This is a genomic window from Chroococcus sp. FPU101, assembly GCF_017312365.1.
Taxonomy (GTDB): domain Bacteria; phylum Cyanobacteriota; class Cyanobacteriia; order Cyanobacteriales; family Microcystaceae; genus Chroococcus.
Map to the genome: position 1 here is coordinate 1 of NZ_BLJI01000029.1, position 57101 is coordinate 57101.

General features: G+C 38.3%; 62 protein-coding genes and 1 pseudogene (1 of these 63 running past the window's edge). 33 read left to right on the forward strand and 30 right to left on the reverse strand.

What is annotated here, in order from left to right; genetic code table 11:
* The first annotated feature begins 167 nt into the window (after positions 1-167).
* Positions 168-1364 (forward strand): tetratricopeptide repeat protein, encoded by a 1197-nt coding sequence (locus CFPU101_RS19145; RefSeq protein WP_206816933.1) that lies wholly within the window; start codon positions 168-170, stop codon positions 1362-1364.
* Between the two features lie 85 nt (positions 1365-1449).
* Positions 1450-1662: a hypothetical protein gene (locus CFPU101_RS19150; protein WP_206816934.1), complete on the forward strand. Its 213-nt coding sequence runs from the start codon at positions 1450-1452 to the stop codon at positions 1660-1662.
* Here the strand turns inward: CFPU101_RS19150 and CFPU101_RS19155 are convergent.
* Positions 1659-2264, reverse strand: a complete 606-nt coding sequence (locus CFPU101_RS19155; RefSeq protein ID WP_206816935.1) for a (2Fe-2S) ferredoxin domain-containing protein — start codon at positions 2262-2264, stop codon at positions 1659-1661. The genes CFPU101_RS19150 and CFPU101_RS19155 overlap by 4 nt on opposite strands.
* A gap of 21 nt (positions 2265-2285) precedes the next feature.
* Complete coding sequence (locus CFPU101_RS19160; RefSeq protein WP_206816936.1) at positions 2286-2549, reverse strand: Asr1405/Asl0597 family protein; 264 nt, start codon at positions 2547-2549, stop codon at positions 2286-2288.
* A gap of 156 nt (positions 2550-2705) precedes the next feature.
* Between CFPU101_RS19160 and CFPU101_RS19165 the strand changes: the two genes are divergently transcribed.
* The 5 genes from CFPU101_RS19165 to malQ all read left to right on the forward strand — a co-directional run bounded on the left by CFPU101_RS19165 (position 2706) and on the right by malQ (position 9514).
* Complete coding sequence (locus tag CFPU101_RS19165; RefSeq protein WP_206816937.1) at positions 2706-3026, forward strand: DUF6825 family protein; 321 nt, start codon at positions 2706-2708, stop codon at positions 3024-3026.
* Positions 3027-3158: 132 nt separating this feature from the next.
* On the forward strand, positions 3159-4847 hold the full coding sequence (locus CFPU101_RS19170; RefSeq protein ID WP_242578113.1) for an AarF/ABC1/UbiB kinase family protein: 1689 nt from the start codon (positions 3159-3161) through the stop codon (positions 4845-4847).
* A gap of 28 nt (positions 4848-4875) precedes the next feature.
* Positions 4876-5652: a PP2C family serine/threonine-protein phosphatase gene (locus CFPU101_RS19175; RefSeq protein WP_206816939.1), complete on the forward strand. Its 777-nt coding sequence runs from the start codon at positions 4876-4878 to the stop codon at positions 5650-5652.
* 91 nt (positions 5653-5743) lie between these two features.
* Positions 5744-7903, forward strand: a complete 2160-nt coding sequence (gene ppk1, locus CFPU101_RS19180) for a polyphosphate kinase 1 (protein WP_206816940.1) — start codon at positions 5744-5746, stop codon at positions 7901-7903.
* Positions 7904-8005: 102 nt separating this feature from the next.
* Positions 8006-9514 carry a 4-alpha-glucanotransferase gene (gene malQ / locus CFPU101_RS19185; RefSeq protein ID WP_206816941.1) on the forward strand — a complete coding sequence of 503 codons (1509 nt, stop codon included), beginning with the start codon at positions 8006-8008 and terminating at the stop codon, positions 9512-9514.
* Positions 9515-9567: 53 nt separating this feature from the next.
* On the opposite strand, the gene CFPU101_RS19190 is transcribed toward malQ, so the two are convergent.
* Both CFPU101_RS19190 and CFPU101_RS19195 read right to left on the reverse strand, forming a co-directional pair.
* Positions 9568-10077, reverse strand: a complete 510-nt coding sequence (locus tag CFPU101_RS19190) for a pentapeptide repeat-containing protein (RefSeq protein ID WP_206816942.1) — start codon at positions 10075-10077, stop codon at positions 9568-9570.
* A gap of 1 nt (position 10078) precedes the next feature.
* Positions 10079-11482 carry an LCP family protein gene (locus CFPU101_RS19195; protein WP_206816943.1) on the reverse strand — a complete coding sequence of 468 codons (1404 nt, stop codon included), beginning with the start codon at positions 11480-11482 and terminating at the stop codon, positions 10079-10081.
* Between the two features lie 282 nt (positions 11483-11764).
* Here CFPU101_RS19195 and CFPU101_RS19200 point away from each other — a divergent pair, with 282 nt between their 5' ends.
* Genes CFPU101_RS19200 through CFPU101_RS19210 form a run of 3 tightly spaced genes read left to right on the forward strand, consistent with a single transcriptional unit; the run spans position 11765 to position 13967 of the window.
* Positions 11765-12100, forward strand: coding sequence for a XisI protein (locus CFPU101_RS19200; protein ID WP_206816985.1), 336 nt, complete (start codon positions 11765-11767; stop codon positions 12098-12100).
* A gap of 10 nt (positions 12101-12110) precedes the next feature.
* The gene (locus CFPU101_RS19205) at positions 12111-13706 is read left to right on the forward strand and encodes a radical SAM protein (RefSeq protein WP_206816944.1); all 1596 of its coding nucleotides are present in this window, start codon (positions 12111-12113) and stop codon (positions 13704-13706) included.
* A gap of 39 nt (positions 13707-13745) precedes the next feature.
* Positions 13746-13967: a hypothetical protein gene (locus CFPU101_RS19210; RefSeq protein ID WP_206816945.1), complete on the forward strand. Its 222-nt coding sequence runs from the start codon at positions 13746-13748 to the stop codon at positions 13965-13967.
* Between the two features lie 17 nt (positions 13968-13984).
* Here the strand turns inward: CFPU101_RS19210 and CFPU101_RS19215 are convergent, their stop codons facing one another.
* From CFPU101_RS19215 to CFPU101_RS19240, 6 genes are all read right to left on the reverse strand, one after another.
* A complete protein-coding gene (locus CFPU101_RS19215; protein WP_206816946.1) occupies positions 13985-15835 on the reverse strand; it encodes a sulfite reductase flavoprotein subunit alpha in 1851 nt (616 codons plus the stop codon).
* A 66-nt stretch (positions 15836-15901) separates the two neighbouring features.
* Entirely contained in the window at positions 15902-18382 is a 2481-nt protein-coding gene (locus CFPU101_RS19220; RefSeq protein WP_206816947.1) for a nitric oxide synthase oxygenase, read from the reverse strand.
* Between the two features lie 136 nt (positions 18383-18518).
* On the reverse strand, positions 18519-18656 hold the full coding sequence (locus CFPU101_RS19225; protein ID WP_307730462.1) for a hypothetical protein: 138 nt from the start codon (positions 18654-18656) through the stop codon (positions 18519-18521).
* Positions 18657-18936: 280 nt separating this feature from the next.
* Positions 18937-19743, reverse strand: a complete 807-nt coding sequence (locus CFPU101_RS25690) for a PEP-CTERM sorting domain-containing protein (RefSeq protein ID WP_242578101.1) — start codon at positions 19741-19743, stop codon at positions 18937-18939.
* Between the two features lie 397 nt (positions 19744-20140).
* Entirely contained in the window at positions 20141-20557 is a 417-nt protein-coding gene (gene msrB / locus CFPU101_RS19235) for a peptide-methionine (R)-S-oxide reductase MsrB (protein WP_206816987.1), read from the reverse strand.
* Positions 20558-20645: 88 nt separating this feature from the next.
* Positions 20646-20939, reverse strand: coding sequence for a YggT family protein (locus CFPU101_RS19240; protein ID WP_206816948.1), 294 nt, complete (start codon positions 20937-20939; stop codon positions 20646-20648).
* A gap of 63 nt (positions 20940-21002) precedes the next feature.
* Here CFPU101_RS19240 and CFPU101_RS19245 point away from each other — a divergent pair, with 63 nt between their 5' ends.
* From CFPU101_RS19245 to CFPU101_RS19255, 3 genes are read left to right on the forward strand one after another with little or no spacing between them, the layout of a single operon-like run.
* Positions 21003-22043 (forward strand): metallophosphoesterase, encoded by a 1041-nt coding sequence (locus tag CFPU101_RS19245; RefSeq protein ID WP_206816949.1) that lies wholly within the window; start codon positions 21003-21005, stop codon positions 22041-22043.
* Between the two features lie 4 nt (positions 22044-22047).
* Positions 22048-22941: a ParA family protein gene (locus CFPU101_RS19250; protein ID WP_206816950.1), complete on the forward strand. Its 894-nt coding sequence runs from the start codon at positions 22048-22050 to the stop codon at positions 22939-22941.
* A 6-nt stretch (positions 22942-22947) separates the two neighbouring features.
* Complete coding sequence (locus CFPU101_RS19255) at positions 22948-23259, forward strand: TIGR03792 family protein (protein WP_206816951.1); 312 nt, start codon at positions 22948-22950, stop codon at positions 23257-23259.
* On the opposite strand, the gene CFPU101_RS19260 is transcribed toward CFPU101_RS19255, so the two are convergent.
* Positions 23256-24743 (reverse strand): hypothetical protein, encoded by a 1488-nt coding sequence (locus CFPU101_RS19260; protein ID WP_206816952.1) that lies wholly within the window; start codon positions 24741-24743, stop codon positions 23256-23258. The genes CFPU101_RS19255 and CFPU101_RS19260 overlap by 4 nt on opposite strands.
* Before the next feature lie 243 nt (positions 24744-24986).
* On the opposite strand from CFPU101_RS19260, the gene CFPU101_RS19265 reads away from it, so the two are divergent.
* The 3 genes from CFPU101_RS19265 to CFPU101_RS19275 all read left to right on the forward strand — a co-directional run bounded on the left by CFPU101_RS19265 (position 24987) and on the right by CFPU101_RS19275 (position 28015).
* Positions 24987-25538 carry a phycobiliprotein lyase gene (locus CFPU101_RS19265; protein WP_206816988.1) on the forward strand — a complete coding sequence of 184 codons (552 nt, stop codon included), beginning with the start codon at positions 24987-24989 and terminating at the stop codon, positions 25536-25538.
* 193 nt (positions 25539-25731) lie between these two features.
* Positions 25732-27648 carry a molecular chaperone DnaK gene (dnaK, locus tag CFPU101_RS19270; protein ID WP_206816953.1) on the forward strand — a complete coding sequence of 639 codons (1917 nt, stop codon included), beginning with the start codon at positions 25732-25734 and terminating at the stop codon, positions 27646-27648.
* A gap of 202 nt (positions 27649-27850) precedes the next feature.
* A complete protein-coding gene (locus CFPU101_RS19275; RefSeq protein ID WP_206816954.1) occupies positions 27851-28015 on the forward strand; it encodes a hypothetical protein in 165 nt (54 codons plus the stop codon).
* A 14-nt stretch (positions 28016-28029) separates the two neighbouring features.
* Here the strand turns inward: CFPU101_RS19275 and CFPU101_RS19280 are convergent, their stop codons facing one another.
* The gene (locus CFPU101_RS19280; RefSeq protein WP_242578103.1) at positions 28030-28263 is read right to left on the reverse strand and encodes a hypothetical protein; all 234 of its coding nucleotides are present in this window, start codon (positions 28261-28263) and stop codon (positions 28030-28032) included.
* Between the two features lie 82 nt (positions 28264-28345).
* On the opposite strand from CFPU101_RS19280, the gene fmt reads away from it, so the two are divergent.
* The gene (gene fmt, locus CFPU101_RS19285) at positions 28346-29326 is read left to right on the forward strand and encodes a methionyl-tRNA formyltransferase (RefSeq protein WP_206816955.1); all 981 of its coding nucleotides are present in this window, start codon (positions 28346-28348) and stop codon (positions 29324-29326) included.
* Here the strand turns inward: fmt and CFPU101_RS19290 are convergent.
* Positions 29319-29678 (reverse strand): DUF6464 family protein, encoded by a 360-nt coding sequence (locus tag CFPU101_RS19290; RefSeq protein WP_206816956.1) that lies wholly within the window; start codon positions 29676-29678, stop codon positions 29319-29321. The two genes, fmt and CFPU101_RS19290, sit on opposite strands and share 8 nt — an antisense overlap.
* A gap of 180 nt (positions 29679-29858) precedes the next feature.
* Positions 29859-30644 carry a PEP-CTERM sorting domain-containing protein gene (locus CFPU101_RS19295; protein WP_206816957.1) on the reverse strand — a complete coding sequence of 262 codons (786 nt, stop codon included), beginning with the start codon at positions 30642-30644 and terminating at the stop codon, positions 29859-29861.
* A gap of 255 nt (positions 30645-30899) precedes the next feature.
* Here CFPU101_RS19295 and CFPU101_RS19300 point away from each other — a divergent pair, with 255 nt between their 5' ends.
* The 3 genes from CFPU101_RS19300 to rpsR all read left to right on the forward strand — a co-directional run bounded on the left by CFPU101_RS19300 (position 30900) and on the right by rpsR (position 32047).
* Entirely contained in the window at positions 30900-31448 is a 549-nt protein-coding gene (locus tag CFPU101_RS19300; RefSeq protein WP_206816958.1) for an RDD family protein, read from the forward strand.
* 166 nt (positions 31449-31614) lie between these two features.
* The gene (gene rpmG / locus CFPU101_RS19305) at positions 31615-31809 is read left to right on the forward strand and encodes a 50S ribosomal protein L33 (protein ID WP_206816959.1); all 195 of its coding nucleotides are present in this window, start codon (positions 31615-31617) and stop codon (positions 31807-31809) included.
* A 22-nt stretch (positions 31810-31831) separates the two neighbouring features.
* Positions 31832-32047 carry a 30S ribosomal protein S18 gene (gene rpsR / locus CFPU101_RS19310; protein WP_106454840.1) on the forward strand — a complete coding sequence of 72 codons (216 nt, stop codon included), beginning with the start codon at positions 31832-31834 and terminating at the stop codon, positions 32045-32047.
* Between the two features lie 40 nt (positions 32048-32087).
* On the opposite strand, the pseudogene CFPU101_RS26345 reads toward rpsR, so the two are convergent.
* Positions 32088-32893 (reverse strand): annotated as a pseudogene (locus tag CFPU101_RS26345) (aminotransferase class IV).
* A 113-nt stretch (positions 32894-33006) separates the two neighbouring features.
* Here CFPU101_RS26345 and CFPU101_RS19320 point away from each other — a divergent pair.
* Both CFPU101_RS19320 and miaA read left to right on the forward strand, forming a co-directional pair.
* Positions 33007-34410, forward strand: a complete 1404-nt coding sequence (locus CFPU101_RS19320; protein WP_206816960.1) for a HAMP domain-containing sensor histidine kinase — start codon at positions 33007-33009, stop codon at positions 34408-34410.
* Positions 34411-34414: 4 nt separating this feature from the next.
* Positions 34415-35338, forward strand: coding sequence for a tRNA (adenosine(37)-N6)-dimethylallyltransferase MiaA (gene miaA / locus CFPU101_RS19325; protein ID WP_206816961.1), 924 nt, complete (start codon positions 34415-34417; stop codon positions 35336-35338).
* Here the strand turns inward: miaA and CFPU101_RS19330 are convergent.
* Positions 35319-36221: a hypothetical protein gene (locus tag CFPU101_RS19330; RefSeq protein WP_206816962.1), complete on the reverse strand. Its 903-nt coding sequence runs from the start codon at positions 36219-36221 to the stop codon at positions 35319-35321. The two genes, miaA and CFPU101_RS19330, sit on opposite strands and share 20 nt — an antisense overlap.
* A gap of 209 nt (positions 36222-36430) precedes the next feature.
* On the opposite strand from CFPU101_RS19330, the gene CFPU101_RS19335 reads away from it, so the two are divergent.
* The 3 genes from CFPU101_RS19335 to CFPU101_RS19345 are packed head-to-tail and all read left to right on the forward strand — an operon-like array spanning position 36431 to position 37550.
* Entirely contained in the window at positions 36431-36934 is a 504-nt protein-coding gene (locus CFPU101_RS19335) for a hypothetical protein (protein WP_206816963.1), read from the forward strand.
* 15 nt (positions 36935-36949) lie between these two features.
* Positions 36950-37258: a nucleotidyltransferase family protein gene (locus tag CFPU101_RS19340; protein ID WP_206816964.1), complete on the forward strand. Its 309-nt coding sequence runs from the start codon at positions 36950-36952 to the stop codon at positions 37256-37258.
* Positions 37245-37550 (forward strand): DUF86 domain-containing protein, encoded by a 306-nt coding sequence (locus CFPU101_RS19345; RefSeq protein WP_206816965.1) that lies wholly within the window; start codon positions 37245-37247, stop codon positions 37548-37550. The genes CFPU101_RS19340 and CFPU101_RS19345 overlap by 14 nt, the downstream gene beginning before the upstream one ends.
* Before the next feature lie 34 nt (positions 37551-37584).
* On the opposite strand, the gene rlmD is transcribed toward CFPU101_RS19345, so the two are convergent.
* The 5 genes from rlmD to CFPU101_RS19370 form a co-directional block, all read right to left on the reverse strand.
* The gene (gene rlmD / locus CFPU101_RS19350; RefSeq protein WP_206816966.1) at positions 37585-38940 is read right to left on the reverse strand and encodes a 23S rRNA (uracil(1939)-C(5))-methyltransferase RlmD; all 1356 of its coding nucleotides are present in this window, start codon (positions 38938-38940) and stop codon (positions 37585-37587) included.
* Positions 38941-39204: 264 nt separating this feature from the next.
* Positions 39205-39624, reverse strand: coding sequence for a type II toxin-antitoxin system VapC family toxin (locus CFPU101_RS19355; RefSeq protein WP_206816967.1), 420 nt, complete (start codon positions 39622-39624; stop codon positions 39205-39207).
* Positions 39625-40428 carry a hypothetical protein gene (locus CFPU101_RS25705; RefSeq protein ID WP_242578107.1) on the reverse strand — a complete coding sequence of 268 codons (804 nt, stop codon included), beginning with the start codon at positions 40426-40428 and terminating at the stop codon, positions 39625-39627.
* Positions 40429-41015: 587 nt separating this feature from the next.
* A complete protein-coding gene (locus CFPU101_RS25710; RefSeq protein ID WP_242578109.1) occupies positions 41016-41156 on the reverse strand; it encodes a DUF433 domain-containing protein in 141 nt (46 codons plus the stop codon).
* 1 nt (position 41157) lies between these two features.
* Entirely contained in the window at positions 41158-41748 is a 591-nt protein-coding gene (locus CFPU101_RS19370) for a PAP/fibrillin family protein (protein ID WP_206816968.1), read from the reverse strand.
* Between the two features lie 169 nt (positions 41749-41917).
* Here CFPU101_RS19370 and CFPU101_RS19375 point away from each other — a divergent pair, with 169 nt between their 5' ends.
* The 5 genes from CFPU101_RS19375 (at position 41918) to CFPU101_RS19395 (ending at position 45471) form a co-directional block, all read left to right on the forward strand.
* Positions 41918-42166 carry a DUF3134 domain-containing protein gene (locus tag CFPU101_RS19375; protein ID WP_206816969.1) on the forward strand — a complete coding sequence of 83 codons (249 nt, stop codon included), beginning with the start codon at positions 41918-41920 and terminating at the stop codon, positions 42164-42166.
* 113 nt (positions 42167-42279) lie between these two features.
* Complete coding sequence (gene mraY / locus CFPU101_RS19380; RefSeq protein WP_206816970.1) at positions 42280-43347, forward strand: phospho-N-acetylmuramoyl-pentapeptide-transferase; 1068 nt, start codon at positions 42280-42282, stop codon at positions 43345-43347.
* Positions 43348-44172 (forward strand): 16S rRNA (adenine(1518)-N(6)/adenine(1519)-N(6))-dimethyltransferase RsmA, encoded by an 825-nt coding sequence (rsmA, locus tag CFPU101_RS19385; RefSeq protein ID WP_206816971.1) that lies wholly within the window; start codon positions 43348-43350, stop codon positions 44170-44172. It begins immediately after the preceding gene.
* A complete protein-coding gene (gene ispE / locus CFPU101_RS19390) occupies positions 44162-45109 on the forward strand; it encodes a 4-(cytidine 5'-diphospho)-2-C-methyl-D-erythritol kinase (protein WP_206816972.1) in 948 nt (315 codons plus the stop codon). The genes rsmA and ispE overlap by 11 nt, the downstream gene beginning before the upstream one ends.
* Positions 45110-45120: 11 nt before the next feature.
* On the forward strand, positions 45121-45471 hold the full coding sequence (locus CFPU101_RS19395) for a DUF3082 domain-containing protein (RefSeq protein WP_206816973.1): 351 nt from the start codon (positions 45121-45123) through the stop codon (positions 45469-45471).
* Between the two features lie 100 nt (positions 45472-45571).
* Here the strand turns inward: CFPU101_RS19395 and rpoD are convergent, their stop codons facing one another.
* The 4 genes from rpoD to CFPU101_RS19415 form a co-directional block, all read right to left on the reverse strand.
* Positions 45572-46705, reverse strand: a complete 1134-nt coding sequence (gene rpoD / locus CFPU101_RS19400) for an RNA polymerase sigma factor RpoD (protein ID WP_206816974.1) — start codon at positions 46703-46705, stop codon at positions 45572-45574.
* A 770-nt stretch (positions 46706-47475) separates the two neighbouring features.
* Positions 47476-48294 carry an ATP synthase subunit I gene (locus CFPU101_RS19405; RefSeq protein WP_206816975.1) on the reverse strand — a complete coding sequence of 273 codons (819 nt, stop codon included), beginning with the start codon at positions 48292-48294 and terminating at the stop codon, positions 47476-47478.
* A 62-nt stretch (positions 48295-48356) separates the two neighbouring features.
* Positions 48357-48722 carry a Lin0512 family protein gene (locus tag CFPU101_RS19410; protein ID WP_206816976.1) on the reverse strand — a complete coding sequence of 122 codons (366 nt, stop codon included), beginning with the start codon at positions 48720-48722 and terminating at the stop codon, positions 48357-48359.
* Between the two features lie 10 nt (positions 48723-48732).
* Entirely contained in the window at positions 48733-49440 is a 708-nt protein-coding gene (locus tag CFPU101_RS19415) for a J domain-containing protein (protein ID WP_206816977.1), read from the reverse strand.
* Between the two features lie 380 nt (positions 49441-49820).
* Here CFPU101_RS19415 and CFPU101_RS19420 point away from each other — a divergent pair, with 380 nt between their 5' ends.
* A complete protein-coding gene (locus CFPU101_RS19420; RefSeq protein ID WP_206816978.1) occupies positions 49821-50597 on the forward strand; it encodes an RNA polymerase sigma factor SigF in 777 nt (258 codons plus the stop codon).
* Here CFPU101_RS19420 and CFPU101_RS19425 read toward each other — a convergent pair.
* From CFPU101_RS19425 to CFPU101_RS19445, 5 genes are all read right to left on the reverse strand, one after another.
* Entirely contained in the window at positions 50594-51823 is a 1230-nt protein-coding gene (locus CFPU101_RS19425) for an SUMF1/EgtB/PvdO family nonheme iron enzyme (protein WP_242578112.1), read from the reverse strand. The two genes, CFPU101_RS19420 and CFPU101_RS19425, sit on opposite strands and share 4 nt — an antisense overlap.
* Positions 51780-52586, reverse strand: a complete 807-nt coding sequence (egtC, locus tag CFPU101_RS19430; RefSeq protein WP_206816979.1) for an ergothioneine biosynthesis protein EgtC — start codon at positions 52584-52586, stop codon at positions 51780-51782. Before egtC ends, CFPU101_RS19425 begins: the two co-directional genes overlap by 44 nt.
* A gap of 310 nt (positions 52587-52896) precedes the next feature.
* Positions 52897-53220, reverse strand: coding sequence for a thioredoxin (gene trxA, locus CFPU101_RS19435; protein WP_206816980.1), 324 nt, complete (start codon positions 53218-53220; stop codon positions 52897-52899).
* Positions 53221-53470: 250 nt separating this feature from the next.
* On the reverse strand, positions 53471-53977 hold the full coding sequence (locus CFPU101_RS19440; RefSeq protein ID WP_206816981.1) for a phycobiliprotein lyase: 507 nt from the start codon (positions 53975-53977) through the stop codon (positions 53471-53473).
* Between the two features lie 48 nt (positions 53978-54025).
* The gene (locus CFPU101_RS19445) at positions 54026-54730 is read right to left on the reverse strand and encodes a HEAT repeat domain-containing protein (RefSeq protein WP_206816982.1); all 705 of its coding nucleotides are present in this window, start codon (positions 54728-54730) and stop codon (positions 54026-54028) included.
* 263 nt (positions 54731-54993) lie between these two features.
* On the opposite strand from CFPU101_RS19445, the gene CFPU101_RS19450 reads away from it, so the two are divergent.
* Together CFPU101_RS19450 and CFPU101_RS19455 are read left to right on the forward strand one after the other, a co-directional pair.
* Complete coding sequence (locus tag CFPU101_RS19450) at positions 54994-56814, forward strand: alpha/beta hydrolase (protein WP_206816983.1); 1821 nt, start codon at positions 54994-54996, stop codon at positions 56812-56814.
* 286 nt (positions 56815-57100) lie between these two features.
* A protein-coding gene (locus CFPU101_RS19455; RefSeq protein ID WP_206816984.1) for a hypothetical protein crosses the window boundary here: on the forward strand, position 57101 shows a 1-nt sliver of it. Its footprint extends 500 nt past the window's final position; just 1 of its 501 coding nucleotides falls inside the window; its start codon straddles the right edge of the window (only 1 of its three bases is visible, at position 57101); the stop codon falls past the right edge of the window.

Genomic DNA, 57101 nt, shown 5'->3' on the forward strand with positions numbered 1-57101 from the left:
TTTTCAATAATTGGTATAAGATCTTTCTTAATACTTCTTAACACAAAAATTTATACCATTTTGAGAAAACCGCCCCCTAACCCCCCCTCACAGGAGAGGGAACGAGCATCGGCTGATCAAAAAATCGTTTTATAATTAATTAAATTTGTTGAATTATTCTTAAATTTATGCCTAAACTTAGTCTTTGCATGATTGTCAAAAATGAAGAAGCTAACTTAGCAAAATGTTTAGAGAGTGTCAAAGATGTTGTCGATGAAATGATTGTCATGGATACAGGTTCAACGGATCGAACTGTAGATATTGCTCAAGAGTTTGGTGCAAAAGTTCCGTTTTTTACTTGGTGTGATAATTTTTCAACTGCTCGCAATGAAGCGTTAAAATTTGTTACTGGAGATTGGGTCTTAGTTTTAGATGCTGATGAAACACTTGAGCGGAAAATTGTTCCTCAAATTAAAGAGATTATGAATAATGAGGATGCTTTAGTGATTAATTTTATTCGTCATGAAATTGGGGCGGCTCAATCTCCCTATTCTCTGGTTTCTCGTCTTTTTCGTAGCCATCCTAAGCTTTATTTTACCCGTCCTTATCATTCTTTAATTGATGATAGCGCGACTCAATTGATGAAAGTAGAACCACACTGGAAAGTTATTGATCTACCTGCTATTGGTATGCTTCATTATGGCTATCAAGCTGAATTTATTAAATCTTTAAATAAATATGAACGAGCCAGAAAAGCAATGGAGGGTTTTTGGCAAAAACATCCTCATGATCCTTATGTTTGTAGTAAGTTAGGGGCATTATATTTACAAATAGGACAAACGGAAAAAGGTTTAAAATTACTCAAGCAAGGAATTAAAGCAAATACGGCTGATTTTAATGTAATTTATGAACTGCATTATAGTTTAGGAAATGCTTATACTAAACAGCAGAAAATCGAGCAAGCTGTTAAACATTATCAAAAAGCGATCGCACAACCGATTATCGATCCACTCAAGTTAGGAGCCTACAATAATTTAGGGGGATTATTACAAGCAATTGGTGATCTACAAAATGCCAAAAAAGCTTATGAAGTGACGATTAAAATTGATCCGAATTTTTCGACGGGTTATTACAATTTAGGAATGCTGCTAAAAGGGATGGGAAATTTACCCGAAGCGGTCAAACATTATCAAAAAGCAATTTCAATTAATCCAGAATATGCTGAAGCGTACCAGAATTTAGGGGTGGTTTTCTTTAAATTAGGTTATTTAGCGGAAAGTCAAGCCGCTTTTAAAGAAGCGATCACACTACATGAAGCGCAAAACCCCGAACAGGCCGAAAAATTACGCTCTGGACTCAACGAATTAGGAATGCTGCCAAACTAAAAGGTAACGTTTTAAGACAAAATTCTCCCTCTAACCCTTAGAACTTTGTAAAATTAGATACAGAACATATTAGGGTGATCTGTATATGTCTGTTATTTCTTTAAATGTACCAACCACACAACCTAACTGCGATACCAAGTTACAAGCATCCACATGGGTTAAATTACGTGAATTACCATCGCCTTATAGCTACGATGAGGCTTTACTTTTATGTCAAACTGAAGACTGTTCTTGGATCGCTTGGATTCCCGAATATGGCGAAATTAGGCTATCTCCTCAGCAATTAATGGGTTTTTAACGTGCTAACTGTTCATAGCCTACAGTTACGGAATTAGCCGTTGCTGTAAAATGCTTATCGAATAAAAAACCGATTTCTTGAGGTCTGACGTTACTATAACGTGCTTTATCGGGCATAATAATGACGTTAGGCCCATTTTTGCATTGTTTTAAACATCCTGTGAGTTTAACTTGCACTTGTTCGGTTAAACCTTGCTCATGAATCGTATTCTCAATCGCTTGACAAACTTCTTGTCCACCTCGTTTCCAACAAGTTGACTTTTGACAAATCATCACACAAGCTTTATTCGTTTTAGCGGGGGTGGTTTCAGTTTTTGTTACGGCTTCTGGTAAACGTTTTTGCGAGTCAAGAACGATAATACTACTAGCATTTAGCTTCAGTTTGCCCGATTTCCATTCACTTTGACCTGTGATTTCGAGATGAGTTCCAGGTGCGATCGCTGTATTTAAAGTTGTTCTAATTTCTTTTTCGGGTTTAATCCAATATTCCCAGTCTGAGATATTGACCCTAACATATTTAATCTTATAACCATCTTTAATGACAAAACCAATTAACTGAGCCTGTACTTGGAAATCTTGTACTTGTTCTCGAAATTTTGACATAATTGTTACCAAAATTAGATTTTATTGAATTTCTTTCGCAGTTGCTGCATACCAACAACGGTTCAGCCAACAGAGCAAGTCAGAGCGATCGCTACAGATCCGCCGCGACACACTCCACAGCAGTATGAGATCCGTCGGTGTTTGGAGATTTACCCGTAAAGGCTCATGACTTTGACAAGAACAAATGACCTTTAACTCTTGTAAACGTTGATAAACATCCCAACGTTCTGAGCCTTTGAGAGACAGGGCTTGACTAAATTGCCAATGTGGTTTATCGACGTTCATGGGTTAGCAAATGAAAAATTATTCTTTTTTTGAGTATAGCGAATAAGTGCTAATAATTCTCAATAATTTTTCAAGAGAAGTCAACTGATAACTGACATCAGTAGGGAGAAGCGAGATATAATTTGTTACGAAACCCAATATTAAAAAAGATTTACCATGAGCAACCCTGTGATTCAGGCTTTTTTCGTCGGACGAGCCTTAGCAGAAGTGTTAGGGGAAAAACTAGAAGACTCCTTGACTAATGCTTTGAGCGATCTAGGTAAATTTGATGCTGAACAAAGAGAAAACTTAAGAGTGTTGATCGAAGAAGTACAAGCAAGAGCCGAACGCCAAGCAGCGCAAGGAGCCTATACTGATGACGGTGTAAGAAGTAATAAAAGTTCTGTTGATTTACAAGAAACCATCGACGAACTAAGAGCCGAAATTGCGACCGTTCGTTCTGAGCTAAAAAAATATCGAGAACAGCAACCGCATTAAACCTTTGAGGGGATATGCAGACCAAATCTTAGCACTAGAATAGAAGTAGCCATTATTGTATTACGGAATATTAAAATAGTGTCTGCTCTGTCACAGAACAGCAATTTAACCTATTCATCCGATCTTAAGCGTGTGCCGCAACCAAAACCTAAGAAGACTTCCTATCGTTGGAACCGAGAAAACTACTCGACTAACCGCCGACGCTTTGATATATGGCGGTTCGTTGTTATCCTGCTTTTTCAATTTTGGCTAAATAGCAAAAATTGGAGTTATATCGGAGGCTACACCGCAGAAAAAGCAGCTACCCGTCGTAAAAAACAAGCCGTTTGGATCACCGAAAACTTGCTAGAACTGGGGCCAACCTTTATTAAAGTTGGACAGTTGTTCTCGACTCGTGCTGATTTATTTCCCAGTGAGTATGTCGAAGAACTAAGCAAACTACAAGATCAAGTTCCCGCTTTTCCCTACGAACAAGTAGCTAAAATTATTGCGGCTGACTTAGGTAAACCCATTCCTCAGCTTTTCCGCAGTTTTGACCCAATTCCCTTAGCTGCTGCTAGTTTAGGACAGGTTCACAAAGCGCAACTCAATTCAGGTGAAGAAGTCGTTGTTAAAATTCAACGTCCTGGACTCAAACAATTATTTACCATTGATTTAGCGATTCTCAAACGAATTACCCAATATTTCCAAAATCATCCAAAATGGGGCAAAGGTCGCGACTGGATCGGGATCTATGAAGAATGCTGTAAGATTTTGTGGAAAGAGGTCGATTATTTAAACGAAGGGCGAAATGCGGATACTTTTCGGCGTAATTTTCGCGGTGAAGATTGGGTGAAAGTACCTCGCGTTTATTGGCGTTATACCTCTCCTAGAGTGGTTACGCTAGAATATTTGCCTGGCATTAAAATTAGTCACTATGATGCCATAGAAGCCGCAGGACTTGATCGGAAATTACTCGCTCGTCTGGGTGCAAAAGCCTATTTACATCAACTGCTGAATGATGGCTTCTTTCATGCCGATCCCCATCCTGGGAATATTGCGGTTAGTGCCGATGGTGCGCTAATTTTCTATGATTTTGGCATGATGGGTCAATTGCAAAGTAATGTTAAAGAAAAATTGATGCAAACCTTATTTGGTATTGTTTCCAAAGATGGCGATCGCGTCGTCAATTCTTTAATTGCGCTTGGTGCGTTGGTTCCGACAGGCGATATGTCTCCCGTACGGCGCTCGGTACAATTCATGTTAGATAATTTCATGGATAAACCGTTTGAGGAGCAGTCAGTCGCCTCCATTAGTGAGGATCTCTATGATATTGCGTATGATCAGCCCTTTCGCTTTCCCGCAACCTTTACCTTTGTCATGCGAGCCTTTTCGACCTTAGAAGGGGTTGGCAAAGGTTTAGACCCTGAATTCAATTTTATGGAGGTGGCACAACCATTCGCCACACAGGTTATGAGTGATTTAACAACATCTAACGGTAATGGTTTATTTGATGAAATTAGTCGTCAAGCTGTACAAGTGAGTAGCACTGCTTTGAGTCTACCTCGACGCATTGATGATACCATTGATAAACTTGAGAGAGGGGATATTCGAGTCAGAGTTCGTTCTAGCGAGTCTGATCGAATTTTGCGTCGTTTAGGTACAATTCAAGTTAGCACTAACTATACTTTATTTATTAGTGCTTTGATTATTTCCGCGACACTCCTCTTTGTTAATGGTTATAGCACTCTAGCCTTAATATCGCTGCTTTTAGCAGGGATTCCGACATGGGCTTTATTTCGCCTATTCCGACGGCTAGATCGGCTCGATAAAATGCCATAATCCATCATTCATGTAAGCCACTTGACCGATGATCAGTCGTAATTGTGCTGGATACAGTGATCCCGGGGTCGTGCGTCCAGTTAATCAAGATAGCTATTATATTGACCCACAGGGGCGTTTTTACATCGTCGCTGATGGCATGGGAGGTCATGCAGGTGGTCAAGAAGCAAGCCAAATTACTACCCAAACCATACAAGCTTATCTCGAAGAATACTGGGATTCTGATGTACCTTCTGATGAACTGCTAGAAGACGCTTTGTATCAAGCAAATCGAGTTATTTTAGAGGATCAGTATCAACATCCAGAACGCTCGGACATGGGTACAACTGTTGTTGTTGTGCTGTTTCGACAAGATCAGTCATGGTATACCCACATTGGGGACTCTCGTTTGTATCGCCTCCGTAACAATAAACTTGAACAAGTCTCAGAAGATCATACGTGGGTCGCTCGTGCTTTGAAAATGGGCGATATTTCACTCGAACAAGCGAAAATACATCCTTGGCGACACGTTTTGTTTCAATGCTTGGGAAGACGCGATCTCCGTCAAGTTGAGATTTATCCCCTTGATGTTGAACCAGGTGATCGCCTAATGATGTGTAGTGATGGGTTAACCGAAGAAGTGGACGATGAAAAAATTGCGACCATTCTTGGGTTAGAAACGTCATCAGAACAAATCGTTATTAATTTAATCGAAGCCGCTAAAGCCGCAGGGGGATCGGATAATATTACGGTCGTATTGGTAGCCGAAGAATATCCCTCGATCGTGAGTCATGTTCAACCGCCCTTAAGATTAACAGATTCTTAGTTTTCTTAACCTAAAGATAAATTACATTTATAGCCGCTCAAGATACGATTAGGGTCTAAGTAGTTTTGATCTTATTTTTTAATACACAATTATGGTTAATTCGGTCACTGCTGACATCAATCTTAAAGAACCGCAATATTATTTTAATCGTGAGCTAAGTTGGTTAGAGTTTAACTATCGCGTTCTGGCTGAATCACTTGATCCACGCACACCGTTATTAGAACGCCTGAAATTTAGCGCGATTTTTTGTTCTAATTTAGACGAATTTTTTATGGTACGGGTCGCGGGTTTAAAACGTCAGGTGGCGGCTAATGTCACACAATTAACCCCTGATGGTCGCACGCCTGCCGAACAACTTAATGCCATTAGCGATCGTCTGCGTCCTTTGGTACAAGAACAGGCTCATCATTTTGAACATACCCTAAAAAATCTGTTAGACAGTGAAGGAATTCATTTACTTAACTACGTCGATCTCGATCAAGAACAGCGCAATCATTTCCATCAATACTTTGAGCAACAAATCTTTCCAGTACTAACACCTTTAGCCGTTGATCCAAGTCATCCTTTTCCCTATATCTCTAATCTAAGTTTAAACTTAGCCGTTGTCCTCAGAGATCCAGACACAGATCAAGAATGTTTTGCGCGGGTTAAAGTTCCCAAAATCTTACCACGTTTTTTAGCCCTACCCAAAGAACTCGGACAACAAGGAGAGAAGCCATCAATTTGGACGGGAGTACCGTTAGAACAGGTCATGGCACATAATTTAGAGGCTTTATTTCCAGGTATGATTATACAAGAGTGTCATCCGTTCCGAGTTACACGTAACGCGGATCTCCAAGTCGAAGAAGACGAAGCTGATGATCTCCTACAAGCCATTGAACAAGAAATCCGTAAGAGACGGATCGGTAAATCAGCCGTCCGCCTAGAAATCTATGCCTCTACACCCGTCCATATTAAAGAAAGATTGATGGATGATTTGGCTTTAGAAGAAATCGATGTCTATGAAATAGAAGGATTATTGGGACTAAAAGATCTATTTTATTTTATGTCGATTCCGCGTCCTGATCTTAAAGAAACGCCCTGGACAGCCGTTACACCGCCAGTTTTAGAAAACATTAAAGAATTGGTCGATGGCAACGGCGATAATATTGTCAATCAAGAGGGGGACGATATTTTTACCCTGATTCGTCATTCTGATATTTTAGTCCATCACCCCTATCAGTCCTTTACCGCTTCCGTTCAACAATTTATTACTCAAGCGGCCCATGATCCCCAAGTTTTAGCGATTAAGATGACCCTTTATCGGACATCGGGGGATTCTCCGATTCTTAATGCTTTAATTGCGGCGGCTGAAAATGGTAAACAAGTTGCGGTGTTAGTCGAACTAAAAGCCCGTTTTGATGAGGAAAATAATATTACTTGGGCGAAACACCTAGAACAATCTGGCGTTCACGTTGTTTACGGTTTAGTCGGCTTAAAAACTCATACTAAAGTGATTTTAGTGGTTCGCCAAGAAGGGAATCAAATCCGTCGCTATGTTCATATTGGGACTGGTAACTATAACCCAAAAACTGCAAAATTGTACACAGATTTAGGGTTATTTAGTTGTCGCCAAGAATTAGGGGAAGATTTGACGGATTTGTTTAATTTCCTCACAGGTTATTCTCGTCAGAAATCCTATCGTAAACTATTGATCGCTCCAGTAAATATGAGAGAGCGGATGATCGCGATGATTTTACGAGAAGCCGAACACTGTCGTAATGGGGGAAGTGGTCGCATTGTCGCTAAGATGAATGCTTTGGTCGATCCCCTGATTATTGAAGCTTTGTATCAAGCCTCAATTGCGGGTGTTCAAATTGATTTAATAATACGCGGTATTTGCTGCCTACGTCCTGGCATTCCAGACGTAAGTGCGAATATTCGTGTGATTAGCATTATTGGCCGTTTTCTAGAACATTCTCGAATTTTCTATTTTCATAATGGAGGAAATGAGGAAATTTACATCGGAAGTGCTGATTGGATGACTCGTAATCTCACCCGTCGGGTTGAGGCGATTACACCCGTTGAAGATCCAGCGATTATTAAAGAATTACAAGAAATTCTAGGGATTATGCTTTCAGATAATCGTCAAGCGTGGGATTTACAACCCGATGGTACATATATCCAACGTCTCAAGAGTGAAAATGGTCAAGAACAATCAACTCATGTCATCTTAATGGAAAAAGCGGCTAAATACAGCAGAATTGATTGAGAGATCATTTTCAGTTAAAAATCCCCTACCTTGGGCATACTCAACCCCTAACGAATTCGATTACCATTTAAAATTTAGAAATGACGTTGAGGTAATCCAGTTATGCCATTCCCCCGCACTAGCGGTATCTTACTCCATCCGACGAGTTTTCCCGGTCGTTACGGAATAGGAGATTTAGGAAAAGAAGCCTATGAGTTTGTTGATTTTTTAGTTCAAAGTAAACAGCGACTTTGGCAGATTTTACCGTTAGGGCCCACAGGATTCGGAAATTCTCCTTATATGAGTTTTTCTGCGATCGCAGGAAACCCTCTTTTAATTAGTCCAGATATTCTGTTTGAAAAAGGACTTCTAGAGGAAGAGGATTTACAAAATCTGCCCAATTTCCCCCTAGATATGGTGGATTTTGAAAAAGTCATGGCTTGGAAAATGCCACTTTTGCAAAAAGCCGCGCAAAAGTTCGCTCTTTCTATTCAGTCACTTCCCATTGCTGCCCGTCAATTTGAAGGATTTTGTCGAGGAAATGCGTCTTGGTTGGATAATTACGCCCTGTTTATGGCTTTATTGGACACGCAAGGGACAGGAAGTTGGACACAATGGTCGCAAGAGTTACGCCATCGTTATCCTGATGTCTTAAATCAAGCGCGTCATGATTTACAGCAAGAAATTTTCTTTTATCAGTTCTTGCAGTATGAATTTTTTGAACAATGGTTTGCTCTCAAACGTTATGCTAATGTCTCTGGAATACAAATTGTCGGTGATATTCCGATTTATGTCTCGCAAAATAGCGCGGATGTTTGGTCACATCCAGAGGTTTTTAAACTCGATCCCAATACTGGAGAAGCTTTAGAAATTGCAGGGGTTCCACCAGATTATTTTTCGGCTACGGGTCAATTGTGGGGCAATCCGATTTATAACTGGGATTATCTAGAATCCACTAATTTTGATTGGTGGGTACGTCGTGTACAAAGTGTTCTTTATGTCGTCGATGTGATTCGGATCGATCATTTTCGGGGGTTAGAATCTTATTGGTCGGTTCCTGCGGGTGAAGAAACTGCAATTAATGGTCGATGGGTAAAATGTCCAGGGGCTGCGTTATTTGATGCAATTCGGTCTAGATTAGGAACATTGCCGATTATTGCCGAAGATTTAGGGGATATTGACCAAGCAGTCTTAGATTTGCGCGATCGTTATGGTTTTCCTGGGATGAAAATTCTGCATTTTGGCTTTGGGAGTGATTCGGGAAATCCTTATCTACCGTTTAATGCGAGTACCAATAGTGTCATTTATACGGGAACCCACGACAATAATACGACAATTGGCTGGTATTACGAAGATTTAGCCGATTATCACAAAGACCGTTTTCATGAGTATATCGGTTGTGTTAGTCATTATGGAATTAGTTGGGATTTGATTCGCCTCGCGTTAAGTTCGGTTGCAAATCAAGCGATTATTCCTTTACAAGATCTTTTTAGTTTAGGATCTGATGCGCGGATGAATACCCCTGGAAAAGCTGAGGGTAACTGGAGTTGGCGTTATCGTGGAGAAGCACTAACCCCAGAATACAGCGCACGTTTAGCTAATTTAACGACTCTTTTTGGTCGAGCTAATTAAACCAGTATTTTCATAATTAGGGTTTGGTTCTTTCTAAACCCTTTCTAATTTAATTAATGACAACCTAGACTATCTCTGGTGGCAACACCTGTAACGGGGTTAACGCCGTCGGCATACTTACACATTAAAGTGACTTGATAGGAATCAATTACCGCGTCTGAAAAATCGGCTCCTGTAATAATTGTGTCATAAAAACGAGTCCGAGTGGCGATCGCATCGACGAAAATCGCATTTGTTAAGTTGGCAAAATCTAGGGTTACTCGATCTACTAATGCTCCAGTTAAATTCGCATCGCTTAAATTGGCATTTAAGAGAATGCCTTCAGTTAATATTGAATAGGATAGATCCGCCCCTTCAAAAGTTGAACCCCGCAGATTCGCCGCCGCAAAAACCCCTCTTTTTAAATTTTGATGGGAGAAATCTTGGTTGGCTAAATCACCATAGGTATGATTGATTGTACTTTCTTGTGCGAGTACGGGTGATGCGTCGAGTAACACCCATGCGATCGCTAAAATAATAATCATTAATACACTGAAAATACGACGAAAAAAAGATTTAAACATTTTATTGGAGAAGGCTAGAGGCATCTGTTCCTAAACGGATCGTTAGATCTGATTCTAAATCACCTGTGGAAGATGAGTCTACTTTCCCAAGACCGAGAAATTCTTTGATGTTAGTTGCGCTTTGTGTGTCGCCTTTTTGAGCGACTATTTCGGTCGTGGTTAGCCTTTGAGTGGATTCTTCGTGCAAAATATAAGTGTTATGATAGCCTTCTTTTGCTAAATAATTTACCATGCGACGGGCTAAACCAGGTTCATCGGTGAGGTTTTGAATAGCAATGCGTAACCCTTGACTCGAATTGGACGCATCTTCTACCGTGTTTGAGGTATCGAAATATTTTTGCATGATGCGATCGCTTTCGTCTTGATTAATAATCCAATAGCTTTTTCCATCAAATTCTTCTAAACCGCCAAATCTTCCTGGTAATAAGACCATTTTTAGCTGTTCTTGGTCTAAAGTTCGTCCATAATTCGCTAAAGCTAACATTTCATCTATTGACAAATTCGTATCAATATGCTCTTGCAAAATTGCGATTGCTTGGGGTAATTTTGGTAAAATTGCGGGACTAAACAGACGTTTTTGTAAAGCTTTTAAGAGAACTTGTTGGCGTTGAACGCGACCGATATCACCATATTTTGTATTACGATAGCGGGCGAATTGTTCTGCTTGATCTCCATTAAGAGTTTGTACCCCTGGTTCTAAATGAATATCTAGCTTTTGCGTGACATCTTGATAAGACATGGCAAAAGGAACATTAACCTCAACTCCACCGACGAGATCGACTAATTGTTTGAAAGCTTCTGTGGTGATGCGTACATAGCGATCGACATTTACACCATCTAGGGTATCACTGACAACCTCTGCGGCTAATGCTGGCCCACCTTCGACATTAGCATCATTAATTTTAGTGTAGCCCACACTAGGGATCTTAACGCGGCTATCTCTAGGAATGGAAAGCATTTTTACTGAGTGATCTTGAGGGTCGATGCGGATCAGTAACATCGTGTCACTACGACTGTTAAACTGAGCATTAGGATCAAGATTTTTTTCCATTACTTGATCAATACCCATGACTAAAATATTTATGGGGCGCGAAATTTGATAATTAAATAAAGAATTCCAGTTGTCGTCTGATGATTGGATGATTTCTGAGCGATCGGGAAATTGAGCTTTTTGTAAAATTGGGTTAGATTTAATCGATAAAGGACTCATAATAGCTAGTGCTGCGCCAAGTGTAGCAGAGATGGCGGCAGTTGCGGCTAAACCCATTCCCCAAGCGATACCCCGATAGAAAGAGGAAAAGCTTTTTGATTTGCGAAATAGTGGAAGCGTGAAGTTTTCCTCGTATGTATCGTTATCAGTTTTTCTGTTCAATTTTTTGGAAAATCTTTCCACACTATTTGCCATTGGTACCTCACCACCTTTTAGCCCTTATTGGGTCTATCTTGCTAAGTAAGAAGTTAAGTTTAAGAAAAAGTTCCTTTATAGAGTAGCTTATTTCTGGTTTCTTGGGGAGTTTGGCCGATGTTTTCCACATTTTTCTAACTTTAGTAGTATTTTGGTACCATTAAATTAGGTTTTGTTGTTTATAAATTTTCCCTAAAATGTTCTCTTAATGAGGGTAACCAGACCAAACCCCTAAAATTTATGGAGATTTGAGATAAATAGCTATGAGGAGGATATTACAAAATAAGTAAATTAAAAAATTATCGCCAGTATATTCAGAAAGTTATTTTAGAATATGGACAAAAGGAGCAACCTCATGGCGACATCACAACAGAATTTGTTTTCGATACAGTTGGTGATCATTATCAGCTTATTCGAGTCGGTTGGAGAGATGATCATTGGATTTATGGCTGTCTGATTCACATGGATATCATTAATGATCAGATTTGGATTCAGTATAATGGAACAGAGGTAGATTTTGCACCTATAATTGTTGCTCTAGGTGTTCCTAAACAAGATATTGTTCTAGCGTTTCATTCTCCCTACAAAAGACAGTTTACGGAATATGCCGTAAGTTAAAGACTCAAATATGTCTGTTTTTACTCAAGAACGTTTGCTTTTTTCGCCTGTTTCTCCTAATCTTGATGCGATTCCGATTATTTATGCTTTTCCGAATGAATATACGGTTGGAATTACCAGTTTAGGATATCAGATTATTTGGTCTACTTTAGCGATGCGTTCTGATGTTGAAGTCAGTCGTTTATTTACGGATATTTCTGAAAGTTTACCCAGAGATCCAGAATTATTAGGTTTTTCGTTTTCTTGGGAATTGGATTATGTTAATATTCTTTCTTTATTAGAGTCTTTAGATATTCCGTTTCATGCTGATCAACGTAAAGATAATCATCCGTTAGTATTTGGAGGTGGGCCAGTTTTAACGGCTAATCCTGAACCGTTTGCGGCTTTTTTTGATGTAATACTCTTAGGAGACGGCGAAAATTTATTAGATGATTTTATTAACGCTTACAATGAAGTTAGAGGTTCTGATCGCAAAACTCAATTACACCATCTAGCACAAGTATCAGGTGTTTATATTCCCAATTTATATACTGTTACATATTCTACTCCAGATGGTGCAATTTCTAGCATTGATCCTGTAAGTTCCGATATTCCCAGTTTTATCCAAAAACAAACGTATCGGGGGAATACTTTATCTGCTTCAACGATTGTTACTCCTCAAGCAGCTTGGGAGAATATCTATATGGTTGAAGTGGTTAGAAGTTGCCCTGAAATGTGTCGTTTTTGTTTAGCAAGTTATCTAACATTACCCTTTCGGACAGCGAGTTTAGAGTCTTTAATTCAGAATATCGAAAAAGGTCTAACCGTAACGGATAGAATTGGTTTACTCGGTGCATCTGTTACCCAACATCCTGAATTTGAATCTCTGTTAGATCATCTATCCTTACCTGAATATGATCATGTTAGACTTTCTATTGCTTCAGTTCGGACTAATACCGTTACCGAAAAATTAGCTCAAACCTTAGCAAAAAGGGATACTCGTTCTTTAACCATTGCTGTAGAAAGCGGTTCCGAAAAAGTTAGACAAATTATTAACAAAAAACTGAAGAACGAAGAAATTATTCAAGCGGCAATTAATGCTAAAGCAGGGGGTTTAAAGAGTTTAAAATTGTATGGAATGGCAGGAATTCCAGGCGAAGATGATTCAGATATTGAGCATACTGTCAAGATGTTAGTCGATATTAAAAAAGCTGCACCTGGACTTAGATTAACCTTCGGATGTAGTACTTTTGTTCCAAAATCTCATACCCCGTTTCAGTGGTTTGGAGTGAATGCAGATGCAGAAAAAAGGATGAAATACTTAGAGAAAAAATTGCGATCACAAGGCATCGAATTTCGACCAGAAAGCTATAATTGGTCAGTGATTCAAGCTTTGATTTCAAGAGGCGATCGTCGTTTAACCCCCTTACTCGAACTGACTCGATCATATGGTGATACAAAAGGTAGTTACAAACGCGCTTTTAAAGAATTACGAGGACAATTACCTGATCTAGATTATTATGTTCATCAAAACTGGAACCTAGATCAGATTTTACCCTGGCATCATTTACGAGGGCCATTACCTCAAGAAACACTGGTCAAACATTTAAAGGAAACGGGACTGTAAAAATATAATTGTAGTCAGATAAAACTTAGAGTTTCCGTCATGACTCATTCAGTTAAAACAATCAAATCTGAAAAGTTAGCTGATGCTCTATGCTCTATTAAAGCCGTTAAAAAATACCAGCTTGATAGACAAACTTATGGTGCTAACCGTGTTCGTTTATATGTTGATGATGTTGACGGCGACTGGTTGAACGACTTTGATAAAAAAGAAACAAGTGAACTAGAAGAGCATCACTTGTCTCAGGATTTATGTGAAACTTAGGTGTTATTTACAAGATTCTAAACACTTACTAGAACTTCTTGCGTCTGCTGAACACGGTTGAGCCATTTTTCTGCTTTGGAGTAGTTGTCTTTTTGGACTTGTTTGATTGCTTGTTTAAAGTTCAATTGTACGCCCCAGACATCGGCAAAGAAGCGTTTTTCTTGTTTCATTTTGTCAAAAAATTCCACCGCTTCGATGTGAGAGAGTTGTCCAACGGTTTTGGCGATCGTCATAAACACTTCAAACACATCATCGGCCATTTTCGCATCCCCACACACATAGTAGTGACACTGAGGATGGCTGAGTAATTGCCACAGTTCTTTTGATTGTTCTTGAATCAAAGTTTGTACATAGACTTTGCGATCATTTAAGCGAGAATATGCGACTTCTAAACCCGTTAATATGTTTTGTTGCTGCCACTTGACTAATTGTTCTCCATAGAGAAAATCATTGTGATTACGACAACCAAAGTATAGACTAGCTTCTCCAAGTGAGATGTCTTGCTTTTGTAATGCTTCTCTGTATTGTAGGAAAGCAATGAGAGGTGATACACCTGTTCCTGGGCCAACCATCAACATCGGAGCAAGCGGATCAGCAGGAGGACGAAAACCAGAGGTACGGAGAGAAATCCGAACGCGATCCCCAGTTTTTAGACTTGCTAGGTAATTAGAACAGAGTCCTTGACGAGTTTTACCTGCATCGGTTGTAATTTGGAGTACCCCGACGGTAATTTGTACTTGGTTAGGATATAAAACGGGACTCGAAGAAATCGAATAGAGACGGGGTTTTTGTTTGGGTAGTAGTTCTAGTAAAGCTTCTAGGATAATGGTTGCCGAGGGAAACTCATCAAATAGATCCGCAACACTCATGAAATTATCGGCGATCGTCTTCTTGAGAGTTAGACTATCAGGATGATCTTCACCCAGTCGTAAAATTTCTAGCCAAGTTTCCAAACGTTGTTTGTCTTGTGGATCTTTTGCGGTTGAGTATAGATAGTGCAGAAGATCGTTAAAGGGTTCTCGTAAAGAGAGATCGAGTTCTTCCCCTAAAACTTGACCCACAGTAGTCGGAACCGCAACGGGTGGTTTATCCTCGGTTGTCGTTCCATCGGGTGCGACATATTGAGCCGTAAAATAGGTATTAGAAGTAATTCTCATTCGTTGACACAAACGCTCTACGAGTTCTAGAAGATTACAGGGATACACGGCAACATGATCACCTGTTTCGTACTGCATATCTGTACCCGAAATATCAAAGACGATATAGCGAGTCGAACGACTACCAGGGATGACTTCTTTTAACAATTCATCATTAGCGATAATTGGCACTGAAGCGATCTCCACAGATACAGGGGGAATCGTTGCAATTTCCGCATCACTTAAATAAGATACAGTCAGTTTTGACCCTGTAGAAGTTGTTGTATCTCCTGATGTCTCATCTGACCCCAAGACACGAGAAATCAAATCTAACCACTGTTTAAACGTGTCCGCTTGTCCTTTGATTTCGTCTCCTTTATGGAGAGGTACGATACAATTGGCACCTACTTTCGCTAAAGCTTTATCGACAGCAATTCCAGCCGCGCAGAAGTGTTCGTATACAGTACTACCTATTCCCAGTACAGAATAGTTTAAGCCATCTAGAGAACCCTTTGGCTGTTGTTTTACCCATTGTAAAAAGCCTTTACCGTTACTCGGCATTTCCCCATTACCAAAGGTGGATGTAACGATCAAGATCAGTTTTTCTGAGGCAAGACTATCAGGTTGATACTCATCTAATGCCATCACCTTCGAGTTAAATTTCTGTAATTGTCGTGCTGCTTTGCGGGCAAAACCCTCGGCCGTACCTGTCTCAGACGCATACAGGAGCAAAATACGGTCTTGCTTATTGCCATCTTCATCAGCGACAACAGTGAGCTTTTCTAGATCGATGCCATCTTAGACATCCCAGCGATCGGCTGCATGGTGATAAGCTGGTTCTAAATAAAAATCACGCATTTGGTGATGCCACACAGGACAAGCACTACCCCCCGCAGCAGGAACCACCCAACCAAAGTCACCCGGACACTCGCGGCCTGCTTTCTTTTCGCGTAAGTCATGGGTGAGGAATTGACGGGATGCTGTCTGATGATCCACCATTGTTACTTTGGCTTTTTGGAACGAGTGGAGGATCGCAATATTTAATTCAAGTGCTACGCGATCGCGCCAGAGGGTTTGTTCTGAGCTAGTATCGAGTTTAAGGACTTTCGCAATATCTTCCATTTTATTGTAACGGTACTCATCAAGAAAATCTCGCATAATCTCAGTATCCATGTACCAGCCATTGAAGGGAATACAGCCGTAATTAATGCCGCCGATATGAACGGAAAAATTACTAATTGCAGGTATGGCATACCAACGCATTCCGAGATCCTTAAACTCTGGAATGGTGGGATGTTCAATGAACACTTCTAGTACTTCATCTTTTTCCCAATGATACATCTTGGGTTCTTGTCCAGGGACTTCAATGACTAGAGGCAAAATATCGTATTCGGTTCGCGGTTCGGGGGGTTGCCAACCAAATTTAATGATCGCGTCAGTCAATGCAAGGTTAGCGGGATCACCGATGACACTACCATCGGCTTGTTTATAAGCAGCATAACGATACAGTTGAGAGTTCCATGTCCGAATACCCCAGCGTTCTTTTGGTTGGCGCGGACGGAAAGCAGTCATTGTAATTTGTAAATTACCGCCATTAGTGGCAATTTTGACGTGTTCTTTGAGTTCTTGGAAGATTTCATCGGGATCAGTGATGTGACGGCGATCGCGTATTACCATATTATTCCAGGCAATTCGTCCGACACACTTAGAAGCATTACGCCAAGCGACTTGCGCCCCATACGCCAATTCTTCGTAGGTATGAGTATAAGTTCCTGTCGCTCTAATTTCTTCTTGAATTTCCTGCCAACGTCGTGAGCGATCTTCGAGTTCCCATGCTTGTTCAGAGGAAATTAGATCAAGAAACTGTTTTGCTTTTTTTAATAGTCGTTCTTCATTGAGTTTAGGCAGTTTAATTACGTTAATTACTCGGTCTAAGAGTGTTTGCCATGCTTGACGCAATTCATCTGAAAAGTTTGGGTCATACTTTTCAAATAAGGTAAACATGGTGTCACCAATGGCAGGATAAGCACAGGTTGGAACTTCAGCAAAGCTATGGACTTGCCCTAAAAATCTGAGTTCTTGTAGCATTTCCTCGCTACTACCACTTTGCAGACAACGCATCAAAAATTCTAAGGCTTGGAATAAGTGTAGAGATAAATAATCCATGTCTGCTCGTCCAAAAATTGGCAGTACAAACGGGTATTTTTGGAACAAAATTTGATAAAATTCCATCCCCATTTCCTGCTTATTTTGGCTAAATACCGACCAAGATGCCGCCATTTGTTGTAGCATTTGAGGGGGTAATGCTTCTTCATAGCGACGAACGGCGCTCGCCATTGGTAAAATAATATAAGTATTAAAAAAGCGATAAAGTGCAGAATTTGAACCAAAGCTCAAGTTTTCGAGATCGTATTCTTCTAAGTAGGGAGTTGACGGCAGCATCCACATCCAAACTTGGCGCGCTTTGATCCAATGTTGCGGACGCATTCCCAAGTCAGCAAACAGCTTACCGTATTCTTCTACTGTATCTAATCCGTCTCCTTTTTCGGGGGGAACTCCCATCAAAGGTTCACCAATGATTATTTGTGTTTCGGGTTGAAGTTGATGTACTGCACAATCAAACAATTCATAAAAGAAATCACTGATACTAGCGATCGCTTCTCCAAACTGGTATTCTAATTCGGGTTCCTCCAGCAAAAGCCTTTTGAGAAACTTTTCCATTTGTAGTTCTTTCCAAGCACGAAGCTTGTTCCACACATCTTTAACAATGACTTCTTCAGCAGAGGTTAAAGTCACCGCTTCTGGTAGTTCTACCGCAACGTTACCGTTAGTATGGCTTTTTTTCCAAGTTTTGTGACCGTTTTGGTTATTTAAAAGTGAAATGGTGCTATTATTGCTCTCATTCGTACTCTGTGTCAAACGCGCTTTTAGTTTTAACTGTGGTGCTTGAGTCCAAGTGGTGAGGGGAAATTCTAACTCGGTGCTGCGTTCTCCATTAAGATAATCTTGAGTGGTAAACCTTATTTCTCCTGCATCTTGCCAAGGTTGGCTAATATCCCCTTCTCGATAACAAAAGGTAATAGCGATCGTACAATCACCTTTATTCTTTAACTCTACCAACCAACTCGGCTGCATCCGAGCGAACAAATCTTTATTTAATAAAGTTTTTCCCTCATTAGAAAGAATTTGAACGCGACATTTGTACTTGTATTGGTTAGAAATCGGAAAATTAGTTGCAGAGATTTCGGTTAAGTGAATAATTCGTTGATTATCTTGCATATCTATATAACTAGAGGGAAAATAGAGTGAGCCACGTCAACAGCCAAAGGATAGACCAACTACTATTATGTCTTCAAAAGCAGTTAATGGCTTCAGTAATTTTTGCAACTATCAAGATGTAGAGAGTTGATCTGTGTTATTCTGTTTCGTCTTCTGGTAAATCGCCTAATCCTATGATTGCCTTTAGTATGACTTCCATCTTACCTTGCAAGCGATTAAATTGATGTTCCATGTGATCTAGACGAGCTTCAATACGATCAAATCTAGCATCCATATGCTTTTCTAAAACACTAAATGCTTCGCTAATTCGGCCGTCTGGTTCTACATCTAATTTAAGGGTTTTAATGCGCTCAACTGCATTAGCTAATTGTCTTCTAAGTTAATTAATACTTTTGTTCTGCTTGGTCATCTGGATTGGGGATAAAACCCGATACCTTCTTTAAGTACCATCATAGCTATATGCGCTCAATTTCTTCTCTTTTTGAATTAAAAATAAAATCGATAAAAAACCCTCAAGTTAACTCACTGAGGGCATTTTACTTTTATTACAATTTTTAGTTCCGTTTGCGTTTTAATGCAGAACCAGCACCTAAAGCACCAACAGCAAGAAGTCCTAGCATTGAAGCGGGTTCAGGAGTACCAGGAGGAGGAGGTACAACTTGGTCAAGGTCTCCAACGGTAAAGTCATCAAAAGCGAAGATATCACCTTGTCCCGTTGTTGTGAGGAAGGAGACGCTTGTAAATGTTTGAGAACTATTCTCGGCAACTATACCATAGAACAGAACAGAGCCGTCTGTACTGCCATTGCTACCACCTGTATTGGGTACGGTAACGGTTTGGGTTGTTCCGTTGGTAAGCTCTAACTGAAGCTGACCGCCAAAATCGCCGATATCAACTCCATAAAAGCCAAATGCAGCCACAGGTGAATCGAATGTCACTTCAAAATTATTAGAACTACCCGCATCTACTTCAAAAAAGTTAGTACCAGAAGTGGCATAGCGACCCGCTCCGTTCGTTTGACCAACAGGAACAGAGTCTATAGTTCCACCACCACCAGAAAGAGTAGCTGTAATATTACCTGTAGAGCCAGGAAAAGTTAGATTTAACGGTGTGCCAGTTCCCGCACTAAATCCCTCAAAATCTTCGGTTCCTACTCCCTGTAGGTTAGAAAGAAAGTCAGCTTCAGCATCAGAAGCATTAGGAAAAGAGGCTAGAGGAACATTAGGATCACCATTGATATCTTCGCCGAAATAGATTAGATAAGCTTGGGCGGGAACAACGCTGGAAATTACACCAACGCCAGCAGCCGTAGCGGTTAGCGAGAGAGAAAGTAGTTTTTTGGTAAACAAGGAAATGGTCATACTATTCAGATAAAAAAATTACGATGCTAAAGACATATCGAACAAAAACACACAAGTATGAGGTCAATAGTGATCTGTAATACATTACTGAGCTATTGACTATTTCTGATGTTTTTTCGATGATTTTTAGCTTTAATTATTACAAAACTATCTTGTACTCTATTTATGAAATTGTCAAGTAGCGAAAAGAAAGTTTATATAATTTTGATAAAAAATAATTTTGAAATAATGATTTATTAAAGAAGACTGCAATTAGAGAGAAATATTAAAAAGCTTAAACAAAATTTGTTGACCTCCATAAATTTACTGATAGATCTAAAGATAAACTTCCCAAAAAAAGGTGACAAACCTACGTCGTCACCCTTATTTTCTTATTCACAAAATCTACGTCAAGCAATTACGATTCGGTTTTCGGCTCAAATTTCATTGCTACACCATTCATACAATAACGTTTACCTGTGGGTGCAGGGCCATCGTTAAAGACGTGTCCTAAATGTCCCCCGCAACGATGACAATGAACTTCGGTGCGAGTCATAAATAAAGTACGATCAACTGATGTCCCAATTGCGTCCTCAATGGGTTGATAAAAGCTGGGCCAGCCTGTCCCACTGTTGTACTTTGTTTTTGAGGTAAACAGGGGCAAACCGCAGCCAGCACAGGTAAAAACCCCTTCTGCATAGATTTTATCGAGGGAGCTAGTACCTGCTCTTTCGGTGCCATGTTTCCGCAAGACGTTAAATTGTTCGGGGGTTAGTGTTTCGCGCCATTCCTGTTCAGTTTTATTGACTTCAAATTGTTCTTTTGAGGTTGTCATAGCGTTTGTCTGTCCTAGTAAATAATTGGAAAACCAGCCTGTACCAATGATGACGGTACCCATCTCTAAAAATCTGCGTCTGTTCATTTTAATGAATCCTAGTCGCCATTGTTAAAATGCCTTGTTGACCTACTAAAAGTTCTCTAAGTAGGGTGCAAATTCCAATCCAAATAATCGGCGAAATATCGACACCTCCAATGGGTGAAACGATTTTACGAACGGGAATTAAAAGGGGTTCAGTCGGTTTGGCAATGATGTTAAAGGGAAAACGGTTGAGATCGATTTGAGGATACCAAGTTAAAACGATCCGAAAGATAAAAAATAACGTCATTACACTTAAAATGATTCCCAGTCCCCAAGATGCGATCGTCACAATTTCCATAAGCTTAATCTTCCTTCACATTCTTCTTATATTCTATCAAATCCCTTCTCTTGTCTTTTTGCCATGATTTATAGCCGTCGCCATTTGTTGATTTTAACGGGGAGTCTCTGCGGGTTGGGTCTTGCTACTCTAGCGCGTCGCGTCAATTCCCAAACTGGTCTTCAAGCACCCCCTAAAGGTGATGTCCGAATTGTTGTGATTAGTGATCTTAATAGTCAGTATGGTTCAACAACTTATGAAAGTGAAGTGACAAATGCGATCGCACTAATTCCCACACTCAAACCCAATCTCGTTCTATGTGGGGGTGATATGATTGCAGGACAGAAAAAAACCTTGACAAAAAATCAAATTAATGATATGTGGACAGCGTTTGATCATCACATTGCTGCACCTTTAAGAAAAGCAAAGATTCCGTTTGGCTTTACGATTGGTAATCATGACGGTTCGGGTAGCATATCACAAGGACAATATATCTTTCAAGCCGAACGAGAGTTAGCGACTGCCTACTGGAAAAACCCGACACATCAACCTAGACTGAATTTTATTGATCGTTCTGGCTTTCCTTTTTACTATACTTTTACCCAAAATCAGATTTTTTATTTAGTTTGGGATGCTTCCTCGAATATTATTTCAGCACAACAACTTGCCTGGGTGAAAAAAAGCTTAGGGAGTAGAATCGCACAACAAGCTAAAATGCGAATAGCGATCGGACATCTTCCCCTATATGGAATCAGCATCGGACGCGATAAAGTGGGAGAATTTTTAGATAATGCTGAACAATTGCGTTCACTATTAGAACAATATCAGGTGCATACCTATATTAGTGGTCATGCTCACGCTTATTATCCTGGAAAACGCGGTCAATTAGAATTATTGCACGCGGGAGCCTTGGGAAGTGGGGCTAGAAAACTCTTAAATAGTAATTTACCACCGACCAAAACCTTAACCGTAGTTGATATTGATTTTGGGACAGAAAAAACGATTTATACCACGTATAATATGAAAACTTTGGAGATCATCAATATTCAAAGCTTACCGCGTTTTATTATGGCTCCAAATGGTAAAGTATTCCGTCGTGATCTTCAAGCTAAACAATTAGGTTAGTTGTATGGGAATAATTATTAGCACTGTGAATATGAAGGGAGGGGTCGGAAAAACGACTCTAACAGTTAATTTAGCGACTTGTTTGGCTAAATATCACAGGAAACGGGTGTTAGTTTTAGATTTAGATGCTCAAATTAGTGCTACTCTATCATTAATGTCGCCTCATGACTTTGCTAAGATTCGTCGTCGTAAACGAACTTTAAGTTATCTACTAGAGTCAATTATTAAACCAAATCCTCACCAAAAGTTGACGATTGAAGATATTATTTATCCTGATGTATGTGAGATTGAAGCTTTAGATATTTTGCCTGGAGACATTGAGCTTTATGATGAGTATCTTGTTTCAGAAATGCTACATAAACAAGCGAATTTATCAGAGAGTGCGGAATTTGAAAAGGTCTGGAATAATTTAGAACGGGATTTAATCTCTAAAATTATTGCACCCGTTATCGATGATTATGACTATATTATTATGGATTGTGCGCCAGGATATAATTTACTAACTCGTAGTGGCATTGCAGCAAGTCAATTTTATCTGATTCCTGCACGCCCAGAACCTTTATCTGTTGTGGGAATGCAACTTTTAGAAAGACGAATTATTAAACTAAAAGCGAGTCATCAACATCAAACGGGAATTAATCCGACATTATTGGGTATTGTTTTTATTCTATCAGGTGGCGGATTACTCAGTCGTTATTATAATCAAGTCATGCGAAGAGTACAACAAGATTTTAAACCGCAACAGTTATTTGAAAATTCGATTCCAATGGATGTTAATGTGGCTAAAGCAGTTGATATGTTTATGCCTGTTGCTATCGCTTTACCGAATTCTAGTGGTGCAAAAGCGTTTATTAAACTGACTGAAGAATTTTTGACTAAAGTACAAGCAATAGGATGAATGACGATGGTTATTGAATGGCTCAAGTTTACAATCGATGCGAAAAATAGAGAAAAGTTTTTACAAAAAGATGCCGAAATATGGACAGAAACTCTGAGTCAATATTCTGGTTATCTGGGTAAGGAAATTTGGATTAATCCGAATCATGAATCAGAACTGATTTTTATTATTCGCTGGAGAACACGGGAAGACTGGAAAACAATACCCCAATCTGTTTTAGAAGAAACTGAACAAAAATTTGCCGAAGCTTTGGAGGGAATATTTTATAAAATGATTGAATCTAGTGAATATCAAGTACGGAAATTTCCTAGTCATTAATCAATCTGATAAATATAAAAAAGTGGCGTTTCTTTATATAAATGATAAGGATAAGTAAATTTAGGCTCGATTTCAGAAATAGGTTTATTGTTAATTAAACGGTAAGTTCGAGGATGTGAAAGATATTTTTGATAGATTAGATAGTTAGTTGGATAACATTCACCTATAAATTGTATTTTTTTTTGTGTGATATATCGATCTATATATTCATATATTCGCAGATTACGATAATAATTTATTGCGTCACAAACTGTTGCTTGATTGGGTATTTCTCGAACAATTTGTACTAAATCGGTTGTATTTTGTACTCGTGGCATTCCCACCCGTGCAGTTATGTAGTTATAGTGAAATTTTAGATTAATTAAAATACAAAATGTAATAGAAAAAGCTAGAAAAATAATAATTAATTTCTCTGAACGGCTAGAAAAATTTAGATAAGCTAAACACCAGATTGTTAGAAAAATTGGTACTAAATAAATTAATAATCTATAAAATAAAGGATTATAGGTATTTTGCATATTGACTGATGAATAAGCATATAGAAAAACAAGACTAATCATCAGCCACAAATAATAAATTGTTTGATTACCGCGATATTTTAAAATGCCAAATAGCAAAATAACTCCCATAAATAATATAGAAATCAGCTTAGTTAGCCGAGAGGTACCAATAAAATAACCATCCTTTCCAATATCAAAATACCCCCGTATAACTGCTATTAATCTTTGAAAAAAACTCATCGAATATTTTGGTTCCTCACCAGTTTTAAACACTAAGGCTAAAATTTCTTTGCTATTTAACCAATTTCGCTCAATTTCTCCAAACCAGTAAGGAGTTAAAGCAATAAGAACTGTCAATATTGCTAAACAAGGTAAGATAAACTTTTGAGGATTTTTGCGATTTTTATATAGATAGATAAAAATGCTAATCATAAAAATGACTGGCATCACAAACAAAGGAGCAAATTGTAAATTGATTAAACTAACAAAACAAAATCCGTATGCTAACCAGAATAAACATTCTTTAATCGAGGATAACTTGTCTTCTAAGATATAGGTAAAAAGAAGAATAAAAGCGAGGAGAAAAAAGACGACTGAACCTGGATTCCCAGCTAAACTATTTCCAGTATTCATTACAATATTTTGAAACAGTAAACTGTACCATAAACCTGCAAGAGTAGCCAGAAAAAATCTTTTATTACTTTCAACTTTCTCGAGAGATTGATAGATAGTGAACATTAAGAGGGGAATTGAAAAAAATGTCGTAATTCCATTAAAAATCGCTTGTGAAGATAAATCTGAACTAATGGCAGTAAACGGAAAAACAAAATAAAAATAAAGAGGAGGTAAATAAGCTGATCGCCAAGAAGAAATAGGGCCTAATGTGGGTAAATTTCCTTTCCACATTTCCATCGTCGTAATTGCATCTCTAATTTGATCTCCACAAAATTCAGTAAAATTTAAAATAGCAAAAATTCTGCACATAGCTCCAAAGCACAAAGCTATTATTATTAATAAAATGCCAATTTTCCTTAGTGATATAACTTTCAAATGCTCATAAACTGGTTTTAGCATAGTACATTTGTATAAATAAAAAACTTAAATTTGGGCTTAATCCTATGCCATGACAATTATATTGTCAACTCATAAATGGAAAAAGATAAGACAAGATAGGAAAAAAAGCCAAATAATCCTATAATTCTTATGAACATCCTATCAACCAAACTGATGAATACATCGACATTTCTAGAATTCTTTAATTGTTGCGTTGGCAGTTGGAAAACAGAGCGAACCTATCATTATCTAGCGTACTCTGAAGTAGAACGCTCTCGAACTGAATTTACAGTTGAGCCTCTGACAACGGAGATCAAAAATAAAGTACTCAGTGATAATCAATATGACGCTGTAGATAATTTAGCAGAAATCCCCGGCTTTAATCTCGGTTTTTATACCATTTCTGAGAAAGGGGAAGAAGTCTCACAAAACCTTAATCTTTTATTTGTTCCCAAAACCGAAAATAATCTAATTCTAGAAGGAGACTATCTAAGAGATCGTGCTTATGAAGAAGCAAGACCAATTATTTCTCATTTTCAGTTTAATTCACAAACTAGAGAACTCTTGATGACAACGAATTATACTCGAACAGTATCAGTCGATTCAATTACCCTTGTTAATCCAGATTTACGAATTCGTCGCATCATTAATTATCAACAACCCTCAGCAGGAGAACCATTAAAAGATGTCGTTCTCGTTGGTTTTGGCGTTGAACAAAAAGTTTAGAGTTAAAAAAAGACTTAATACTGCACTAACCCGTCATTATAGGTTCGGGAAACTACACTATCGCATATATACTGATTCCCGTCACTATAGAGATACATCGCTGAACTGAAAGCTTAGTTGGTGTTGCCGCTAGACTCCCTGACAGTTCAGATAAACAAGATAGTATAGTTACACTGGAGCAGCACTAAAGAATATGGGAAAAGTTGTTGGAATAGATTTAGGTACGACGAACTCTTGCGTAGCAGTAATGGAGGGAGGTAAACCAACCGTTATCGCTAATGCAGAAGGGTTTAGAACTACGCCGTCTGTCGTTGCCTATGCGAAAAATGGCGATCGCCTGGTGGGACAAATTGCCAAGCGTCAGTCTGTCATGAACCCGCAAAACACCTTTTACTCAGTCAAACGTTTTATTGGTCGTAAATTTAACGAAGTCACCAACGAAGCAACTGAAGTTTCCTACAAAGTATTACAAGATAGTAATGGAAACGTCAAGTTAGATTGTCCTGCGGCTGGAAAACAGTTTGCACCCGAAGAAATTTCCGCACAAGTTCTGCGTAAATTAGTAGAAGATGCTAGTAAATACCTAGGTGAAACGGTTACACAAGCAGTTATTACCGTTCCCGCTTACTTTAATGACTCCCAACGTCAAGCTACGAAAGACGCGGGTAAAATTGCAGGTATTGAAGTCTTGCGGATCATTAACGAACCAACTGCCGCTTCTCTAGCCTACGGTTTAGATAAGAAAAGCAATGAAACCATTCTCGTTTTTGACTTGGGTGGTGGTACCTTTGACGTATCGATCCTAGAAGTCGGTGATGGTGTATTTGAAGTTCTTGCTACTTCTGGAGATACTCACCTTGGTGGGGATGACTTCGATAAAAAAATCGTAGACTACCTCGCTGGTGAATTTGAAAAAACAGAAGGCATTGATCTACGCAAAGACAAGCAAGCCTTACAACGTCTGACCGAAGCCGCAGAAAAAGCCAAAATTGAGCTTTCTAGCGTGACCCAGACTGAAATTAACCTTCCTTTTATCACCGCGACTCAAGACGGGCCAAAACACCTCGATACTACGCTAACTCGTGCTAAATTTGAGGAACTTTGCTCAGATCTAATCGATCGTTGTCGCATTCCAGTCGAAAATGCCGTTAAAGATGCCAAAGTTAGCAAAGAGCAAATTGATGAGGTCGTTTTAGTCGGTGGTTCTACCCGTATTCCTGCGGTTCAAGAAGTCGTTAGAAAAGTACTCGGTAAAGACCCCAACCAAGGCGTTAACCCGGATGAAGTCGTAGCAGTAGGTGCCGCTATTCAAGGTGGTGTTCTTGCTGGTGAAGTTAAAGACATCCTACTCCTTGATGTGACTCCCCTCTCCTTTGGGGTTGAAACTCTCGGTGGTGTTATGACGCGCATTATTACTCGCAATACCACCATTCCGACGAAAAAATCTGAGGTCTTCTCGACTGCGGTTGATGGACAAACCAATGTAGAAATTCATGTTCTACAAGGGGAACGAGAAATGTCCAAAGACAATAAGAGTCTCGGTAACTTCCGTCTAGATGGTATTCCTCCTGCACCTCGTGGTGTTCCTCAAATTGAAGTGACTTTTGATATTGACGCTAACGGTATTCTCAACGTTACGGCAAAAGACAAAGGAACTGGCAAAGAACAGTCGATCAGTATTACTGGTGCTTCTACTCTACCTAAAGACGAAGTAGAACGCATGGTTAGAGAAGCTGAAAGTAATGCGGGTACTGATAAAGAGCGTCGTGAGAAAATTGACCGTAAGAACCAAGCTGACTCACTTGTGTATCAAGCGGAAAAACAACTCAAAGACTTTGGTGACAAGGTATCCTCTGCTGACAAACTTAAAGCAGAAGGGCTACTCACTGAGCTTAAAGAAGCGATCGCACAAGATGACGACAACCGCATCAAAACCCTAACCACTGAGTTACAACAAACCCTCTATAGCATTGGTACGAGTATGTATCAGCAAGCGGGTACAACCACTGAACCTACAGGTACTGATGATGGTACTACAGGTGGTGGTAATGCTAATACTTCAAGTAGCGGTGATGATGTCATCGATGCCGAATTCTCTGAAACCAAATAAGTCATTATTTAATTAGGATTTAAAAGGAGTGGGTTAAATACCTGCTCCTTTTTGCTACTACAGGATTGCATCACCTATATTTTATGGTAAACGGTATAGTTTCCTTTTATGGATTGCATAATTGTATAAATTGGATTGTAAATTGTATGCCTACTGGCAAATATGCTCTTATCTTCCACTTGTAAATTAAGGAGCTTTTAAAATGCCTAGAGTTTTAATGAAAAACGGCGAATTTAGAGAAATCCCAGATGAAGAGATGTTATCTTTTTTATCTGAGAATCGAGATCAGATTCAAGATCGCTACTTACCTCGTAAACGCCGTCCTCTTAGAGCCGAACTTTCAGAAAATACTACCAGTACAAAATAACATCAGCAGTGTCATCAGACTGGATAAATTCCTTGTTCGCATTGTTCTAACGTTTGAGAATATTCAATAGTACGTCTTCTAAACAGCTTGTACTGTGTTTTGGGATCGTCAGTAGGATTTTCTCTATATTCTTCTTCTACACCTAGTTTGACGTAAACATATAGTTGTTTGTATTTTCCATAAATGCACTCATTAGATTTAGCCGCATCAAATTCTAGTTCATCCAAAGCTTGGACTCTTTTAATCATAAATCTTTTATTTTCGGAAATATTTTTATAAAGCTCTATATATTGTAAGGTTTTACATAAATATCTATAGAACCACTTCTTAATGAAAATCGTTTTCTTTGGTACCCCGTTGTTTGCTGTTCCCACCCTAGAAGTCTTACTTCGTTCTCCTGAATTTGAAGTTGTTGCAGTCGTCACCCAACCCGATAAAAGGAGAGGCAGGGGTAGTCAATTGATTCCCTCCCCTATTAAAAAATTAGCCACAGAGCATCAATTACCTATCTGGCAACCCAAACGAGTCAAAAAATCCGCAGAAACACTTTCTAGCCTCAAAAAAAGCCAAGCAGATGTTTTTGTGGTGGTGGCTTATGGACAAATTTTATCACCTGAAATTTTAGCGATGCCTCGCTTAGGATGTATTAATGTTCACGCTTCCCTGTTACCTAAATATCGCGGTGCTGCACCGATTCAATGGAGTATTAGAAAGGGGGAAACTGAAACGGGAGTCACAACAATGCTGATGGATGAGGGGATGGATACGGGAGCAATGTTATTAACGGCACGAACTCCCATTGGACTGTTAGATAACGCTGAACAAATTGCCACACGTCTGAGTCAACAAGGTGCTATTTTACTGATTGAAACCCTTTCACAACTAAAACTTGGGGAAATCAAAGCAACTCCCCAAAATTCAGCCCTTACAACCTACGCTCCTTTAATTCAAAAAGAAGATTTAAGAATTGACTGGACACAATCGGCGGTAGCAATTCATGATCAAGTTAGAGGTTTTTATCCAGACTGTTTTACGACTTTTCGGAACCAAACTCTAAAAATTACTGCTACTGTTCCTTTAGCTGAACCTTACTGGAGTGAACTTTCTTTAGACTTACCAGAAATACCGAGTTATACAAAAGGTGAAATGGGACAAGTTGTAGGAATTCTCAAAAATTTTGGCCCTGTCGTGCAGACAGGTGAAGGTTTACTGGTTTTACAACAAGTACAATTAGCAGGGAAACGACCCCAGTCAGGCAAAGATTTTATTAATGGAGTGCGTCTTAGTTTGAGCGTGGATCTATTTAGTTAACTATCATTTCATATGAACGACAACCATCGCAAGGGCCATCGGGATTGACTGCACAGCGTAAAATCTCAGAACGAGCATTAAAGCAACAATTCGCATCACCAACTACCCAACGCCCGTCAATTAAGCTTTGTTCGTCTAATGATTTAGCTGCTTGGACATAAAGAGAAATTTTTTGTAAACAATAGCCACCAACCTTGTATTGATAGTGGTGGTGGCGTTCTAGTACTGCGTAGTATTTGCCCTCTAGGTCTAAATAGTTGCCAGGTTGGGGCATCCAGTCTAATTGTATTTTGCCGAGGCTCTGACGGGGATGAGTCAGAATAACCTCTGTTGGTAATGAGTCTGGCTTCATAACACCTTCATGTATTCTAGGTTACTTCTAAAAGCATAGTAACGTACTAACCCTCACCTCATGGCTAGTTGTTTATATTTTCTCTAGAATCAGTCAATTTACCTAAAAACACCAAAGCAACCTAGCAATAAAAGTAAGTAACATCGGTAACCGCTAGGTAGCCTTTTTCTTAGATTTAAACTATTCTGCTTTGGCTTTACGCTTGAGAGAAAAAGCACCAGTTCCTAATACAGTCAAAAGACCTATTATTGCACTGGGTTCGGGAACTTCATATGAACCAATTTGATTAATCGCTAAGTCATAACCACGATCGCCAGTGATCACTAATTTAACATAGTTAACCATACTCAGATCAACCAGTCCACCCGCTAGAATGTCTTCAAAGCTAAAGACAGCAGCACCTTCGGCAAAGCCATCAGTATCAACGCTTTTTGATACGGTTGACATATTCAACCCGTCTGAAATCATCAGTTGAAAGTTAAAGGCAATTCCATCAGTGGTATAGTCAATTTTAATCCCTTTTTCGTTATTCGCTCCAGTGAGCCTATTAAAGTTTCCTTGACCCATCGCTGCGATATCGTTGTACTCCAGCATGGTCATCGAGGATGTCCGAACTCTATTGTCAATATTTAACTCTCCATCAAAATTTCCGCTTCCAGTAAACACTCCAATGGTTGATTTGGGCGGAGCATCAAGAGGACTTGTTTGGGTAATACTAGAGGTTATGGTACGACTTCCACCAATCACCTCGTTTTTATCTAGCCCTGTAAAGATGCTAGTCTGAGTTTGCCCCGCCGTGTTTAGAAGGATGGGATTAGCTCCACTGTTGCTCGGTGGAAAGCCTGGGGGTGAACTGCTAGGAACATCAAAGCTATCAATCAGAAAGGTTCCTGCCATAGCTTGAGAGGTACCCATTGCTAGGCTACTCGCTGCTAGACCGATTATTAGTAAGTGTTTGGTTTTCATCTCTTTTATTATGAACCTTGGGTTTGACGTTAGTATAATGGATTTGCTTGTTAACTAAATCGGGAATGTTTTATGATTTGATTTTATTGTTACTATAGCTATTAGATTTAAAATTGTCTAGTCTTAATAAAAAATTTTTTAGTAATCTTCCGAATCAATCATCAAAAGATTGTAAAGTCTACCGAATGTGACCATTAGAGTCACACTTACTTAGTATCACAAATCACATTCTAACCAGAGTTTTTAACATCCATCATGTATCGCTCAGAATATTCTGAAGAACCACAACCCAAAAGACTTCCTAAAGTTCCTATTGATCGCCGTGCTTATGCCTTTCTCATCGATTTTGTCACTGTTTGGCTAGTGAGTTCCTTTGTGGGGACAGCTTGGGCGTTGCAGTTTTTTGTGTTTATCGTAGTATGGTTTGTCTTAAGAGTGATTATTGTCGAAAAAAATAAAGGACAAAGTTTAGGGCGTTGGGCATTAGATATGAAGGTCATTGATTTACGCCTTAAGAGAATTCCTGGATTGACAGAATTAGCGATCCGTGAAGGGATTGTGGGTTTAAGCGCGGCTTTAACAATGATTGGTCTTAATTATACGTTTCCTAACCCTTTATCAATGATTCTGCTGTCTTCTTTCCTTCTGGCTGATTGTGGAATGGCTTTAGGTGATGAACAATCTAGTCAAGCTTTTCACGATCGGATCGGTAAAACGGTGATTATACCGAGTAAACGGGGGTTTTCTCTCGATTTAAGACTTAAACAACTCTGGCGCGAAGTTAAATATAAATTGCGTAAGTGAATTTATTGTCAGTAATCTATGTCTTAAGTAGGATATTTTAAAAGTTAATCAGTCACTACATGAATCAAGCTTATTCAAAAGATTATGTCTTGCAAAAATATGCTCCACCATGCCATAATGATAAATTGCGTGTCAATCTAGATTAAAAACTATTACCCGTTGAGATATGGCCAGTAAAAAAGGCGTTCGCCTAATTATTACTCTAGAATGCACCGAATGCCGCTCTAATAACAACAAGCGGACACCTGGTGTTTCTCGTTATACCACGACCAAAAACCGTCGTAATACAACAGCACGACTAGAACTTAAAAAATTCTGCCCTAACTGTAACAGACATACCGTACACAAAGAAATTAAATAAAAATCGTACCTCAAAATTAATTATGAGTTATTACCGTAAGCGTCTTTCGCCCATTCCTCCGACTCAACCCATTGACTACAAAGATGTAGATTTATTGCGGAAGTTTATCACCGAACGCGGAAAAATTTTACCACGCCGCATTACTGGATTGACTGCCAAGCAACAACGAGCTTTGACTGAATCAGTTAAACGCGCTCGTATTGTAGCATTACTTCCTTTTGTTAATAAAGAAGCCTAAAACAGTTATCAGTTATCAGTCATCAAATTTCGTTTACTGATTACTGATTACTGTTTACTGAATAGTAGCTTCGTAGCTGTTCTAAAACCGAATGAGATGGTGAATACAATCGTTTAGCTCCTTTGTCCCAAACTTGAGCAAAAGGAACAATTTCCATTACACTATTACTGTAAGCGACGACTTCTAAATCTTGGATAAAACTAGATGTCCATGAGTTTTCCTGAACTAAGAGCTTTTGTAAATTAAGCCAATTGAGCAAATTAGCTCGAGCAATTCCAGGTAACAGCCCTTCTTTAAGATCTGGAGTATACCAACAGCCTTTTTTCCAACCCCAAAGATTTCCCGTTCCAGTTTCGAGCCAAGATCCCTCATGATCTACCAGTATCGCCTCTTTTGCGCCAAAATGCTGCGCTCGATTAGTCGCTAACCACGCACCTAAATAATTAGCAGTTTTATGAGAACTTAGAGAGCGTTCAAATAAGGGATCTTGTGCCACCCAAGCGATAATTCCTTTTTGCTGTCGTCGGGATAAATCATTGGGTAATGTACGTCCAATGATCCATTCTGTACCATTGGGAAAAATAGCGATCCGAATGACGGGATAGTGAGATATAACGTTTCGACTTCAGTCTGAATTTGATTCCAAGAAGGCGACGGCCAGCCAAAAACCTGTAAACTATGACGTAAGCGATCGCAATGATCCTGCCAATGGGTTAAAGGATGTTCTAATGTTTGTCCATAGATGCGTAGGGTTGTAAATACCATGGCCCCATACAGTAAACTGGGATGATCGATACTCAAAGTAAGTTCATCTTTTTCAATTAGCTGACCATCATACCAAAACATAATTTTTTCTCAGCAAGAATTTAGGAAGCTATCATCTAAAAGTTAATTTAATTCGCCACAATAATAAATATCAGTTCTCTCATTTTATCTTTTCCAAGCCTGGGCTAACTCCGATGGTGAAACTTTGGCCAAAAATTGATCATCAATCTTTACAAGTTCGCTTAATAGCAGGAGTTGCCACAGTTTCTACAATGGGTTTGGGAAGTGTTGTTACTTGGATGAGTTGGCAAATTCAACATTTATTAGTCGAGACTCATAAACAAAATCTAGAAATCATTGCGAACCGTTTTCCCCGTGACGTAGAAATTTATAGTGATATGGTATCCCTAGAAACAGGAATTCAAAAAGCAGTTAATAATCTGACTAATTATAATACTCTATTGTGGGTCAAAAATTCGGTTGGAACGATTACTGCTAAATCTCAAACAGAGATGATGATTAGTAAAGAAAATACTTTAACGTTTTTATCTGATCTTAATTCTCAACCTAAATTACAAAAAATTCAGGGTGATTATTGGCTGTTGTGTGCTGTTCCTTTAGTAGTTAAAAAAAACTTTTACGGTCAACTATACATTGCTCATAATATTACGAGTGAGCAAACAATGTTTCTTCATTTGACCAGAAGTTTAAGTTTATCTAGTTTATTAGCAATTGGTGTGATGTTATTGGCGATCACTTGGTATGTAAGAAAGTCATTAAAACCACTTCATCGAATTAGTGAGATTACACAAAGTATTTCTGTAGACAAACTAAAAGATGCTCAAATTCAATTAGAAAATGCACCTAGTGAAATTAAACAACTAGTACAAACTTATGAACAAATGTTATCTCGTCTGTCTCAATCTTGGGAACAACAACAGCAATTAGTTAGTAACGTTTCCCATGAATTACGAACACCCTTAACGATTGTTTCAGGATATTTACAAAGTTTATTACGTCGTGGCGATAATTTAACATCTTCACAAAGAGAAGCGATAGAAGTAGCTACATCTGAGGCTAATCGTACCATACAATTATTACAAGATTTACTCGATTTAGAGAGGGCTGATAGTGGTAGAATGCACTTCTATGCGGATTTAGTCAACTTAAACAATCTATTAATAGAAGTTGTTGAAATGACGAAAAAATTTAGTGATCGGATTTGTTTACTTGAGCTTCCAGAGCAAATCATTACGATTACCGTTAATGAACATCGTCTTAAACAATCTTTACTGAATTTAATTGATAATGCGATAAAATATTCTGAGCCGAATACACCGATAACTTTACGTTTAGAACACTCAAAAGAACAAGTTACTATTCAAGTTTGTGACCAAGGTATAGGTATTCCTTTACAACAGCAAGTCCGCATTTTTGAGCGTTTTTACCGAGTAGATGAAGCTAGAACTCGGACTACGGGAGGGAGTGGTTTAGGTCTTTCTATTGTGAAAACTTTTATTGAAGGAATGGGGGGGACAGTTTCAGTTTATTCTAGACTAAATAAAGGTAGTATTTTTTCGATTATTTTTCCCCTTTAAAAAAATGTCACCGATATTAATTGTTATTTGTGGCGCAACCGCTACAGGAAAAACAGGATTAGCGATAGAATTAGCACAAAAATTAAATACAGTTATTTTAAGTGCGGATTCTCGTTTAGTTTATCGAGAATTTAATATTGGTACGGCTAAACCTTTTCAAGAAGAATTAGAATTAGTTCCACATTATTTAATTGATATTTGTCATCCTACACAGATATTAACTTTAGCAGACTATCAAGAACAAGCTCAAAGTTTAATTAATTCACCTAAGATAAATACAGTACCTTTATTATTAGTCGGTGGTACAGGTTTATATATCAAATCAATTACAAGGGGTTTAAAAATACCGAGAGTTTCGCCTAATTATGAATTGCGATCGCAGTTAGAATCATTAGGTCAAAATCAACTTTATGCGTTTTTATCTCAAGTTGATCCAATTGCTACAAAAAAAATTCATCCAAATGATCAAACTCGAACCTTAAGAGCATTAGAAGTTTATTATGTGACAGGAAAACCGATTTCTGAACAACAAGGAGAATATCCCCCAAACTATCCTATTTTACAAATTGGTTTAGAATGCGATTTAGAACAATTACAAAAAAGAATTGAAGTTAGAACGGATAAAATGGTCAAACTAGGATTAGTTGAAGAAGTGGAATATTTAGCTAAAAAATATGAATGGAATTTACCTTTACTAGATACATTAGGTTATGCAGAAGTCAAGCAATATTTACAAAATGAAATTACCTTAAATGAAGCAAAAGAACTAACCATTTTACATACTCGTCAGTTTGCTAAACGTCAGCGAACTTGGTTTCGTGCTTATCCTGAAATTGAATGGTTTGATGTCAATTCTGATAATTTATTTGAGCAAATATGGCGACGTATTCAAGATTTTTTAGCTCAAATTACTGAGACTCAATGGTAATCTTCAGTGACCAGTTATAATGATTTAATCTTACTTCATTCATTTTCGATAATCGCGTTTCCATAATTGTTTTAGATTCAAGAAAAGCTGTAGAAATAATGGGTAACATTTGGTTTAAATTAATTGTAGCTTGTCCATTGCCCTGAGTTGTAGTTGTCGTTATTTGAACTGATGTTGAATTATTACTAGAATTTTTATACTCTTGAGTGTCTATTTGTTGTTCTAGAGTAATTCCTAAATTCAATACATTATCCTGTCTTTCTTTTACTTTTAGTTCATAAATAATGGTTTGATTGGGTTTAGATAAAATATACATCATTGGAATTATTTGATTAATTTTCCATTTAGCACCAACACCAACTGCTTGTGAAGGTAAAGGAGAAGAAAATTGATTAAAATAATTTAATGATTCATTCATCATGATTTGTTTAAGTTCTGGAGAGACTTTCTCTGGAAAAATATAATCATACGTTTTTTTTACATTGCCTTGTGGAGCAATAATTAATGTTGCACCAGAAGCGATAACTTGAGCTAGATTAGAACTGATATCCCTAGCGGAAGTATTTGAATTGCTCATTGATGCAGTAATTCCAGAATAAATATAACTTAAATGAATATCACCATTAGACTCTATTTTTTTAACGGTTGTATCCACAGTTATTTCTATATTGTAATTAAAATCATTTGAGCGAGATTGTTGATCTTCTGATGTATTTGTACCCATCATTATTTTTAATTTGATGGTTTGTTTGTCACCCACTACTGGAGTAAAACGGAGTTGTTGCCTTGGTTCTGTCCCATAATCTAAAATGGTTACTTTTGATGTCTGTTTTGGACATTTTTCGGTTTGAGTAGGTGGAGAAGGTTCAGCAGCAAAAGACATAACATTTTGTCCCAGTACCAAACAAAAAATCGAACCAGCTAATAAAAATTTTCTCATTGTATAATTTTTACGAAAAGTCTTATTCTATTTTTTCAAAAAAAGCAACACATTCAACATTGGGAGTTTGCGAAAAACAATTAGCAGGTTGAGCAAAAGTTATTCGGTAATTTCCTCTATAATTTACTAAAGACAGTATCGTTTTGAAAAACATGAGCAAGCTACCTCGTCCTCACTACATGGAAAGAAACAGCACTCAAACTCTACGGGAAGGTCTTGAAGAATATTATGCACTGAACCCTCATTTAACTCCTCCAAACACTCAACCACCCGAATTTGCTAAAATTTTGCTGGCTCATGATGTTGGTCATGTTATTTATGGTTGTGATACAGGGATGTATGATGAGCTAAAAATACTACCTTTATTTTGGTGGACGAGTGAATGTACCTTTAAAAAATTTCGTGAAATGAGAAATACACCTGCCGTAGATGTGATGTATGATGACATGATCAAGGAAAAAGGGGTATTCTGGCTTTATAGAGAAGTCCTTAAAGTTATTCCTCCACTCATTCCAAAGTTAATAACATTTTGGTTTAAAACTCGTCAACGCAAAAACCGAGTCCCTTTTTTAGAATTTGAACCTCTACTTGAACGCTCTCTTTTAGATATTCGTCAAGGGTATGACTTATTGCCTTTTATTAGTGATAATTCTTAGACTAATTTCTCACTCATGACAACTTTACCGATCAAAATTCCTCAAGAACAAATCATTAAGTTTTGTCAACACTACCACATTCGGAAACTGTCGCTGTTTGGTTCTGTATTGCGAGAAGATTTTACGACTCAAAGTGATATAGATTTTTTAGTTGAGTTTGAACCCAATAAAACACCGAGTTTTTTTACATTAGCTCGTATGGAACAAGAATTGTCTGATCTGATTAATGGACGCAAAATAGATTTAAGAACGCCTCAAGAATTAAGTCATTACTTTCGAGATAGAGTTCTAACTGAGGCAAAAGTCATTTATGAGCATTGTTGATGATTTAAGTCGTTTGTATCACATGAAAGATGCTGCCGAAGAAATTTTAGATTTTATGGCAGGTAAAATAAAAGAACATTTAACTAGAGAACGAATGTTAGCGTTAGCAGTGGTTAAAGATTTAGAAATAATTGGAGAAGCGGTCAGTAAAATTTCTGTAGAATGTCGAAACAGACATCCTACAATACTTTGGAATGAAATGATTGGGATGAGAAATCGATTAGTTCATGCTTACTATGGGATTAATTTTGATATTGTTTGGGAAACAGTGCAGAATAATTTACTACCTTAATTGAACAGCTAGAGAAAGCAATACAAGACAAAATCTAAGCATAAACCAAACTCAGAAAAGCGACACATTCAACATGGGGAGTTTGTGGGAAAAAGTCAGCAGGTTGAACAAAGGTTAATTGGTATTTTCCCTCTTGACATAAATATTTTAGATCTCGTGCTAGAGTTGCTGCTTGACAACTCACATAAACAATACGAGACGGTTGTAAAGAGAGAAGTGCATCTAAAACAGTATGATCGCATCCTTTACGGGGAGGATCTAAAATAACAATATCAAACTGCTCTTGGATCTGGGGTAAAATCGTTTCGACAGTTCCCGCAAAAAAAGAAACATTATCGATTCCATTTAGTTTAGCGTTTTCTTTGGCTTGTTCGATTGCGCTTTTTTGCATTTCTATTCCCACTGCTTCTTTAGCATGTTGTGCCAAGGGTAGCGTAAATGTACCAATTCCACAGTACGCATCTAAAATCCGTTCAGAGCCATTTAAAGCTAATTTTTCTAAAATCACTCCTAAAAGTGCTTCGGCGGCTTCGGTATTAACTTGAAAGAAGGTATCAGGACGTAAATGATAGGTGAGTCCAGCAAAATTTTCTCTTAAATAGGGAAGACCTGCGATCGTATGGGTTTTATCTCCAAAAATAACATTCGTTTTCTTGGGATTGTAGTTTAAAGTGACACCGACCAAATTAGAATAACGTTGTAACCAGATGTCTGCTTGTTCTTCTATCCCCGATAATTGTGTATCAGTAGTAATAAGCGTTAATAAGATTTCTCGCGTTTTTCGTCCAATTCTTAACGCAAGATGTCGTAATTGTCCTTGATGGGTTGTTTCATTATAGATTGTCCATCCTCTGGCTTGAATATCTTGTTTAATCTCTGCTAAAAGTGGATTAAGATCAGGGTCTTGTACAGGACATTGATTCAGATTAACAATTTGATGACTCTGACGACGATAATAACCTGTTTGGATATTACCATTGGTTGATTGTCCTAATGGATAGGTTGCTTTATTGCGATAACCGAGAGAAGATGTACCTGTGAGAATGGATGAAGTTTCGATGTCGCTAAACCCTCCAATTCGTTTGAGAGTTTCGATAACTTGATAGTGTTTAATTTGACTTTGATAGTGATCATCGATCTGATGCCACTGACAGCCACCACATTTATCGGCTACGATACAACGGGGACGAATACGATAAGGGGAAGCTTTAATGATTTTTTGGATTTTTCCTTCTGCGTGGTGTCGTTTGAGATGAAGAATTCTTGCAGAAATATGATCGCCTATTACTGTATCAGGAACAAAGATCACTTGTCCATCAAATCTTCCTACCCCTTCACCCGTATGATTTAGATCGGTGATTTCTATGTCGACTAAACTACCTTGCTGCATTACCTTACTCTGTATAGGTTTTCTCTTCTACTTTACTAGGGATCTTCAGATTACGATGATGACCTATTCTAATTAACCTGAGTTTTGGATAACGAGAGAGCTTACAGACTGAAGTAGGCAAGCTACAATTACAAAGTAGGCGGTCTTTGTAGAAATAGCGCAACCCTTTAGGGGCAATACTTAAGCAAAACTCAGGTTAAGTAAGCTCAGTATTAAAGCAAGCAAATAACAACATTTGTATTACTTCATAAAAGCTTGTTTCTTCTATGTCCAATCTTCAGTAGATAAACCTGCAATTTGTCCAAAATCTTTACTGTTTCGCGTTAATAAAACTGCTTTGTTTATCATTGCAATAGACGCAATTTTTAAATCCATTTTACCAAGTCGTGGATACATTTTTCTCAGACGTAGAAACTCTTGAGCAGCCTGCTGATCAAATTCAAGAATAGGGATTAAGCAGTAATTCGTGAGTTGTTGCTTAATTTGCTTATAAGCTTCAACCTCTTGTTCAATATTTTTGGCTCCTGCTATATAACTTAGCCATCCCCGCATTTGTTCCTCGTAACTAATAATGCTTGTCACTACTTGAGTAGAATTGACATTCGTCAATCTCTGAATCAATCGTTGAGTCTTGATTCCACCGCGCTCTAAAATACTAAGATGATCAGTATCAAGGATATACATTTATACATCCAATGACTCTGTAGAATGTGGCTGAGGTAAGTCACGATACTCGCGTCCTAACTGCATCGCTTCATCATAAACTGTGTTATTTGCAAATGTTCCAGTGATTTGTTCCCACCAAGGCTTAGAAGATGAATCAATTTCTACTTTATTTTTAAGCTGTGTAGATTCAGTTTCTCGAGTTATTTCTTCCTTGTTGATATAATCTTCAATATTTAATATAATAAGACTACTATATGCTCTAAGCTGAGTGACCAGATTTGATGTTTTACGATTCTCAAAATATTCTGATACACTACGAGTAGAGACAGAAAAGGCATTTTTAGAGCCATCATAAATTCGCTTTAATTCTGAAATGGAGAAGAAAACAATAAAAACATCAATAATCTCAGAGAGCAGCAGAAAACCTGAAACAATTCTTTCAAGATCTTTTTGATATTCACCTGTTTTGTCTTCGTTGATCAGATAGAGACTAATAAATAAATAAGAATAAGCTGTTAAGTAACTGGTTATATGATCAATTATTATGATCAGATTAAGAGCATCAGGTAGATCCTTGGATTGCTTCCACAACTCAAACCAAGACTCTGTTAATCGATTGAAAATCAGATATCTTTCTTGATACGTTTTTGAGTTATCTTGAGCTTGTTCTAGCCGAAATTTGGTTTCATCAATAAGATTTTCAATTAAAATTTGATCGGCTCTAATGAGAATAGAATTAAGCTCCTGCTTTAGATTCTGTATATTCTCAAAGACAACTTGACTTAGAGTACTATCAATTCCTTTGATCTGAATATTATTCATAACAGATTAATTTATACATATTATTAAATAAATTTTAATAACTGTAATATTTTTAAATAAAATTCTCACCGTAAAGAATATAGCTACTGATCAAGACTAACTGATTTTGTATGGATTCTGCGGAATAATATAAACGCTACTTTTAACAAACCGCGTAACTGTTCCCCAACTGTATAAGTTTGTCGTTCCGCTACAATTATTCTTGAGGGATTAAGTCTTGTGCCATATAGATGCCATGTAATCGACAAAAATCACCCATGTTATAAGTATAGATGACTTGCTCTTGTTGTGTAGCCTAAATTAATTGTTTAAGAGCAGGAGAACGTAACTTATTAGCTTCGGAGGTAGTGAGAACATCAAAGTTCGCTTGTCTCAAAGCTTGTATTAACTCTTCTCTACTAGAATCTTCATCTAAATATCAACGGATGTTCACAGTTGTTGATTTTTCCGATATTCAGCTACTACACGATCATATTCAGCTTTTTCTTCAGCTAAATAAGTTTCTATTTCTTCTGTATTAGCATAATAATAGGCTAAAACTGCGTGTACTTCTGCGCTTAGTTAACCCATCGTATTCTTTTATGATTTCATAGGAGTGACAGTTTTTCTCTTGTGTGTAAGACAGCAATTTGTTGTACAGATAGCCTTCTATTTGCTATTGTAGGACGACCCCCACAAGTATCGGGGGTTTTGACGATTAATGTTCCAATATTGATCGTTGTTGTCATTCTAAGATTTTTCCTTCGCTAAAATAAAGATATTGCCTTCATTTCCGCGACCAATGCGTAAATCTTGATCGAGATAAGTAATTTCTAACCAACCCTGTTGATCTCGGTTTTGTATACTAAAATCTACAGGAAGGAATTTTTTACCACTTTCGATATCTTGAATCAGTTGACTGGGTGTACGATAACCGATGAGACGTTGTAACCCAATAATAGAACGCTCAAACTTGACATTAACACGACGATCGCTAACGGGTTCAAATTGTGCCGCAACACTGACTATTCCCTCTAAAAAAGGAACCCCAACAATTTCAGCAATATTATAAAGTTTAGCTTCATTCACTCTAATACACTGGTAGATCTGACCCAATTGGAGTAAGGGAATATTATCTAAACCCAGAATCCCGCGACTGGTAGTATAGAGTAATCGCCAGTCTCCATCGAGTAAATCTATTGCCAGAACAGGGTTAGGAGTCGGGTTATGATCTTCGAGTTGTTCAACTGCGGTGAGAACTCGAACTTTATCTGCTTCAGATGAAAGTAAACCTCGGTTTCTTCCTGCAATGATTTCTAGTAATTTGGCTTTTTCTTTCATGAGTCACCTTGATGAATAGCCTATCTAGTTCTATCATGCTCAATTTTGACCCTGAACAGGAAATTTTTTAAAGTTTCTTTTTTTTCTATCCCCCCGAAAACCGAGCGAGACTGATACACTCAAAAAGGGACAACCCAAATTAGACTAATTTTTAAAGTTATCTAACACAATGCAAAATCCGTCTTTACGTCAAGAACCGCGTTACGAACCAGCGCGTGTCATTCCAGTAAATAAAGATTCCTCGATTATAGAATGGTTAGAAAGAACTGGCCGTTTGATTCCACGAGAAAAAGAAGAACGCGAACTTATTCCAGAAGATGAACTAGAACTGTCTGAATTTATGGATAGTGATGATACTTATGATATAGATATCGATGACGATGACGATGAAGTTGTCATTGATGAAGATGCTCTATAGAAAATAGTAATCGGTTATGTGTTCACTATTCACTATATAACGATTCATTTGTGAAACCTATTTCGTGAGATCATCATCTAATAAGCTGCATAAAATTAGCGTGTGGGTAAGTTGTGGACTTCATCTCTTTTTCAGCAACCAGTCTTAAACAACCAACAGGTACAAGCTTATTAGTTCTTTTAACTGTACTGCTGTTGCTGTTGGCTATTGTTCTTTCTCCTTCTCTATTATTACCACTTGGAGTTTGTGCTATTTTAAGTGGTATGGTAGGGTTTGGGGTGATTCCTTGGCTACGGCAACTCAAAGCAGGACAAGTTATCCGCGAAGATGGGCCCCAAAGTCACCTAAAAAAAGCAGGTACCCCCACGATGGGTGGTATTTTTTTTGTTCCTGTTGCGGTTTTAGTGGCTTTAATTTGGTCGAAATTTGATCCGCAAGTAGTGGCAGTTTCTTTACTGACTCTAGCTTATTTGGCAATAGGTGGAGTAGATGATTGGCAAATTTTACGCCAACAGTCGAATAAAGGAATCTCCCCCCGCATGAAGTTGATTTTACAGATAACTGGTGCAGTTTTATTCTGTATTTGGGCGTTATTCACCCAAGATAATAGTATTACCCAAATTCAATTACCTGCTGGGATCGTTCTTTCTTTAGGTTTATTATTCTGGGTCTTAGCTGGTTTTGTTTTAGTCGCTGAAAGTAATGCAACCAACCTTACTGATGGGGTGGATGGTCTGGCAGGTGGTACAATCGCGATCGCTTTGTTAGGATTAGGAATTATGGTGGCACCCACTGCACCGAATTTAACTCTATTCTGTGCTTGTTTAAGTGGGGGTTGTCTTGGTTTTGTTCTCCATAACCGCAACCCTGCTAAAGTATTTATGGGTGATACAGGATCTCTAGCGTTAGGTGGTGCGTTAGCTGCTGTGGGAATTCTCGGTCAAAACTTATGGGGTTTATTTCTCGTCAGTGGGATCTTTTTTGTTGAATCTCTTTCCGTAATTGCCCAAGTCAGCTACTATAAAGCCACGAAAGACGAAAATGGTATAGGAAAGCGTTTATTGAAGATGGCACCGCTACACCATCATTTAGAATTAAGTGGCTGGGCGGAAACTCAGATCGTTGGTGTATTCTATTTAATCAATACGGTATTAGCCATTTTAGGTATCGTTAGTCAATAAATGAAGACAAGACCCCGAAAACAATTCGGTCAACATTGGTTAAAAAGTGAAGATGCTCTTAATCAGATTATAGAAGCGGCTGAACTTAAAGAGGGCGATCGTATTTTAGAAATTGGCCCCGGTACTGGTATTTTAACCCGTCAATTACTCCAGTCGGCGGGTGTTGTTGTCGCAGTAGAAATTGATCGAGATCTCTGTCCAAAATTAATAAAAACCTTCGGCAACCAAGAAAACTTTCTACTTCTAGAGGGTGATATCCTTACTCTCGATCTCGACTCTCTACTAAATGCTTTCCCAAAATTTGCCCATCCGAATAAAGTCGTCGCCAGTATTCCCTACAATATTACTAGCCCAATCTTAGAAAAGTTACTCGGCACCGTCGGCAACCCCGCAGCAAACCCTTACCAGACAATCGTTTTATTGATCCAGAAAGAAGTCGCCGAACGACTCGCTGCAAAACCGTCCACTAAAGCATATAATAGTCTATCTGTCAAGACCCAATATTTAGCATCTTGTGAATGGATCACTGATGTTCCAGCAAAAGCTTTTTATCCACCGCCAAAAGTCGATTCAGCCGTCATTCGTCTTCGTCCCCAACCAACTCCACCCAATGTATCGAATCCCAAAAAGCTAGAAAATCTGATTAATTTGGGTTTCGCCAATCGCCGTAAAATGTTACGAAATAATTTAAAAGGAATCATCGACGGTGATCATCTGTCCCAAATACTGGAACAATTAGAAATAAATCCTCAATGTCGGGCCGAAGAACTCAGTTTAGATCAATGGATCGCTCTCTCGTCAATTTTGATAGATCATGCAACATAGTTATACCCTACTCGCCCCAGCAAAAATCAATCTATATTTAGAGATTATTGGCGATCGTCCCGATGGCTTTCATGAATTGGTGATGATTCTCCAAAGTATTAGTTTATGCGATCGTATAAAACTTCATCCCAACGGACGCGAACAATTTCGCATTTTTTGCCAACATGAACAAGTCCCCAGTGATCAAACCAACCTTGCCTATAAAGCGGCCCAATTAATGCGACAACAATTCCCCCAACACTTTGCGAATTATGGTGGCGTTGATATTACCATTGAAAAAAATATTCCAGTGGCGGCGGGGTTAGCAGGTGGTTCGGCGAATGCTGCTGCGGTATTAGTAGGAATTGATCTAATCTGGAAATTGGGTTTAACTCACCATGAATTACAAACACTGGCGGCTCAATTAGGTTCAGATGTACCATTCTGTTTATCGGGAGGAACTGCGATCGCTACAGGACGCGGTGAGAAACTTGGTTCAATTCAACCTCTAGAAAATTTTTGGTTAGTCCTAGCCAAATATAATAACTTAGCGGTATCAACTGCATGGGCTTATCAAACCTATCGCCAACAGTTCTATGATACTTATACTCGCTCTCGTCAAGGAATTGACCAACGAACAAAACAGGTTCATTCGGGCCCCTTAGTGAGTGCGATCATCCATAAGGAGAATGCTAAAATCGGACAACTATTACACAATGATTTAGAAAAAGTTGTATTACCTGAATATCCTAATGTTGCACAATTACGGGAGACGATGCAGCGTATGGGAGGGTTAGGTACCATGATGTCGGGTTCCGGCCCTTCTGTTTTTACCTTGTGTGAATCTTTTGAACAAGCAAAACAAATTCAAAAAAGCGTCTTTGAAGCTATTCCAGATGCAAATTTAGGGATTTGGATCGCACAATTAGTTAATACAGGTATTTCTATTCAATCTTAAAGGTGATTATTATGACTGAACCAACCTCATCAACCGAACCTAAAGTTACCCCTATCGAAAAAAAAGTTAAACCTGTTGAAGAAAACGAAAAAGTTACGCCTTTACGCTGTTTTACAGGGGCTGTCATCTCAGGTGGGTTAACTTTCTTTTTATACTATCTAACTTCTGCGATTATCACGACCTTTGCGACTAAACCCGTCACTGCCGATAGTCAACTCGCGTTTAGAATAGCAACAGCCGTTCGTACCTTAGTGATGGGACTTTCTTCCTTAGCAACCTTTATCTTTATCTTTGTTACTCTGGGTTTAATTTTACTGGGTATTCAATTACTGATCCAAGGGTCAAAGGAAAATACAGTCTAATTCCTATAACGGTAATGATCGGTATTAGAATTCTTATCTAAAAAAAAGCCCAAAAAAAAGCTAGGTCACCTGAACCTAGCTTCTTTAATATCTAATCCAACTAACGAATGTACTCTTTTAAAATGCTATTCCGATTCGGATGACGCAGTTTCCGTAATGCTTTTGCTTCAATTTGACGAATCCTTTCACGAGTAACATTGAAAATTTGTCCAATTTCCTCTAAAGTTTTCATTCGTCCATCATCTAGACCATAACGCAATCGCAATACATCCCGTTCTCTAGGAGATAAAGTATCTAAAACGTTTTCGAGATCTTCGCGCAGCAGATTTTTTGAAACTTCATCTTCAGGGGTTTCGCCATCTGCTTCGATAAAATCCCCTAAGCGAGAATCTTCTTCTTTACCAATGGGCGTTTCTAGAGAAATCGGTAATTGTGCTGATTTAGCAATAAACCGTAATTTCTCGATCGTCATTTCCATTTTCGTCGCAATTTCTTCTTCGGTGGGCTTACGACGCATCTCTTGTGAGAGAATTTTAGTAGTTTTCTTGATCCGTGAAATGGTTTCGTAGAGGTGAACGGGTAAACGAATTGTACGAGATTGATCCGCTATCGCTCTTGTAATCGCCTGACGAATCCACCAAGTCGCATAAGTCGAGAACTTATAACCCTTTTCATGATCGAATTTTTCCGCCGCCCGAATCAAACCTAACGATCCTTCTTGAATTAAATCTTGAAAGGATAAGCCACGATTCATATATTTTTTAGCAATGGAAACGACTAGACGCAGGTTTGACTGAACCATCTTATCTTTAGCCTTTCGTCCCAGATACAGACGACGCTTAAACGTCGGGTATTCCATTCCCACTGCTTGCGCCCATTCCTGATCACTTGGGAAACGCCCTAACCGCTTTCTGAGTTGTTCAAAAAGTCGTTCTAACTCCAGTAAATCGGCAATTTTTCGAGCGAGTTCGATTTCTTCTTCAGCCCTGAGTAGCCGAATTCGACCGATTTCTTGTAAGTAAATCCGAATTGAATCCTCAGTATAGGGCTTTCTTCGACCTTGTTCACGACGACGGGTAGCAGTCAGCTTACGAGTTTTTTTACCGTCTGCTTCACCCACGTCTTCTAGTTCGTCGTCCATTGCATCTATTTCATCAATGCCTTCATCAATGAAATCCCAGTCCATCATCTGAGGTTCAGTCATAGTGGCGAGTACATCGTTGGCCTGCGTCATGCCGTTTTCCTCTTACTCCTTATCCTGCTTTAACTAGAAGATTAATTTGATTAAATAATGTTGATACCATGAATTAGATAAGTCAGTGGTCTTACTGATTAAACCCTAAGACCTATCTGATTGTAGCTTTGATTACAGCAAATGGGGAAAGATTTTTGGTTAAATTTCCATAGCTTGATGCAATTATTGCCAACCAATCTTTCATTTAAAGCAAATCTATCCATAATATCCTGTCTTGATTGAGTAGTATTTCCTAATGAAAAACAATTCTCAATCTTGCTCTAAAAATAGAGCTATCTGCTCATTGATTTCTAAGCTAATAGAAAACCCTGAACGATCATAATTGCTGAATTGTCTCCTAGGTTAGTACATTTGTTTACTGAGCTTGGAGATTTGGCTATCTCTAAGTTAGCAATATTTTTTTCAATTGAAGCATTTTTTTTCTTCATATATCAAGTTTTCACCATTTTTGTTTCTGCTGCATCTGTCTTATAAGATTGCTTTAACCAATGCTCGGCTTAAAGTCATGAAATCATCATAGCTTTCTCATTTTTGGTGACCCAGAACAAGCCGTTGCTGTAATAATTATCACAACAATCAAAGAGAAAACTGATTAGAAGACTGACTGAACTGCTCTTAAGTTGCCCTAAAAACAACCTTTATTTCAGCAATAAAAACCTGAGTAAACAACAACCTTAATAACCTATTGTGCTAGACAGAAATTCCTTAAGTAAAAACAACACCTAATAATGTAACAAATTTTAATAATCTTAGATCTGCCGATAAACGGTGTTATAGGAACGCTTCATTGTAACAGGAATTTGAAGAGGTTGGCGAAGAACTTGATCATAGGGTTGAGAATTCCATTGTCCAAGACTTTTAAGTAAAGCATCTCGTACCGTTTCATCTTGTTCTTTGGTTAACATCAAGCGAAAATACTCATTGAGTTGCTGTTGATAACTTAAAGGTAAATTACCTTGATTCACCAGTTCCGTTAATTGTCGTACTGCAATTAATCGTTTAAGGGAATCTTGCGCCGTTAACTCAAACAACCATGACTCAAATCTCGTTTTCTCATCTTGTTCATGAGTCGCAAACATTTGCCACAACACAAGACCTAGAGTTGAGAGAGTAACCACACCTTGTAAAATAGCACCTGTCGCTAACCAACGATTTTCGGCATCAGCCCAAATTGAAGCCACCAAATAAGTAGATAAAGCCGCAATACTACCACTTCCGACTGCTATAGTGAGTTGACCTTGAGATCCCTTAAAAAAAGGTTGCCAGCGCGTCCATTGTTTTCGCCAATTTAAACCTAAACCCGCATAAACTAACCACATCAAACTGATGCCAGAACCAGTCGAAAGAATTAATTTCCAGTTCCACGCTAACATGAAGAGAATAGCGATCGCCATTCCGAACCAAGTTAATCGTTTACGGGTTCGTTTTTGAGCAAGGAGTTTAACCACGTGCCGAAATTGACGTGCTACCGATGGATTAACCGCGGCTGGGCGGTCATCGCAGACACGGCTCTTGTAGGGCAGTGTACCGATGACTTTCAGATAAATGGCTTTCCGAGAAATTGACACGAGTATCCGTAAATCTGATTAGGCTTGTGATGATTAATATACCCTCACTATAGAGGACGCGGTCAAGTTTTTTCAATAATTACTGTAACAGCCGCATTAGCAATAATCATCTCATCATTTTTATCATCAAGCTCAGGAATTGCGATCCCATGGACAATCATACCACCCAATTCCACCGTCAGACTTTTTTGACCAAAGGGTAAAACCGCTAAAACTTCATCATGGCGCACCAATTCAGGATAAGGAACTGCGACTTGTACCTCGACGATCATTTCATTCGGATGAGATAACCCCGCGACTTCCCAAACCCCAGGTAAAGCATTGTGAGCAATGGCATTTCGTACCGCCCTTGCTGCGGCTACTGTTGGATCTTGACCATGTTGATCAATGCCCATGCCCATTTCAATAATAAAACGCTTTCTGGTCATACTCAGCCCGTTAATAAGAATAATACTTCAAGGTAGCGTGTTGTGCCTCTCGTTTCAATCGAGAAGCAATTCTAAATAATTCTTGTCCTGTATGTAAAGCGCGATCGTCATAACTCAGGGTAAAGCGTTCTAACTCATCAATCCCATCGCCAATTTGATTTAGACAATAATAAAATTGAGACGCTGCTTTCGCCAGTTTAGACGGGTTGGGTTGTGAGGAAAAAAGTTGTTTGGCTTGGCTTAGACGAGTCCGACACCTTTCGATATAAGCTTGAAACTGTTCCATCAACTCATCATCAAAGGGATCAGCCGATAGATCATCAATCTTGGATTGAAGTGGGTTGATAATTTGGCTAATGAGTCGATTTAGCGGGATATAAATTCTTTGATACCACTGATTGATAGCAAATTCTGTATCTTGTTGCGCTTCTCGATATCTTTGATATTCTCTTTGTGCTTCGGCTGTACGTTGCTGACGTTGAGTTGCGACAACATAATCATCAGTTTGATGGATTTGATGATCATAGACTTGACGATGTTTTGGATCGCCTAAAACTTCATAAGCGGCATTAATTTCGATAATTCTCTCATGACTAGCTTGAGATCCTTGGCTGTCGGGATGAAACTGTTTAGCTAACCGTCGATAAGCGTCTTTAATTTCTTGTTGAGTGGCATTTTGCTCGATTTCTAGCGTTTGATAGTGATTAGAGTCCGTCATTAGAATGTGAAGTGGGTAGCAACAGGAAGAAACGACCTAATTAATATTGTGTCCGATCTACCTTTTCTGAGTCAACCAATTTCAATAAATTCAGTGATAGTGATCACGATTTTAATGTAATTTCTATCACTTTTAAAAATTAAATTTGTCAAGATTTAAATTTAAGGTTTGCTAAACATTAAATGCTCCATGTTTATACGGATCATTGATTTTTTCTTAACTTAAAAATGTCGTATAACTGTCGTTGTGCAGAACCTCATCGAAAACCTAATCTAGAGACATTCCAAGGCTGTAGTAACTAATTATCGCTAGTTTAATTATTTAAAAAACTTCATAGTTTAGAAACTTACAGCCAATAGCCAAACCTGATGAATTGAGCTATGACTGTCCTAGCACCAGAAAACCTCAAAATCGAAACATTAAAGTTATTCCAAGACTACAAAAAGTACGGGAAAACCAAACTGCGAAATCGTATTCTAGAATTGAATTTTGGATTAGTGAGACGAGAAGCGCATCATTGGACAACTCAGTGTAACGAAAACTATGAAGATTTATTGCAGGTCGGCAGTTTAGGACTACTTCGAGCAATTGAACGCTTTAGCACAGAAAAAGGTCATGCTTTTAGTTCTTTTGCAATTCCTTATATTCGTGGCGAAATTCAACACTATTTAAGAGATAAAGGTTATTCTGTGCGTATTCCGCGACGCTGGCAAGAACTTGGTCGCCAAGCAATGAACATCCGTCGACATTATCAAATAAAATATAATCGTCAGCCTAGCGATCCTGAAATTGCTCATGTTTTAGAAATTTCCATTAAAGAATGGCAAGATATTAAACTTGCATTCCAAAATAGAGAACCCATTAGTTTAGATGTTTCCGTTGGCAATGAAGATGATGGAAATGTCTGTTTAGGAGATCTTGTTGCTGATCCCAAGTGTAAAAGTTTTCAGCTATCCCAAGACGATCGCATCCGTTTACAACAAGCTTTAAGTCAACTAGAAGACCGTACTCGTTGTATCCTAGAATTTGTCTTCCTTCAAGATTTAACCCAAAAAGAAACCGCCGAACAACTTGGAATTAGCGTCGTCACCGTTTCGAGAAGAGTTAAAAAAGGATTAGAACTCCTCAAAGAAGCAATGGCAGCCGAGATCTTTTAATCTTCTGACTTGGCACAGCGAAAACCTGCAAAAATTTCGCGTACTGTCGGATAATACCAATTGCGAAAACTATTACGGAGTACCCAAGGACGAGTTACCCAACTCCCACCTCGTAACACTCGATGTTGGTTGTCAAAATAAACTTGAGAATATTCTCGATAGGGATAGGGCGTAAAATTGGGATATCCACCGAACCAAGAATCTGTCCATTCCCAAACATTTCCCAATAAATCATAACATCCATAGGCACTTTGACCCTCTGGATAGGCATTGACTGGGGTGGTATGTCCAATTAAGGTATCAAAGTTACATTGAGTGCTTAGGGGGTGTTGATTTCCCCAAGGATACGATCGTTTCTGACTATTCCCACTTGCTGCTTTTTCCCATTCTGTTTCTGTAGGAAGACGTTTTAGAGCAAACTTAGCATAGGCTTGCGCTTCATACCAACTTACTCCATACACAGGATGATAATCTGTCTCGGGAGTATCGCTCCAATATAAAGGCTGAGAAATTAAATTATTTTCTTTCCATTGCCATCCGTCAGGTGACCAAAATTCTTTTCTTTGATAGCCTTGAGAGAGGATAAATTCTCGGTACTGAGAACAAGTCACTGGATAAATATCAATCCAATATGTTTCTAAATCTAAAAGATAACAGGAACGTTCATTATCTTGTGCCTCTATCCCTTCATTGCCGACAATGAACTCACCTGCTGCAATTTTAACCATTTCCCCTAAATTTGGGATTGGATGACTTTTCGCTTTCGGATAACTCCCCTTTGGCTCAGCTAGTTGTAAAAGATAACAAATTGTTTCATTATGTTGACTTTCATGCTGAATTAGCCATTTCCAGAGACGAATTTGATTGGCTAAAGGAGCAGTTTCTAGATAATATAAAACCTTACTCCGCACTATCTCTAAATAGTCTTGAACAAATTCAATCGAGGGAAGTTTTTGCCGTTCAGATTTCGGTAAACCATCAGCAGCAAATAAGCGACGATATTGGGGAAATAAAGAAGGATGATGAGCAAGTTTTTCTAAAATCCAGAATGCCTCAGTGTAAGCAATATGGGCAAAATGCCAACCCATCGGACTAAAATCTGGATGGATTTGTAAAAAGAAAAGCTCACTTGGTATAGTTGCTAAAAGTTTTGAAGTGCGATCGCGGCAAGCTTGCAAATCATTAAACAGTGATTCTTTCAAAAATTGAACTGATGCTAACGTCAAGATTTTCCCCTATTGTAATCATGCTATCTTCAGAACACCGATTCCAATCACCTTGGAACATCGGTTCTGAGGCAATAAAAGCCCCATTTGGATACATGGGATCATTTTTTAACCAATATAACGTAGGAGTCGGACGACGATTAGAATATCGAGAAGCAACTAACTGTTTTCCATCACTTAAAATGATATTAGCCGAGAAAGAAACTTGATGATGTTTGGCTAAATCCGCAATAAATACTATGGTTCGTTGTAATGCCTGAGCTAAAGTTAAATTTGAATCTTTTTGCAATTCATTTAGAATCAATCCGTAAATGTGTTCAGAGTCTGTAGATCCTGTAATCAATTGATAAATCTCATCACTTAAAACATTCCGAAGCGGACGATATAAAGTTTGACGAAACTTTTCAATGAAGCCATTATGGATAAATAAAATTTTATCTTTGTTAAATGGCTGACAATTACTAAAATCGACTGGATTAGGTGGAGTGGCACTACGATCGTAAGCTAAAACACATCCTGATTCAATATAGCGACTCAAATGAGGTAGATTGATATCATTCCAAATCGGCAAAAGATTTTTATAGACATAAGGAAGAGTATCAAGAGTCGGATGATACCAACCGATACCAAACCCATCCGCATTAACTACACCTGAAGTCATCTCGCGGGGTTGATAACTTTGAACAATTAAAGAATGTTCGGGTTTATCGAGTATTTTTTCAAGATGAAGCGGCGAACCAAGATAACCTAATAATCGACACATATGAAAAGATCAACAATTTTTGAGACGAAGAATACACACTACAAATCGTTCAACGGATTCTGTTAGAAATGAAGTGGATCGAGAAAGCTAGAAAATATAGCTCAGTTGGAATCCAAAAACGTCCTGTTCCTAAAATAGAATCTTCTTTAGGATAACGCGTATTCTGTTGATCGACAATTTTGTGTAACTCTTTATACTACAAATTTATAGTCAGTTAAAAAAAATACTTTTTGAATGGGGGTGCTGAATGGATAGAATTGCTTTTAGCGATCGCGCCCCCACCTATGTGTTGCCTTATCCCAAACTGACGTTAAAGATATTTTTCTAGGGTATTCGCTAAAGTTGTTTTAGGAACAGCACCCACAACCATATCAACTCGTTGACCCCCTTTAAAGATCATTAAAGTTGGAATACTGCGAATTCCGTATTGACTTGCAATATTCGGATTTTCGTCGGTGTTGAGTTTGACTACCTTAATTTGGCCTGCATATTGTTCGGAAATTTCATCGACAACGGGGGCGACCATACGGCAAGGCCCACACCAAGGGGCCCAAAAATCCACCAGAACAGGAATTTCGCTATCTAAAACCTCTTCTTTAAAACTTGAATCTGTAACTGGGGCTGCTGCTGACATATTGGAAATCCTTTACTGAGCGCATTACTATTTAAGACTTTACAAATTCTATCTAATAAACGGCCAGTTTTCAAAGGCTCCAGTATTAAGTTTATTTACTGGGGTTATTGATGATTTAGTCGATTTCCTGACTTCTAATACAGCGATCAACCCCGTCTCGTCAACCCTTTCTAAAGATTAAAAAAGGATAATCGATCTTTTCCGAACACTTGAATGATGGCGATCTTGATAGAAAGTCACGCTTATACCATTAAGAAACTTTGCGAATCTCCGAATAAAAAGCCATTTGACTAGCTCCATTAGATAATTTAACCAAGCTAGTGCGTAATCTTAAATTAGGACTCGCGAACCAAAGTCGTTCTTCACTCTTGAGATTGGCTTCTTCTATACTTAAAGTTAAAGCATCATCCGTTCCTATTGTGTATTGTCCTTGAGCCGAAGCCTGTCCCTGACTTAGATATCGTAAAATTCGCCCATTTGTCGGATCATTAGCTTGAGGTACCCACACCAAGAGCGTATAGCCTGTTTGCTTGGGTTTTCCCCAATCTACAGAATTATCCCAACTCGCTTTAGTGCCGCCTAATGCTAATTCAGGCTGAATCTGATACTGTTGACATAATTTAATAATTTCAGGATGATCAGATGCTAAAAACTCTACCGTAATTTCCGATTTACTGCTCTCTACATGGGTTTGAAAAATCGTTCGCTGAGAAAACCATTTACCGCCACAAAGTTCTATGATTTCTTTAATGTCCATGAATCGTCTAGTTTACCTAAATCTGATGATGTTTAGCCTTTCTCAATTTTAAGCCATTTCATCGCCTGCTTTTTCTTTCGATAATCGTTTAAGTTCTAATTTTTCGATTGATAATGCTGCTGCTTCTCTGACTTGAGAATGTTCATCTTTAGCCAGAAATCTTAAAGCAGATAGACTTTTCTCACTATCTAAACATCCTAATGCTTCCGCGAGTCGTTGGCGGGTTAACCAATCATCTGAAGACGCAAATTTCAATAACGCATCAACAGTATCAACGGCATTGATTTCTCCTAATGCTGCGATCGCTGCTTGTTTGAGTACTGTTTCTTCGCTCTCTAATGCTTTGAGTAAAACTTCTCTAGCGCGAATATCCTTAAGATTTCCCAAAGAAACCGCCGCACTAAATCTCACTAGCCATTCAGTATCTTCATAAAACGCTCTGACTAGGGGCTCAAACGCCCGCCCATCCTCTAAATAGCCTAATGCACCTGCTGCATCGGCTCTAATTCCATAATCGGGATCAGATTCTAGCAATTTGATTAATATAGGATAGCATTCCTCGGTTTGCTTCACTCCTAATGCAAAAACCGCCATTGAGCGTACTGGAAGAATTTCATCGTAGAGAACTTTTTTAATCAAAGGTACCGCATCTTCCGCAGGAACCGCTCTTAAAGAAGCTAAGGCTAAAAGACGATCTTTTGAGTTAGGGCTATCGAGTTGTGCCGATATATGGGCTAGGCTGGCTTGATCCATGATTTAGATATTGTAATTTTTCTTAAACCTATTTTCATTTTAGTCGTTTGTTTATCCCAAAGGTTTTTTTGCAGTTGATTAATCAAGATGTGCGATTGATCGTCTATCTTTGATCCTGTTTTCCCACCAAAATTCGGGTTAAGTACTGAATTTCTGGCAGTGATGAGCAATCTTAATCATTTGAGCAAGTTAAGTTTTTTAGAAAAAACGGGAATAATCATCTTATGACTCAGTAAAATAATCGTATTCTTACATTGCTTAAAATGATGCTATCTTCGGCTTTTTATCCTCTCCATTGGCTCAAAAAAATCGATCAGGTTGCAATACTTTCTTGTTTATTAAGTAGCTGTGTCACTTCTTCCGCCGTTGCCGCCCAAAAAATTAATCTAAAACTGGGTCTTTTTGAAAAGTCAATTACTATTGAAGAATTAAAAGAATTTGGGGAGACGGGAAAATTATCCTCTAATCTACAACCCTATGGTTATCTTCTAAATTCTGAAGTTCAAAAAAGTTTACAAAAGAAATTTCATGTGGATGCTTTTCTGGCTCAACAATTTTTAGAAGATTTATTTAACTTACCCGATGGGAAAAAACTAATTAAAGAACTTAATTCTGTTTTAGTCGATAGTACATCTGAGCAGATTAAAAAAACTCTTTTTTTAACCATTAAACAATCTAATAGTTTTAGTATTTTAAATATTTTAGAAGCTTATCCCCAAGACGAATTAACCGTTAATTTAAGTGCGATCGCTAAAATAACTACGCAAATTAATCTATCTTATTGGCAAAACCAATTATTAAGTCCCCGACTAACCCAAGATTTAAAAATCAAGCCAAATCGAATATTGTCGAATAACTTTGATCCTGCTTCTCTAGGTACAGAAGAAGTATATAAAGATACTCGAATATTTGTAGATCAAGAAAGAAATCGAAAAATTGTTGCAGATATTTATTATAGTTTTAATCCGCGTGGCCCATTGGTCATTATGTCTCATGGATTCGCGGCTGATCGTCGTTTTTTGAAATATTTGGCTCATCATTTAGTCTCTCATGGTCTAACCGTTGTTTCAGTTGAACACCCAGGCAGTAATATTAATGCTTTAATTAAAGTTTCTTATCGTGGGAAAATTAATCAGATTCTCCCCGCTTCGGAATTTATAGATCGTCCAAAAGATATTAGTTTTGTCTTAAATGAATTAGAAAAAATTAATCAAAAAACAGGATATTTACAAGGTAAATTTAATACTCAACAAGTGAGTATGATCGGACATTCTTTTGGAGGATATACTGCTTTAGCTTTAGCGGGAGGGGTCTTAAATCCTAAAGAACTGCGTAAGTTTTGTCAAAATTCTAGTTCTTTAGAACGTTCTCCTGCTGACTGGTTGCAATGCGCTGCTGCTGAATTGCCTTATAGAAATATCTATTTAAAAGATCGTAGAATTGTCCAAGCGATCGCATTTAATCCAATTATCGGACATTTATTTGCACAAGACCTTTCAACGGTCAATATTCCAACTTTAATTTTAGCCTCGACTGAAGATGGAATTACCCCAATTGTTTCGCAACAGTTACAACCTTTTCAACAGATGAAAGAAGAAAAATATTTAGTAGTTGCTGCGGGTGCAACTCATATGAGTGTGACGGATATTAGTTATCTAAATAGTGCGATGGGACAAAGTACATTAGTTCAAGAAGTGATGGATCAAAAAGCTAATCCTGTTCGAGAAATGGCAAGAGGTTTAAGTCTAGCATTTATTCAACAAATGACACCTCAAGCCGAAGTTTATCGGCCCTATTTAACAGCAAATTATGTCCAATCTCTTTCAAGTCATGAAATCAGCTTACGTTTGACTCATCAACTACCCAACAGTATTATCACTTGGTTGAAAGTTTTTTATAAAGATTATCCAAAACCAACGTCTCACTCTACTTATTCTAAGCATTCACTACTCAATCAACTTAGAGGAAATTGGATACAATTTCAAAGTTTTATTAAACCGACTAAAGCTTATACAGAACAACTAGAACCGATTTTTACAGACTTACTCAAACACTATAGTCAAAAAACCAACCAACTCAGTTAATTCAATAAGAAGAAGCAGTCGGGCGTCTTTCCGTGTTTCGACTCCAACTGCTTCTACTTTCCTCACACCACATTTTTTTATCTCAATTCATAGTATAAACACAATCTATAATTATTGCTAGGGGGTCATGGACAGTTTGTAAACTGGACTAAATACCTATTTTACTCTGTGATGGGTCAGTTTAGCTCAAATTATGCCTTAATCTCCTAACTTTAGATAGAGTGATCGCTTTAAAGATGCCCTCTATCGTTAAAAATAGGCTGTTCAAACAAAATTAGAGAGAACAA

Coding starts and splice junctions, on each gene's coding strand:
- CFPU101_RS19280 (WP_242578103.1), bottom strand. CDS start 28,263: ATGATTAAAAGAGTCCAAGCTTTGGATGAACTAGAATTTGATGCGGCT.
- CFPU101_RS19290 (WP_206816956.1), bottom strand. CDS start 29,678: ATGAAGCCAGACTCATTACCAACAGAGGTTATTCTGACTCATCCCCGT.
- CFPU101_RS19150 (WP_206816934.1), top strand. CDS start 1,450: ATGTCTGTTATTTCTTTAAATGTACCAACCACACAACCTAACTGCGAT.
- CFPU101_RS19190 (WP_206816942.1), bottom strand. CDS start 10,077: ATGTTTAAATCTTTTTTTCGTCGTATTTTCAGTGTATTAATGATTATT.
- CFPU101_RS19395 (WP_206816973.1), top strand. CDS start 45,121: ATGACTGAACCAACCTCATCAACCGAACCTAAAGTTACCCCTATCGAA.
- CFPU101_RS19145 (WP_206816933.1), top strand. CDS start 168: ATGCCTAAACTTAGTCTTTGCATGATTGTCAAAAATGAAGAAGCTAAC.
- ispE (WP_206816972.1), top strand. CDS start 44,162: ATGCAACATAGTTATACCCTACTCGCCCCAGCAAAAATCAATCTATAT.
- CFPU101_RS19210 (WP_206816945.1), top strand. CDS start 13,746: ATGACTCATTCAGTTAAAACAATCAAATCTGAAAAGTTAGCTGATGCT.
- CFPU101_RS19255 (WP_206816951.1), top strand. CDS start 22,948: ATGGTTATTGAATGGCTCAAGTTTACAATCGATGCGAAAAATAGAGAA.
- CFPU101_RS19375 (WP_206816969.1), top strand. CDS start 41,918: ATGCAAAATCCGTCTTTACGTCAAGAACCGCGTTACGAACCAGCGCGT.
- dnaK (WP_206816953.1), top strand. CDS start 25,732: ATGGGAAAAGTTGTTGGAATAGATTTAGGTACGACGAACTCTTGCGTA.
- miaA (WP_206816961.1), top strand. CDS start 34,415: ATGTCACCGATATTAATTGTTATTTGTGGCGCAACCGCTACAGGAAAA.
- CFPU101_RS25690 (WP_242578101.1), bottom strand. CDS start 19,743: ATGACCATTTCCTTGTTTACCAAAAAACTACTTTCTCTCTCGCTAACC.
- CFPU101_RS19330 (WP_206816962.1), bottom strand. CDS start 36,221: ATGTCTTTTGCTGCTGAACCTTCTCCACCTACTCAAACCGAAAAATGT.
- ppk1 (WP_206816940.1), top strand. CDS start 5,744: ATGGTTAATTCGGTCACTGCTGACATCAATCTTAAAGAACCGCAATAT.
- CFPU101_RS19370 (WP_206816968.1), bottom strand. CDS start 41,748: ATGAAAGAAAAAGCCAAATTACTAGAAATCATTGCAGGAAGAAACCGA.
- CFPU101_RS19355 (WP_206816967.1), bottom strand. CDS start 39,624: ATGTATATCCTTGATACTGATCATCTTAGTATTTTAGAGCGCGGTGGA.
- CFPU101_RS19245 (WP_206816949.1), top strand. CDS start 21,003: ATGATTTATAGCCGTCGCCATTTGTTGATTTTAACGGGGAGTCTCTGC.
- CFPU101_RS19240 (WP_206816948.1), bottom strand. CDS start 20,939: ATGGAAATTGTGACGATCGCATCTTGGGGACTGGGAATCATTTTAAGT.
- CFPU101_RS19295 (WP_206816957.1), bottom strand. CDS start 30,644: ATGAAAACCAAACACTTACTAATAATCGGTCTAGCAGCGAGTAGCCTA.
- CFPU101_RS19160 (WP_206816936.1), bottom strand. CDS start 2,549: ATGAACGTCGATAAACCACATTGGCAATTTAGTCAAGCCCTGTCTCTC.
- trxA (WP_206816980.1), bottom strand. CDS start 53,220: ATGTCAGCAGCAGCCCCAGTTACAGATTCAAGTTTTAAAGAAGAGGTT.
- rlmD (WP_206816966.1), bottom strand. CDS start 38,940: ATGCAGCAAGGTAGTTTAGTCGACATAGAAATCACCGATCTAAATCAT.
- rpsR (WP_106454840.1), top strand. CDS start 31,832: ATGAGTTATTACCGTAAGCGTCTTTCGCCCATTCCTCCGACTCAACCC.
- CFPU101_RS19265 (WP_206816988.1), top strand. CDS start 24,987: ATGAATACATCGACATTTCTAGAATTCTTTAATTGTTGCGTTGGCAGT.
- rpoD (WP_206816974.1), bottom strand. CDS start 46,705: ATGACGCAGGCCAACGATGTACTCGCCACTATGACTGAACCTCAGATG.
- egtC (WP_206816979.1), bottom strand. CDS start 52,586: ATGTGTCGATTATTAGGTTATCTTGGTTCGCCGCTTCATCTTGAAAAA.
- CFPU101_RS19345 (WP_206816965.1), top strand. CDS start 37,245: ATGAGCATTGTTGATGATTTAAGTCGTTTGTATCACATGAAAGATGCT.
- CFPU101_RS25710 (WP_242578109.1), bottom strand. CDS start 41,156: ATGACAACAACGATCAATATTGGAACATTAATCGTCAAAACCCCCGAT.
- CFPU101_RS19275 (WP_206816954.1), top strand. CDS start 27,851: ATGCCTAGAGTTTTAATGAAAAACGGCGAATTTAGAGAAATCCCAGAT.
- CFPU101_RS19175 (WP_206816939.1), top strand. CDS start 4,876: ATGATCAGTCGTAATTGTGCTGGATACAGTGATCCCGGGGTCGTGCGT.
- CFPU101_RS19300 (WP_206816958.1), top strand. CDS start 30,900: ATGTATCGCTCAGAATATTCTGAAGAACCACAACCCAAAAGACTTCCT.
- msrB (WP_206816987.1), bottom strand. CDS start 20,557: ATGACAACCTCAAAAGAACAATTTGAAGTCAATAAAACTGAACAGGAA.
- CFPU101_RS19410 (WP_206816976.1), bottom strand. CDS start 48,722: ATGACCAGAAAGCGTTTTATTATTGAAATGGGCATGGGCATTGATCAA.
- CFPU101_RS19155 (WP_206816935.1), bottom strand. CDS start 2,264: ATGTCAAAATTTCGAGAACAAGTACAAGATTTCCAAGTACAGGCTCAG.
- CFPU101_RS19220 (WP_206816947.1), bottom strand. CDS start 18,382: ATGCAAGATAATCAACGAATTATTCACTTAACCGAAATCTCTGCAACT.
- CFPU101_RS19250 (WP_206816950.1), top strand. CDS start 22,048: ATGGGAATAATTATTAGCACTGTGAATATGAAGGGAGGGGTCGGAAAA.
- CFPU101_RS19440 (WP_206816981.1), bottom strand. CDS start 53,977: ATGGACATTAAAGAAATCATAGAACTTTGTGGCGGTAAATGGTTTTCT.
- CFPU101_RS19420 (WP_206816978.1), top strand. CDS start 49,821: ATGACTGTCCTAGCACCAGAAAACCTCAAAATCGAAACATTAAAGTTA.
- CFPU101_RS19450 (WP_206816983.1), top strand. CDS start 54,994: ATGATGCTATCTTCGGCTTTTTATCCTCTCCATTGGCTCAAAAAAATC.
- CFPU101_RS19320 (WP_206816960.1), top strand. CDS start 33,007: ATGGTGAAACTTTGGCCAAAAATTGATCATCAATCTTTACAAGTTCGC.
- CFPU101_RS19415 (WP_206816977.1), bottom strand. CDS start 49,440: ATGACGGACTCTAATCACTATCAAACGCTAGAAATCGAGCAAAATGCC.
- fmt (WP_206816955.1), top strand. CDS start 28,346: ATGAAAATCGTTTTCTTTGGTACCCCGTTGTTTGCTGTTCCCACCCTA.
- CFPU101_RS19335 (WP_206816963.1), top strand. CDS start 36,431: ATGAGCAAGCTACCTCGTCCTCACTACATGGAAAGAAACAGCACTCAA.
- CFPU101_RS19205 (WP_206816944.1), top strand. CDS start 12,111: ATGTCTGTTTTTACTCAAGAACGTTTGCTTTTTTCGCCTGTTTCTCCT.
- CFPU101_RS19165 (WP_206816937.1), top strand. CDS start 2,706: ATGAGCAACCCTGTGATTCAGGCTTTTTTCGTCGGACGAGCCTTAGCA.
- CFPU101_RS19340 (WP_206816964.1), top strand. CDS start 36,950: ATGACAACTTTACCGATCAAAATTCCTCAAGAACAAATCATTAAGTTT.
- CFPU101_RS25705 (WP_242578107.1), bottom strand. CDS start 40,428: ATGAATAATATTCAGATCAAAGGAATTGATAGTACTCTAAGTCAAGTT.
- malQ (WP_206816941.1), top strand. CDS start 8,006: ATGCCATTCCCCCGCACTAGCGGTATCTTACTCCATCCGACGAGTTTT.
- CFPU101_RS19260 (WP_206816952.1), bottom strand. CDS start 24,743: ATGTGCAGAATTTTTGCTATTTTAAATTTTACTGAATTTTGTGGAGAT.
- CFPU101_RS19225 (WP_307730462.1), bottom strand. CDS start 18,656: ATGGATGCTAGATTTGATCGTATTGAAGCTCGTCTAGATCACATGGAA.
- CFPU101_RS19195 (WP_206816943.1), bottom strand. CDS start 11,482: ATGGCAAATAGTGTGGAAAGATTTTCCAAAAAATTGAACAGAAAAACT.
- rsmA (WP_206816971.1), top strand. CDS start 43,348: ATGAAGACAAGACCCCGAAAACAATTCGGTCAACATTGGTTAAAAAGT.
- CFPU101_RS19445 (WP_206816982.1), bottom strand. CDS start 54,730: ATGGATCAAGCCAGCCTAGCCCATATATCGGCACAACTCGATAGCCCT.
- rpmG (WP_206816959.1), top strand. CDS start 31,615: ATGGCCAGTAAAAAAGGCGTTCGCCTAATTATTACTCTAGAATGCACC.